The 52,629-nt window shown below is 34.8% G+C and carries 51 protein-coding genes, 1 tRNA gene and 2 pseudogenes (1 of these 54 only partly in view); 43 read left to right on the top strand and 11 right to left on the bottom strand.

From position 1 onward, the window contains the following. Window positions 1-2,234, top strand: a 2,234-nt coding sequence (locus QE431_RS22490; RefSeq protein WP_307300476.1) for a tail fiber domain-containing protein, incomplete at its 5' end; no start/stop codon positions are given. Between the two features lie 510 nt (window positions 2,235-2,744). Here the strand turns inward: QE431_RS22490 and QE431_RS22485 are convergent. Continuing rightward, window positions 2,745-3,356, bottom strand: a complete 612-nt coding sequence (locus QE431_RS22485) for a 50S ribosomal protein L25/general stress protein Ctc (RefSeq protein WP_057115570.1) — start codon at window positions 3,354-3,356, stop codon at window positions 2,745-2,747. A gap of 121 nt (window positions 3,357-3,477) precedes the next feature. Beyond that, window positions 3,478-4,419: a ribose-phosphate pyrophosphokinase gene (locus QE431_RS22480; protein WP_057115983.1), complete on the bottom strand. Its 942-nt coding sequence runs from the start codon at window positions 4,417-4,419 to the stop codon at window positions 3,478-3,480. A gap of 288 nt (window positions 4,420-4,707) precedes the next feature. On the opposite strand from QE431_RS22480, the gene QE431_RS22475 reads away from it, so the two are divergent. Beyond that, window positions 4,708-4,787, top strand: a tRNA-Leu gene (locus QE431_RS22475). A gap of 148 nt (window positions 4,788-4,935) precedes the next feature. Here the strand turns inward: QE431_RS22475 and QE431_RS22470 are convergent. From QE431_RS22470 to QE431_RS22445, 6 genes are all read right to left on the bottom strand, one after another. Further along, window positions 4,936-5,397 (bottom strand): OsmC family protein, encoded by a 462-nt coding sequence (locus QE431_RS22470; protein WP_307300473.1) that lies wholly within the window; start codon window positions 5,395-5,397, stop codon window positions 4,936-4,938. A gap of 218 nt (window positions 5,398-5,615) precedes the next feature. After that, window positions 5,616-6,800 (bottom strand): aldose epimerase family protein, encoded by a 1,185-nt coding sequence (locus QE431_RS22465; protein ID WP_307300470.1) that lies wholly within the window; start codon window positions 6,798-6,800, stop codon window positions 5,616-5,618. Window positions 6,801-7,079: 279 nt separating this feature from the next. After that, window positions 7,080-8,588 carry an L-arabinose isomerase gene (gene araA / locus QE431_RS22460; RefSeq protein WP_057115567.1) on the bottom strand — a complete coding sequence of 503 codons (1,509 nt, stop codon included), beginning with the start codon at window positions 8,586-8,588 and terminating at the stop codon, window positions 7,080-7,082. 168 nt (window positions 8,589-8,756) lie between these two features. After that, window positions 8,757-9,458 (bottom strand): L-ribulose-5-phosphate 4-epimerase, encoded by a 702-nt coding sequence (locus QE431_RS22455; protein WP_307300466.1) that lies wholly within the window; start codon window positions 9,456-9,458, stop codon window positions 8,757-8,759. Next, window positions 9,442-11,133, bottom strand: a complete 1,692-nt coding sequence (locus QE431_RS22450) for a ribulokinase (RefSeq protein ID WP_307300464.1) — start codon at window positions 11,131-11,133, stop codon at window positions 9,442-9,444. Before QE431_RS22450 ends, QE431_RS22455 begins: the two co-directional genes overlap by 17 nt. Before the next feature lie 231 nt (window positions 11,134-11,364). After that, window positions 11,365-12,909: an alpha-N-arabinofuranosidase gene (locus QE431_RS22445; protein WP_307300461.1), complete on the bottom strand. Its 1,545-nt coding sequence runs from the start codon at window positions 12,907-12,909 to the stop codon at window positions 11,365-11,367. A 550-nt stretch (window positions 12,910-13,459) separates the two neighbouring features. Between QE431_RS22445 and QE431_RS22440 the strand changes: the two genes are divergently transcribed. Further along, window positions 13,460-14,149: an NUDIX domain-containing protein gene (locus QE431_RS22440; protein WP_057115563.1), complete on the top strand. Its 690-nt coding sequence runs from the start codon at window positions 13,460-13,462 to the stop codon at window positions 14,147-14,149. 11 nt (window positions 14,150-14,160) lie between these two features. On the opposite strand, the gene QE431_RS22435 is transcribed toward QE431_RS22440, so the two are convergent. After that, the gene (locus QE431_RS22435; protein WP_307300458.1) at window positions 14,161-15,159 is read right to left on the bottom strand and encodes a GntR family transcriptional regulator; all 999 of its coding nucleotides are present in this window, start codon (window positions 15,157-15,159) and stop codon (window positions 14,161-14,163) included. A 101-nt stretch (window positions 15,160-15,260) separates the two neighbouring features. Here QE431_RS22435 and QE431_RS22430 point away from each other — a divergent pair, with 101 nt between their 5' ends. The 5 genes from QE431_RS22430 to QE431_RS22410 all read left to right on the top strand — a co-directional run bounded on the left by QE431_RS22430 (window position 15,261) and on the right by QE431_RS22410 (window position 21,513). After that, window positions 15,261-16,313 carry an aldose epimerase family protein gene (locus QE431_RS22430; RefSeq protein ID WP_307300455.1) on the top strand — a complete coding sequence of 351 codons (1,053 nt, stop codon included), beginning with the start codon at window positions 15,261-15,263 and terminating at the stop codon, window positions 16,311-16,313. Window positions 16,314-16,348: 35 nt separating this feature from the next. Beyond that, the gene (gene galK / locus QE431_RS22425) at window positions 16,349-17,509 is read left to right on the top strand and encodes a galactokinase (RefSeq protein WP_307300453.1); all 1,161 of its coding nucleotides are present in this window, start codon (window positions 16,349-16,351) and stop codon (window positions 17,507-17,509) included. A gap of 17 nt (window positions 17,510-17,526) precedes the next feature. Beyond that, window positions 17,527-18,585 carry a UDP-glucose--hexose-1-phosphate uridylyltransferase gene (locus QE431_RS22420; protein WP_307300450.1) on the top strand — a complete coding sequence of 353 codons (1,059 nt, stop codon included), beginning with the start codon at window positions 17,527-17,529 and terminating at the stop codon, window positions 18,583-18,585. Window positions 18,586-18,839: 254 nt separating this feature from the next. Then, window positions 18,840-20,525 carry a sodium/sugar symporter gene (locus tag QE431_RS22415; RefSeq protein ID WP_057115558.1) on the top strand — a complete coding sequence of 562 codons (1,686 nt, stop codon included), beginning with the start codon at window positions 18,840-18,842 and terminating at the stop codon, window positions 20,523-20,525. A gap of 208 nt (window positions 20,526-20,733) precedes the next feature. Further along, on the top strand, window positions 20,734-21,513 hold the full coding sequence (locus QE431_RS22410; protein WP_307300446.1) for an SDR family oxidoreductase: 780 nt from the start codon (window positions 20,734-20,736) through the stop codon (window positions 21,511-21,513). Window positions 21,514-21,652: 139 nt separating this feature from the next. On the opposite strand, the gene QE431_RS22405 is transcribed toward QE431_RS22410, so the two are convergent. Continuing rightward, the gene (locus QE431_RS22405) at window positions 21,653-22,543 is read right to left on the bottom strand and encodes an AraC family transcriptional regulator (protein ID WP_307300443.1); all 891 of its coding nucleotides are present in this window, start codon (window positions 22,541-22,543) and stop codon (window positions 21,653-21,655) included. Between the two features lie 173 nt (window positions 22,544-22,716). Between QE431_RS22405 and QE431_RS22400 the strand changes: the two genes are divergently transcribed. The 5 genes from QE431_RS22400 (at window position 22,717) to QE431_RS22380 (ending at window position 27,606) form a co-directional block, all read left to right on the top strand. Then, the gene (locus QE431_RS22400) at window positions 22,717-24,369 is read left to right on the top strand and encodes a UxaA family hydrolase (RefSeq protein ID WP_307300441.1); all 1,653 of its coding nucleotides are present in this window, start codon (window positions 22,717-22,719) and stop codon (window positions 24,367-24,369) included. A gap of 37 nt (window positions 24,370-24,406) precedes the next feature. Further along, window positions 24,407-25,171 carry an SDR family NAD(P)-dependent oxidoreductase gene (locus tag QE431_RS22395; RefSeq protein ID WP_134138871.1) on the top strand — a complete coding sequence of 255 codons (765 nt, stop codon included), beginning with the start codon at window positions 24,407-24,409 and terminating at the stop codon, window positions 25,169-25,171. Window positions 25,172-25,269: 98 nt separating this feature from the next. After that, window positions 25,270-26,130, top strand: a complete 861-nt coding sequence (locus QE431_RS22390) for a fumarylacetoacetate hydrolase family protein (RefSeq protein WP_134138869.1) — start codon at window positions 25,270-25,272, stop codon at window positions 26,128-26,130. 4 nt (window positions 26,131-26,134) lie between these two features. Next, window positions 26,135-26,470, top strand: coding sequence for an L-rhamnose mutarotase (locus tag QE431_RS22385; RefSeq protein ID WP_307300435.1), 336 nt, complete (start codon window positions 26,135-26,137; stop codon window positions 26,468-26,470). Window positions 26,471-27,000: 530 nt separating this feature from the next. Further along, window positions 27,001-27,606 carry a hypothetical protein gene (locus tag QE431_RS22380; RefSeq protein ID WP_307300432.1) on the top strand — a complete coding sequence of 202 codons (606 nt, stop codon included), beginning with the start codon at window positions 27,001-27,003 and terminating at the stop codon, window positions 27,604-27,606. Between the two features lie 227 nt (window positions 27,607-27,833). On the opposite strand, the gene QE431_RS22375 is transcribed toward QE431_RS22380, so the two are convergent. Continuing rightward, entirely contained in the window at window positions 27,834-29,084 is a 1,251-nt protein-coding gene (locus QE431_RS22375) for an NAD(P)/FAD-dependent oxidoreductase (protein ID WP_281867076.1), read from the bottom strand. A 101-nt stretch (window positions 29,085-29,185) separates the two neighbouring features. Here QE431_RS22375 and hutH point away from each other — a divergent pair, with 101 nt between their 5' ends. The 30 genes and pseudogenes from hutH to QE431_RS22225 form a co-directional block, all read left to right on the top strand. Continuing rightward, entirely contained in the window at window positions 29,186-30,706 is a 1,521-nt protein-coding gene (gene hutH, locus QE431_RS22370; RefSeq protein ID WP_281867075.1) for a histidine ammonia-lyase, read from the top strand. 38 nt (window positions 30,707-30,744) lie between these two features. Next, on the top strand, window positions 30,745-31,974 hold the full coding sequence (locus QE431_RS22365) for a WG repeat-containing protein (protein WP_307300428.1): 1,230 nt from the start codon (window positions 30,745-30,747) through the stop codon (window positions 31,972-31,974). Between the two features lie 9 nt (window positions 31,975-31,983). Further along, window positions 31,984-32,715 carry a 3-oxoacyl-ACP reductase FabG gene (fabG, locus tag QE431_RS22360; RefSeq protein ID WP_057115547.1) on the top strand — a complete coding sequence of 244 codons (732 nt, stop codon included), beginning with the start codon at window positions 31,984-31,986 and terminating at the stop codon, window positions 32,713-32,715. Window positions 32,716-32,798: 83 nt separating this feature from the next. Next, on the top strand, window positions 32,799-34,034 hold the full coding sequence (locus tag QE431_RS22355) for a beta-ketoacyl synthase (RefSeq protein WP_057115546.1): 1,236 nt from the start codon (window positions 32,799-32,801) through the stop codon (window positions 34,032-34,034). Beyond that, a pseudogene (locus tag QE431_RS22350) lies at window positions 34,027-34,282 on the top strand (acyl carrier protein). Before QE431_RS22355 ends, QE431_RS22350 begins: the two are co-directional and overlap by 8 nt. Beyond that, window positions 34,282-35,166: a lipid A biosynthesis acyltransferase gene (locus tag QE431_RS22345; RefSeq protein ID WP_307300425.1), complete on the top strand. Its 885-nt coding sequence runs from the start codon at window positions 34,282-34,284 to the stop codon at window positions 35,164-35,166. The pseudogene QE431_RS22350 and the gene QE431_RS22345 overlap by 1 nt, the downstream one beginning before the upstream one ends. 225 nt (window positions 35,167-35,391) lie before the next feature. Next, window positions 35,392-36,294, top strand: coding sequence for a dialkylrecorsinol condensing enzyme DarA (locus QE431_RS22340; RefSeq protein ID WP_307300422.1), 903 nt, complete (start codon window positions 35,392-35,394; stop codon window positions 36,292-36,294). Between the two features lie 17 nt (window positions 36,295-36,311). Further along, on the top strand, window positions 36,312-37,445 hold the full coding sequence (locus tag QE431_RS22335; protein ID WP_281867071.1) for a beta-ketoacyl-ACP synthase III: 1,134 nt from the start codon (window positions 36,312-36,314) through the stop codon (window positions 37,443-37,445). Further along, window positions 37,446-37,877, top strand: a complete 432-nt coding sequence (locus QE431_RS22330; protein ID WP_057115541.1) for a hypothetical protein — start codon at window positions 37,446-37,448, stop codon at window positions 37,875-37,877. Between the two features lie 4 nt (window positions 37,878-37,881). Then, window positions 37,882-38,349, top strand: coding sequence for a hypothetical protein (locus QE431_RS22325; RefSeq protein ID WP_057115540.1), 468 nt, complete (start codon window positions 37,882-37,884; stop codon window positions 38,347-38,349). Between the two features lie 16 nt (window positions 38,350-38,365). After that, window positions 38,366-38,662 carry a hypothetical protein gene (locus QE431_RS22320; RefSeq protein WP_241774319.1) on the top strand — a complete coding sequence of 99 codons (297 nt, stop codon included), beginning with the start codon at window positions 38,366-38,368 and terminating at the stop codon, window positions 38,660-38,662. 9 nt (window positions 38,663-38,671) lie between these two features. Next, entirely contained in the window at window positions 38,672-39,076 is a 405-nt protein-coding gene (locus QE431_RS22315; RefSeq protein ID WP_281867068.1) for a hypothetical protein, read from the top strand. Continuing rightward, entirely contained in the window at window positions 39,076-40,074 is a 999-nt protein-coding gene (locus QE431_RS22310) for a BtrH N-terminal domain-containing protein (protein WP_307300413.1), read from the top strand. The genes QE431_RS22315 and QE431_RS22310 overlap by 1 nt, the downstream gene beginning before the upstream one ends. Window positions 40,075-40,080: 6 nt before the next feature. Beyond that, a complete protein-coding gene (locus tag QE431_RS22305; protein ID WP_307300411.1) occupies window positions 40,081-40,833 on the top strand; it encodes an ABC transporter ATP-binding protein in 753 nt (250 codons plus the stop codon). After that, entirely contained in the window at window positions 40,823-42,106 is a 1,284-nt protein-coding gene (locus QE431_RS22300; protein ID WP_307300409.1) for an ABC transporter permease, read from the top strand. The genes QE431_RS22305 and QE431_RS22300 overlap by 11 nt, the downstream gene beginning before the upstream one ends. Further along, the gene (locus QE431_RS22295) at window positions 42,081-42,530 is read left to right on the top strand and encodes a thioesterase family protein (RefSeq protein ID WP_057115534.1); all 450 of its coding nucleotides are present in this window, start codon (window positions 42,081-42,083) and stop codon (window positions 42,528-42,530) included. The genes QE431_RS22300 and QE431_RS22295 overlap by 26 nt, the downstream gene beginning before the upstream one ends. Before the next feature lie 301 nt (window positions 42,531-42,831). Beyond that, complete coding sequence (locus QE431_RS22290; protein WP_307300407.1) at window positions 42,832-43,971, top strand: beta-ketoacyl synthase N-terminal-like domain-containing protein; 1,140 nt, start codon at window positions 42,832-42,834, stop codon at window positions 43,969-43,971. Window position 43,972: 1 nt separating this feature from the next. Further along, window positions 43,973-44,584 (top strand): hypothetical protein, encoded by a 612-nt coding sequence (locus tag QE431_RS22285; protein ID WP_307300405.1) that lies wholly within the window; start codon window positions 43,973-43,975, stop codon window positions 44,582-44,584. Window positions 44,585-44,605: 21 nt separating this feature from the next. After that, window positions 44,606-45,256, top strand: coding sequence for a 3-oxoacyl-ACP synthase (locus QE431_RS22280; RefSeq protein WP_307300403.1), 651 nt, complete (start codon window positions 44,606-44,608; stop codon window positions 45,254-45,256). Continuing rightward, window positions 45,225-45,482: a phosphopantetheine-binding protein gene (locus QE431_RS22275; protein WP_012023174.1), complete on the top strand. Its 258-nt coding sequence runs from the start codon at window positions 45,225-45,227 to the stop codon at window positions 45,480-45,482. Before QE431_RS22280 ends, QE431_RS22275 begins: the two co-directional genes overlap by 32 nt. 152 nt (window positions 45,483-45,634) lie before the next feature. After that, complete coding sequence (locus tag QE431_RS22270; protein WP_281867061.1) at window positions 45,635-46,831, top strand: beta-ketoacyl-[acyl-carrier-protein] synthase family protein; 1,197 nt, start codon at window positions 45,635-45,637, stop codon at window positions 46,829-46,831. Beyond that, window positions 46,831-47,893 (top strand): annotated as a pseudogene (locus tag QE431_RS22265) (beta-ketoacyl synthase N-terminal-like domain-containing protein). Before QE431_RS22270 ends, QE431_RS22265 begins: the two are co-directional and overlap by 1 nt. A 68-nt stretch (window positions 47,894-47,961) precedes the next feature. Beyond that, on the top strand, window positions 47,962-48,666 hold the full coding sequence (locus QE431_RS22260) for a polysaccharide deacetylase family protein (RefSeq protein ID WP_307300396.1): 705 nt from the start codon (window positions 47,962-47,964) through the stop codon (window positions 48,664-48,666). 123 nt (window positions 48,667-48,789) lie between these two features. After that, complete coding sequence (locus QE431_RS22255) at window positions 48,790-49,416, top strand: outer membrane lipoprotein carrier protein LolA (RefSeq protein ID WP_307300393.1); 627 nt, start codon at window positions 48,790-48,792, stop codon at window positions 49,414-49,416. Further along, the gene (locus QE431_RS22250; RefSeq protein ID WP_307300390.1) at window positions 49,382-50,017 is read left to right on the top strand and encodes a hypothetical protein; all 636 of its coding nucleotides are present in this window, start codon (window positions 49,382-49,384) and stop codon (window positions 50,015-50,017) included. The genes QE431_RS22255 and QE431_RS22250 overlap by 35 nt, the downstream gene beginning before the upstream one ends. Before the next feature lie 37 nt (window positions 50,018-50,054). Then, complete coding sequence (locus tag QE431_RS22245; protein WP_057115525.1) at window positions 50,055-50,657, top strand: porin family protein; 603 nt, start codon at window positions 50,055-50,057, stop codon at window positions 50,655-50,657. A 5-nt stretch (window positions 50,658-50,662) separates the two neighbouring features. Then, window positions 50,663-51,271, top strand: coding sequence for a porin family protein (locus QE431_RS22240; RefSeq protein ID WP_057115524.1), 609 nt, complete (start codon window positions 50,663-50,665; stop codon window positions 51,269-51,271). A 5-nt stretch (window positions 51,272-51,276) separates the two neighbouring features. Continuing rightward, window positions 51,277-51,648 (top strand): 3-hydroxyacyl-ACP dehydratase, encoded by a 372-nt coding sequence (locus QE431_RS22235; protein WP_057115523.1) that lies wholly within the window; start codon window positions 51,277-51,279, stop codon window positions 51,646-51,648. Window positions 51,649-51,650: 2 nt separating this feature from the next. Beyond that, a complete protein-coding gene (locus tag QE431_RS22230) occupies window positions 51,651-52,136 on the top strand; it encodes a hypothetical protein (RefSeq protein WP_057115522.1) in 486 nt (161 codons plus the stop codon). Window positions 52,137-52,152: 16 nt separating this feature from the next. Further along, window positions 52,153-52,629: the 5' end (the start) of a DUF2062 domain-containing protein gene (locus QE431_RS22225; protein ID WP_307300385.1), read on the top strand. Its footprint extends 693 nt past the window's final position; 477 of the gene's 1,170 nt are visible here — the first part of the coding sequence; the start codon lies at window positions 52,153-52,155; its stop codon lies off the right edge, out of view.

The following is a 52,629-nucleotide window of genomic DNA, read 5'->3' as shown; positions in this document are numbered from 1 at the left end:
CGACTGGAGCAACGGGTGCAACTGGAGCAACGGGTGCAACTGGAGCAGATGGTGCGACTGGAGCAACTGGAGCAGATGGAGCAACTGGAGCAGATGGAGCAACTGGTGCGACTGGAGCAACGGGTGCGACTGGTGCAACTGGTGCGACGGGAGCGACTGGTGCAACTGGAGCAGATGGTGCAACTGGAGCGACTGGTGCGACTGGAGCAGATGGTGCAACTGGAGCGACTGGTGCGACTGGAGCAACTGGTGCGACTGGAGCGACTGGTGCGACTGGAGCAACTGGAGCGACTGGTGCGACTGGAGCAACTGGAGCGACTGGTGCGACTGGAGCAACTGGAGCGACTGGTGCGACTGGTGCGACTGGAGCAACTGGAGCGACTGGTGCGACTGGAGCAGATGGTGCAACTGGAGCGACTGGTGCGACTGGAGCAACTGGAGCGACTGGTGCGACTGGTGCGACTGGAGCAACTGGAGCGACTGGTGCGACTGGAGCGACTGGTGCGACTGGAGCAACTGGAGCGACTGGTGCGACTGGTGCGACTGGAGCAACTGGTGCGACTGGAGCAACTGGAGCGACTGGAGCAACTGGAGCGACTGGAGCAACTGGAGCGACTGGAGCAACTGGAGCGACTGGTGCGACTGGTGCGACTGGAGCAACTGGTGCGACTGGTGCAACTGGAGCGACTGGTGCGACTGGTGCGACTGGAGCAACTGGAGCGACTGGAGCGACTGGTGCGACTGGTGCGACTGGTGCGACTGGTGCGACTGGAGCAACTGGTGCGACTGGAGCAACTGGAGCGACTGGTGCGACTGGTGCGACTGGAGCAACTGGTGCGACTGGAGCAACTGGAGCGACTGGTGCGACTGGTGCGACTGGAGCAACTGGAGCGACTGGTGCGACTGGAGCGACTGGAGCGACTGGTGCGACTGGTGCGACTGGTGCGACTGGAGCGACTGGTGCGACTGGTGCGACTGGTGCGACTGGAGCGACTGGAGCAACTGGTGCGACTGGTGCGACTGGAGCAACTGGTGCGACTGGTGCGACTGGAGCAACTGGTGCGACTGGTGCGACTGGTGCGACTGGAGCGACTGGACTTTCAGTTCCACAAACAATAACTAAAGGAAGTTTGTTAGCAGGAAGCTCTGTAGTTACAGTAACAGGAAGCGGTAAAGTATTAGATGCAGATATTACTGTTGATGTTGTAAAGAAAGATCTTACTACTACAACACCTACAGTTCTTAAAATTACAAATGGCGTAGGTGCAACACTTACTAATGCGGAAATCAATATGATACCTGGTGCTTTCAATACAACTTTAAATACTGATAAAACAGGGAATATTGTTTGGGCACCTATTCAAAATTGGTTATTAGATGGCAACAGCAATGGCGCTATTAAAACACTTGGTACAAATGACAACATTGATTTACCTTTTGTAACTAATAATACTGAAAGAATGAGAATAGCAGGAGGTAGTGGCTATATTGGTATAGGCACGCCTTCACCAGTTGCAGGTATACATATGGTACAAGATGCTCCTGATATTAGCAATAGAAGTATTTTTAGAATATCAACTTATACATCATCTCCAACATCATATTCACCTACTATAATTTTTGACAGACAGCGTGGTTCTGCCGCATCTCCTGCTCCTTTAATAACTGGAGACGCCTTAGGATCAATAAGTATGAGAGGAAATACGAGCAGTAGCGTATTAACTGTTTTATCAACAATTGCAAGTTATTATAAAGGTTCTACAGCAACACCTAAATTGAGTGATTTAAAATTTGGAACATCGGATGTAGCCGATCAAATGACAATAGATGAAAACGGGAATGTTTATCCTAGAATGGGTGGTACACAAAATTTAGGTACAGCTACAAATAGATGGGCAGCTGTTTTCGCAGTTAACGGTACAATTCAAACGTCAGATATTCGTTTGAAGAAAAATATTACACCTCTTAAATATGGCTTAGCTGATATTCTGAAAATTGATCCTATTTCATACAACTGGAAAGAAGACAATACCGGAAAAGTAAAAATTGGAGTATCTGCACAGCAAGTTCAAACTATTTTACCTGAAGTTGTAAATGTCGCTGATGACGCTAATAAAACACTTGGAGTTAACTATGCTGAAATGGTTCCAGTTTTAATTAATGCTATAAAAGAGCAACAAACTCAAATCGAAGAGTTAAAAGCTTTGGTAAAACAATTAGCTGATAAAAAATAACAAAGATTAGATTCTTAAATAAGAATAAAACTAAAAATCCGATTACGTAATGTAATCGGATTTTTTTATACTTTGTTTCCTTATATTTTTAAATGGTAATTAAACCGTACTATATCTTATTGACAGTCTTATTATGTTGCTTTTCTTGGTAACAAACTTTTCATATTAAATCTTAACGATTCAATATCTGATAAAAACGATCAGTTCTTACTAGCCCTGACAGAAGCGACATCCTTTTTCTGGCTTCTTTAGCCAGGAAAAGATATAGCGAATGGCAGGTTTGTTAGATCTTAAAATAAATAAAAGTTTCTGCTTCTAAGAAATAATTAGATTGCTAGTGGAATATAGGAACTAGATAATTGCTTTTAAAGCCTTCGACTCCGCTCAGCCTGACATCAATAAACAAACGCAAACAGACAAACTTAGCCCCTCAGAACCTAAGCCTCTCAGAACCTCAAAAAAAAAGCACCAACCTTTCGATTGATGCTTTTTGTATTGATTTGAAAAAAATTATTTTTTCTTTCCTTTTGCAGGAGCTTTTGCAGCTTTTGCAGCTTCTTGAGCAGCTTTCATAGCAGCACGAGAGATTCTTACTTGAGCAACAACTGTGTTGTCTGGGTGCATAATTTTGTATTCTGGAGCACCAACTTTAGTAACGTATAATTTGTTACCCATTTCAAGTGGAGTGATGTCAGCTTCAACAAAATCAGGAAGATTTTTAGGTAAAGCTTTAACTTTTAATTTACGAGTGTTTAAACGTAAAACACCACCCGCAAGAACACCTTTAGATGTACCAACGATTTTTACAGGAACTTCCATTGTGATTTCTTTATCATCAAATAATTGGAAGAAGTCAATGTGTAAAATTCTGTCAGATACTGGGTGAACTTGGATATCTTGCAAAATTGCATTGAATGATTTTCCTTTTCCAAGCTCAATCACAACTGTGTGTGCATTTGGAGTGTAAACCAAGTTTTTGAACGCTGCAGCGTCTGCTGAGAAGTGTACTGCTTGATTTCCTCCGTATAACACGCAAGGAACCGCTCCAGCATTACGTAAGGCTTTAGTTGACACTTTGCCCACGCTTTCTCTTTCTGATCCTTTAATTGTAATCGATTTCATTGTAAAAAAATATAGTTATTAAATAAATATTCTATTTTGCTGTAAGCTTTAAGCAATAAGCTTTAGGCTTTTTCAAAATGTGTAACATTGCTTACAGCCAAAGGCTTAAAGCTTACTGCTTTTACATAATGAATTTTCCACTGATGGAATTATTGTGATGAACCATTTGCATAACTTCAGCAAATAAAGGCGCACAGCTTACCACTTTTATTTTGTTGGATTCTTTCTTTAACGGAATAGAATCTGTTACGATTAACTCGGTTAATTTTGAGTTTTCGATTTTCTCATACGCACCGCCAGATAAAATAGCGTGTGTACAAATTGCTCTTACACTTAGTGCTCCTTTTTCGATCATAAGGTCGGCAGCTTTTGCTAAAGTACCACCTGTATCGATCATATCGTCTACCAAGATTACGTTACGTCCTTTTACTTCACCAATCAGCTCCATAGTGTCGATAACGTTGGCTGCTTTTCTTTGTTTGTAACAGATTACAACATCTGATTCTAAAAACTTAGAGTAAGCATATGCTCTTTTTGAACCTCCCATATCTGGAGATGCAATTGTTAGATTTTCTAATTTTAAACTTTCTACGTATGGTAAAAAGATTGTAGATGCAAATAAATGATCTACTGGTTTTTCAAAAAATCCTTGAATTTGGTCTGCGTGCAGATCCATTGTCATGATTCTTGTTGCTCCTGCAGCTGTTAGTAAGTTTGCTACTAATTTAGCTCCAATTGGAACCCTTGGTTTGTCTTTTCTATCCTGTCTTGCCCAACCAAAATAAGGCATTACAGCTGTAATATGTCTTGCAGATGCACGTTTTGCGGCATCAATCATTAACAACAATTCCATCAGATTATCTGCACTTGGAAAAGTCGAACATACGATGAATACTCGTAAACCTCTAATTGACTCTTCGTAAGATGGCTGAAATTCTCCATCACTATACGTTGACATCGTTACTTTTCCTAACGGAATTCCGTACTCTTTTGCAATTTTTTCTGCAAGATAAACACTTTGTGAACAAGCAAAAATTTTAGCTTCTGGTTCTAGGTGCGACATTATAATTTGTTGTTTTTGCTCCGCTGCGCTTGTATTATTTGGCCTTCCTATTTTTGGTAAAGCAAAATGCATATAAATGCCTCGGGTGTAGTTAGTTGTGTGTGCTTCGTTTTAACGAGCTGCAAATTTAGAAAATTTATTGGACACTGAAAGGAAAAATTTAAGTATTTTTAGTAGTTGATTTAATTTTATTTTTTACATTTGCACCGTGTTAAAGGAATGACGCCATTTATGACTTCATTCTATTGCGTTAAATAAGTCATTTATGGTTTATTTTTCGTCTGCTAAGCCCGGATGGCGGAATTGGTAGACGCGCTGGTCTCAAACACCTGTGGGAAACCGTGCCGGTTCGACTCCGGCTCCGGGTACAAAAACCTCTTCTTAACGGAAGAGGTTTTTTTGGTTTTATGCTATACCTGATTTAACCGCAAAGAGCGCAAGGAAAAATGCGCAAAGGTTCGCAAAGATTTAATAAAACTTTGCGAACCTTTGCGTAAAACCCAGCGTTCTTTGCGTTTAAACTACTTCACAGCTCGCCTCATGCAGAACAGGAAAGTTGCAGGAATTAGCAATAAAGCACAATTGATTTGCTTTTTTATGAAGTTCTAATGCCAACTCTATTTTGTCTGAATTAGCAATAATAATTTTTGGTTTTAATTTTACCTCAACAAAACACCCGCTTCCATCGGGATTTACTTCGAGTGCTGCTTCGGCATTATCTGAATATTCGAGAACTTCTATTCCGTTCTGAGAACAGACATATAAATACGACATCATATGGCACGAGACCAAACTACTCAATAATAAATCTTCTGGATTGTACAATTCTGGATCGCCTTTGAATGCTTTTGCTGCCGAGACATTTAAGATTGGCTTTCCTTCAATTTTTATTTGATGGTTTTTAGTAAATCTTGAAACTGGTTCTTTTTGATTTTTGTTTGAAGTCCAATTTAGTGCTGCTTTGAATAGATGTTTCATTTTACTTTGTTTTCTCTTGCTAAGTTAAGATTTATAAGTTGTGATTATTTAATCTCGCAAAGTCGCAGAGTTTTTTATGGAAATTTCTCTTTCGTCGAAATTGTGAGATTCGTGCTAATCCATGTAATTCGTGGCGGAGCTTTCAATCATAAAAAAACCTCGAAAGCATCACTTTCGAGGTTTTCTAGAGAATTGAACTAATTAACAAATTCTAAAAATTATTTTTTTACTGAAAACTTAAAAGTTGTTTTCGTTTTATAATTTTCTCCCGGGTTTAAAACCGTTGTTGGGAAATTTTTCTGGTTTGGAGAATCTGGATAATGTTCTGTTTCTAGACATAATCCAGTTCTGTGTGCAAAAGTTCCTCCGTTTGGCATTGGTAAAGTTCCGTCAAGGAAATTCCCTGAGTAAAACTGAATTCCAGGTTCGTCTGTTGTCATTTCCAAAACTCTTCCGCTTGGCGCGTGATATACTTTTGCAATGATTGTTTTTCCTTTTTCAGGATTGTTCAAAACCCAACAGTGATCGTAACCTTTTCCTCTTTCTAATTGTTCGTTTTTCGCTTCGATGTCTTTTCCAATTAATTTTGGTTTTCTGAAATCGAAAGGCGTATTGGCAACATCTTCTAGTTTTCCTGTCGGAATTAACGTTGCATCAACCGGAACTAATTTATCTGCATTCAAAGTCAATTCATGATCTAAGATTGTTTTGGTAAAATCTCCAGACAAATTGAAATAAGAATGCTGCGTTAAATTTATAACTGTTTTCTTATCAGTAGTTGCTTCGTAAAGAACATCTAACTGATTATCATTTGTCAATGTATACGTTACAAAAACTTTTAAATTCCCAGGGTAACCTTCTTCCATATCTTTACTTAAGTATGATAATTTCAAAGAAGCTGTGTTTCCTGATTTCACCTCATCGGCTTTCCAAACAACATTAAAATATCCTTGCGGTCCACCGTGCAAAGCATTTGGTGCGTTATTGATTGCTAATGAATATTCTTTTCCGTCTAAAGTGAATTTTCCTTTAGCAATTCGGTTTCCATATCTTCCGATTAAAGCTCCAAAAAACGGATTTTCTTTTTCATATTGTGCCAAAGAATTAAATCCAATTACAACATTTTCAGAAACGCCGTCTTTATTAGGCACTTTTAAATCTGTAATTCTACCGCCAAAAGTGATGATGTCTACTTCCATCCCATTTTGGTTTTTCAATTTATAACTATCTACTTTTTCTCCTTTAGCAGTTGTACCATAAGAAGATTTTTCAATCGTAACTGTAGCTTTTTCATCAGAAGAAACTGTTGTAGTATCCATTTTTTTATCGCTTTTACATTGAACTGAAACTGCAGCCAGACTTAACAGGCTTAAACCGAAAACGCAACGTTTTAATACATTCATATTTGATAATTTTGTGGTTATTGTGAAATGTTAGATGTTAAAGATAATCCGTTAGACGTAATAAAAAATGCTAGATTTTGACGCGGATGAGACAGATTCGTTTCACGAAGACGCGGATTTACACAGATTTTTTAATATTTAAATCCGTTTTTATCTGCGATTTTGCATTAGCAAATCCGTTTTATCAGCGTTTTATTTTCACAAAGTGATTTATTACCCAGCAAGCTAAAAGTAACAAAAACTTAGAACCTTAGCAACTTAGCATCTTAGTATCTCAGACTACAATCCATGCTGAAACAAATGATAGTATGCCTCGTTTGCATTAATTTTATCTTTAAAGTCTCTTACCGTTGTTTTTTCATCAATTACCAATAATTCGATTCCGGCAATGTCTGCGAAATCTTCCATGTATTCTGTTGTTAATGACTGGCTGTAAACTGTATGATGCGCACCGCCAGCTAAAATCCACGCTGTTGCAGCGATATCCAGATTTGGTTTACAATCCCATAAAACTCTTGCAACTGGTAATTTAGGCAATTCTGCCATTGGTTTAATTGCTTCTACTTCATTTACAATTAAACGGAAACGAGTTCCCATGTCTACAAGCGAAACGTTGATTGCATCTCCAGCAGGCGAATTAAACACCAAACGAGCTGGATCTTCTTTTCCGCCAATTCCTAACGGATGCACTTCGCAAGAAGGTTTTCCATCTGCAATTGAAGGACAGATTTCCAACATGTGAGAACCTAAAACATACGATTTTTGAGGTGTGAAGTGGTAGGTGTAATCTTCCATGAAAGAAGTTCCGCCTTCTAAACCAATATTCATTACTTTTAAAGCTCTTACCATTGCAGCTGTTTTCCAGTCGCCTTCTCCACCAAAACCATAACCATCGGCCATCAATCTTTGCGTTGCGATTCCTGGTAATTGTTTCCAAGCTCCAAGGTTTTCAAATGTATCTGTAAAAGCACCAAAACCTCCTTCTTCAAGGAAAGCTCTTAATCCTAATTCGATTTTTGCTGCTTCAACAAGTGAACTTCTTTGCGCTCCGCCTTCTTTTAAAGAATCGGTTAAAGTATACGATTGTTCGTAAACAGCTAATAAATCATTTAGTTCTTTTTCTGTTACTTTTTCAATATGTTTGGTAACATCTGAAGAATCGTATCCGTTTACCGAAACTCCAAAACGAATTTGAGCTTCAACTTTATCACCTTCTGTTACGGCAACTTCGCGCATATTATCTCCAATACGAGCTACTTTTAAGTTTTGAAGTTCATCCCATCCAAGAACCACTCTCGACCAGATTCCTAATTTTTTCTGAACTCTTTCGTCTTCCCAATGTCCTACAACCACTTTACGTTTTTTACGCATTCTCGACATGATGAAACCAAATTCACGATCCCCGTGTGCCGATTGGTTCAAGTTCATGAAATCCATATCGATAGATCCCCACGGAATTTCGGCATTGTATTGTGTATGCAAATGACATAATGGTTTTTTCAAAATACTCAAACCGCCAATCCACATTTTTGCTGGAGAAAAAGTGTGCATCCAGGCAATAATTCCGATACAGTTTTTAGCCGAATTCGCAGCCAAACATACATCTAAAATCTGCGATGGAGATTTTACCACATCTTTGTAAACCACTTTTACTGGAATTGAAGATGAAGCGTCTAATCCTTTTGCAATTATCTGAGAATGTTCTGCTACTTTTCTAAGTGTTTCTTCACCGTATAATTCTTGGCTTCCTACTACAAACCATACTTCTTTTTGAGAAATGTCTATCATTTTGTTATTTTGTTTCAAGTTTTCTTTGTTTCAGGTTTCAGGTTCTGAAATGCGGAAAATCTTATTGTTATGTTATTATTTTTGTTTTGTCTCTTTCATTTTTCACGTTCCAAGTTTCACGTTCCAACAACTTGAAACAAAAAAACCTGAAACCTGAAACAAACTTTATCATTGTCCGTAATACGAATCTTTTCCGTGTTTGCGGTTGTAATGTTTCTTTATTAATGAATCTTTTAATCTTGGTGCGTTTGGGTTGATTTGTAATGTCAGGTACGCCATTTCGGCAACTACTTCCAGAACTTTACTGTTGTAAACGGCTTTTGCTGCATTTTTTCCCCATGCGAATGGACCGTGATTTCCAATTAAAATCATTTCTACTTCTTCATAAGAAAGATTTTTTTCTTTGAAACAATCCAAAATCTGAATTCCGGTATTGTGTTCGTAGTTTCCTTCAATTAAGTGATCTGCCATTGGCGGTGCGCACGGAATATCGGCTGTTAAATGATCGGCATGTGTGGTTCCGAAAATCGGAATATCTTGCTGCGATTGTGCCCATGCTACAGAATAGGTTGCGTGCGTATGTGCAACGCCTCCAATATTTGGCCAGTTTTTATATAAATATGCGTGCGTTTTGGTGTCTGATGACGGACGCATTGTTCCTTCAATAATGTTATTATCAAAGTCGACAATTACAATATCTTCCGGTTTTAAATCTTCGTAAGGAACGCCGCTTGGTTTAATGGCAAAAACACCATTTTCTCTGTCGACAGCGCTTACGTTTCCGAATGTGTAGACCACCAAATTCAATGCATTTAATTGCATATTGGCTTCATAACATTCCTGTTTTAAATCTTTATAAAGAGAACTCATTTTGAGAAATTTTAATGTTTGGATCTGCAAAAGCGCTTAATTGTTCATACGCTAAAAGCAGTTTATGATACGCTTCTACTTTATCTGTTTGAGGGAAATATTCTCCGTCAAAATCACTTCCTATTTTCTGACTTGCTTCAATTACGTTTGGATAAATTCCTGCTGCAACCGCTGCGTAGATTGCTGCCCCTAAAGCTGGTGTCTGGTCTGAAGCTGCGACCTTAATTGGCTTGTTTAAAACATTGGCCAAAGTCTGCATGATAAAAGGCGATTTACGAGCAACACCACCGATTCCGATTACGCTGTCGATTTTTACACCTTCTTCTTCAAAGCGGTCCACAATTTTCTTTGCTCCAAAACAAATGGCATTTACCAAAGCTTTAAAAATATGTGGTGCTTTTGTTCCTAAAGATAGATTTGAAATGGCGCTTTTTAATTCCTGATTCGCATCCGGAGTTCTTCTTCCATTAATCCAATCCAAAGCAATTGGAAGGCTTTCTGAAACTGGAATTTTCTCTGCTTCTTTCGTTAATTCAACAATTAATTTATCGCTGAATTCTTCTCTTAATTTTTCTTTTTGTTCTTCATTTAAAAGAGAAGACGAACCTAATAAATGTTCTGTCGGCCACATTAATAATTCTTTGTACCAAGCCAATAAATCGCCAAAAGCAGATTGTCCTGCTTCTAGACCAATAAAGCCTGGAATTACAGAACCATCAACTTGTCCGCAAATTCCGCGAACGGTTTTTGTTCCCACTTCATCATAAGAACCAACCAGAATATCGCAGGTTGAAGTTCCCATAACACGAACTAAAGTATTTTCTCCAATTTTAGCTCCAACTGCTCCAGAATGTGCGTCGAAAGTTCCAACAGCTACCACTGTATCTGTAGAAAGTCCTAAACGATCTGCCCATTCTTTACTTAAATTTCCGGCAACTAAATCTGATGTATAGGTTTCATCATATAAATTACCGCGAAGCTGTGCTAAATACGGATGTAATTTTTCTAAGAATTCAACTGGAGGAAGTCCGTTCCAGTCTTCGTGCCACATTGCTTTATGTCCTGCGGCGCAACGGCTTCTTTTAAATGTTTTTAAATCTTTATTTTCAATTAACAAATACGTCATTAAATCGCAGTGTTCCATCCAAGTGTATGCGGCATTACGAACTGCTTCGTCTTGTCTTGCAATGTGAAGGATTTTTGCCCAAAACCATTCTGATGAATAAATTCCTCCAACGTATTTGGTAACGTCTTCTCCACCCCAGCTTACTGCCAGTTCGTTAATTTCGTTTGCTTCATTTATAGAAGTGTGATCTTTCCACAACACCATCATCGCATTTGGGTTTTCTTCAAAACCTTTTGTTAATGCTAATGGAGTTCCATCTTTTGTAACTGGAACCGGAGAAGATCCCGTTGTATCGATACAAATTCCGCGAACCAACTTGGGATCTACCTTGCTGTCTTTTACAACATTCTGAATTGTAATTTCTAATCCTTCGATATGATCCAAAGGATGCTGGCGAAATTGATTGATGGAAGCATCACAATATTGCTTGTTTTTCCATCTTTTGTAATGAGAAACATTCGATGCCAGTTCCTGTCCATTCTCAGTGTCAATTAGCACCGCGCGAACAGAATCTGTTCCGTAGTCCAATCCTATTACATAATTTTTCATTCGTATTTTATTTTTAAAATATTGACAAATATAGAGATAAATACTTTATAAGTGTACAAAAAACACTTAATTGAAATTGCATAATTAATTTTTGCTATAAATGCATTAAAACAGCATTTTAGCCTTTAATCAAAAAATAAATGTTAACAATACATTTATAATATTGTGATTATTTCACTTCTAAAATAAAAACCTTCACTTTTAAGAAGATATTTTTGCATTTATTAAAGATTATTTTCCTTCTAAAACTAATACTGAGAAAGGCGGAATTGTGATTTCAAGCTTTCCTTTTTTACTCTCAAAACCTTTAAAAGCAACCGGAATAATTTTATTCGGATTTTCGAAAGAATTATAATCCTGTAGTTTTGAAGCTGTAATTATAGTCCCTGTAAAATTTTTAACGCCAAGATCTTTTACATCAATTTCGATTTTATTCTTATTTACAGCATCAATATTTACCAGTGAAATATGAACTAATCCTTTTTGATCTTTTGAAACAGATGCAGATACAGCCGGAATTGATTCTCCATTAAAATTATATGTCGGGGATTTAAAATTTATCGGAAGTAATTTCGCATCTTGATGAACGCTGTACATTTTCATTACATGATAGGTTGGCGTTGTAATCATCTTGGCTTTGTCGGTTAAGATTACAGCTTGAAGCACATTAACGCACTGTGCCAAGTTGGCCATGCGAACTCTATCTGCATGATTATTGAAAATATTTAAAGTTGCTCCCGCCAAGACAGCATCTCGCATTGTATTCTGCTGATATAAAAACCCTGGATTTGTCCCTTTTTGAACTTCATACCAGCCTCCCCATTCATCGACTATCATCGCCACTTTTTTCTCTGGATCGTATTTGTCCATTATGGCAGCATGTTTGGTTACTAATTCTTCCATTTTTAAGGCAGACTGCATGGTCTGGAAATATTCTTTCTCTGTAAAATCAACATCTGCCCCTTTTTTACCCCAGTCAATTACTGCGTAATGATGAACACCGACTCCGCCCAGCATATTCAGCGGAATGTTTTTCATCAAAACCTCTGTCCAATTGTAGTCAGAACTATTAGATCCCGAAGCAATTCTTGTAATGCCTCCAGTATTGTTCCAATCTGATATAAAAGTGGCAAACTTGCGATATTCATTAGCATAATAATCTGCAGTCATATTGCCGCCACAACCCCAGGCCTCATTTCCAATTCCCCAGTATTTTACTTTCCAAGGTTCTGCTCTTCCGTTTTTCTTACGAAGATCACTCATTGGACTTTTTCCTCCAAAATTGGTATACTGAACCCAGTCTGCTAATTCCTGAACTGTGCCGCTTCCGACATTTCCAGATAAATACGGTTCTGCTCCCAATAATTCACACATATTTAAAAAATCATGTGTTCCAAAACTATTGTCTTCTGTTACGCCTCCCCACCATTGATTTACAATTGTCGGACGCTGTTCTTTTGGACCAATTCCATCTTTCCAATGATAAGTATCTGCAAAACAACCGCCAGGCCATCTTAAGTTTGGAATTTTTAAATCTTTTAATGCCTTTATAATATCATTTCGAACTCCGTTTGTATTGGGAATTTTTGAAGTATCTCCCACAAAAAATCCGCCATAGATACAGCGTCCTAAGTGCTCAGCAAAATGACCATAAATGTTTCTATTTATAATCGGTGCTGCTGCATCATTTTTAACTGAAATAATAACCGATTCTTTTTGAGCTGTAATTGTTTGAATAAAAAATATAGCAAACAAGATTAGTAGTGGTTTTTTCATAATCTGTTGTTGGTTTTGGTTTTCAGAAAATTGCGTGGCTGCAGAATTTCTAAAGATGTTGGTTTTTTAGTTTTATAAGTGTTCGTTTAACATTTGTAAATTTAAACAAAAATAAGTCTCATAAAAAAATAAAATTATCAGAACAACTGGTTGCAAAAAACATATTTCATAATTTTGCCTTGGAAACAAGCATTCTTAAAGGGATTGAACCAAAATATCTCTAAACAAATAAAAAGTTAAGAATCTGAAAAATTGACAAAAAAAAGCAAAAACCATTTGTTTTATAACAACAATCTCAATTTTTGAATTGTGAATATGAAATAATAATCCTAGTGTATATCTCTTTTAAAAATGTTTCTACCTTTGACTCGTTATTTTGATTTCAAATTGAGAAGATTAATAAGTAAAAAACAGCTTTACCTTAGCAATTAATATCGAATACACATAAATATTCTTATTCGCTGCTATTTAACATAAGTGTAAAATCAACATTAATAAATTATGAAAGGTTTTAAGAAGTTTATATATTTACGGTCCAAATTAATTACATATGCTAAATAGTTATAGTTCTGCCGATAAAGTTTTACTGGCGGTTGACTGCATCATTTTCGGATTCGATCATGAGGGTCTGAAAATACTTTTAATCAAGAGAGATTTCGAACCCGAGAAAGGAAAATGGTCTTTGATTGGAGGGTTTTTAAAACGTGACGAAGTTTTAGATGCAGCAGCTATCCGAATACTAAATACCTATACTGGTCTTAACGATATTTATATGGAGCAGTTGTATGCTTACAGCGAAATCGATCGTGACCCCGTAGAAAGAACTATTTCGGTTTCTTATTTTGCTTTGATTAATATTGAAAATCACAACGCAGAATTAATTAAAAATTATCACGCGGAATGGTTTCCAATTAATGATGCACCAAACTTAATTTTTGACCATAACGAAATGGTGCAAAATGCCATTAAGAGACTTCGTTACAAAACTTCTGTAAAGCCAATTGGTTTTGAATTACTTCCTGAGAAATTTACCATGCGCCAACTTTTAGAATTGTATGAAGCGATTTTGAGCAAAGAACTGGACAAAAGAAACTTCATCAGTAAAATTAATTCTCTAGAAATCTTAAATAAATTAGACGAAAAAGATATGCAGTCTTCTCGAAAAGGTTCTTATTTATACACCTTTAATAAAGAGAAATACGAAGAAAAATTACTCAACGATTTTGTTCTAAATTTATAATTGACACGTCGCTATAAAGAATTCCTTACTATAAGAGCAGATTTATTTTCGATCTGCTCTTTTGTTCCTTTCAAAACCATATCGGCCAGAATTTTTCCCATCAATTCAAAATTGGTTGAAATGGTTGTAATTCCGTTGGCAGCAATTTTCTTTAAAGCGGTTTCATTATAAGATATAATTCCAAAATCTTCGCCTAATTTTAGGTTCCGATTTATGGCATTTTCTATAACCAAAAGCAGATCTCGGTCATGAGGAATAATATATAAATCTCCTAAAGCAATAGATTGATTGCTGAAATCCGAAATAATTTCGTAATCATAATTGTATTCCTGACAGAAAGATTCAAAACCAAGTTTCATTCCCGGCGGCTCTCTAAAACCTGAAAAAATCAAAATCAGTTTTTTATATTTTTCCAATCTTTTTTTGGCTTTCAGTAATCCTTCAAAAATATCTTTTTGATGATTTTGATAAATAGCTGGAAACATTTTTAACTCTGGATTAGTCTGATCCAAAATAATTACATCGGTTACTGGTAGGGTTTTTATAGAATCGACGATATCGTTTAAGTTCGTCGGCATGATTATATATTTTGTGTAATTTCCGTTGCTGTCATTTATCAGTTTTTTGAAAACTTGAACATTAAAATGATGAAAGAAAATATCAACCTGAACATTTTTACCAATATTTTTTAGGAACGAATTATAAATATCTTCTTTAAAAATATTAAGCTCGTCAAAAAGAAGAAAAACCTTCTGAGTAATAGTGATTTCAACACTTTTCACATAATATCCTTTTCCTGGAATAGCGTAAATAATTCCTCTTTTTTTCAATTCGTCATACGCCAGAAGCACTGTGTCGCGCGATAAAGAAAAGCCTAAACAGACTTTATTGACCGATGGAAGACGATCTCCTTTTTTTAAATTGCCCTCTTCAATCGCTTTTTCTATTGAAAGAATAATCTGCTTATATTTTGGAAGCCCAATATTATTTTGAATTGAAATGATGTTCACAATAAAGTCATTTTGACTATTAATACTAAAAACTGGTAGGTACTGGTATGCAAAGATAGAGAATGTTTCTATTTTTGGATTTCATTTTTGGTAAAAATAATATGGAAATAAAACACATATCGCATTTAAAGGAGACTCATAATTGCAAATTGTTTGGTTTAATGCCCAATAAAGAAGAAATTTATTCTTTTGAATTGTGCAACAAAAATGGAATGAAAGTTCAGGTCATCAATTTTGGTGCAACAGTAACTTCCATCCAAATTCCTTTGAATGAAAAATCGATAGATGTTGTTTTAGGATTTGATAATCTAGAAGCTTACTTAGAATCTTATAATTTACCAAGCGCTCCTTATTTTGGAACTACTGTTGGCCGTTATGCCGGTCGTATTCATAATGGAGCTTTTAGCATAGATGATAAAAAATTTCAGCTTGACGGAAATAATAATGGCAATACGCTTCACGGCGGCAATATGGGATTTGGGAGAAAAGTCTGGAGCGTAACTAATGCTTCAACCGGCGAAAATCCTTCTATTACTTTTGGTCTTTTGAGTGAGCATTTAGATGAAAATTTTCCTGGTGAAATGACCGTTTATTTGACCTATACTTTAAATGAAGAAAACGAACTGCAATTAGAATACAAAGCTGTTTCTACAGAAGATACCGTTATCAATTTGACACATCATAGTTATTTTAACCTTGACGGACATGATGGAAATGTTTTAGAGCAACAAATGTTTATCAAATCGGATAAAATGCTGGAGACCAATCCAGATAATATCCCGACTGGAAATTATACCGATTTAACCAATCATGATTTTGATTTTAGAAATACTAAAAACTGCCCGTTTCCAATTGACAATTCTTTTGTGGTGAATTCTAAAACAGAAATCGTAGCACAGCTAATCAGCTTAAAAAACAAACTGAGAATGAATGTTTACACCGATCAGCCTAGTGTACATATATATGTAGGAGGAAATTGTTTTGGAAAATTAAAGGGAAAAGAAAATGTCGATTACAATGCGCAAAGCGGTATTTGTTTTGAAACTCAAAATTTTCCAGACGCACCCAATCATAGTCATTTCCCAAATGCTGTTTTGAAAAAAGGCGAAGAGTATACTCAAAAAACGCTTTACAAATTTGAAAATTTAAACTAACCAAATTCCAAAACCACCATTACACTCACTTTATAATGAATGATATTTTAATACAAAACACTGTTGCTTTTTTTGAGAAATCTTTTGGATCTTCTCCTCAAAAAACGGTACTTTCTCCAGGAAGAATTAATATTATTGGAGAACATATTGACTACAATGATGGTTATGTTTTACCAGCTGCAATTGACAAAGTAATTTGCTTTGCTTTTGAAAAAAACAACACTAAAACTTCTAAGGTAATTGCAGTCGATTTAAACGAAGAATTTGAAATTGACCTGACTGAAGAAGTAAAATTGAGCGATGTGGTTTGGACTAATTACATTCGAGGTGTAATTAAACAATTGCAGGATAACGGATTTTCTTTTGAAGGTTTCAATTGTGTTTTCAGCAGTAATATTCCGGTTGGCTCTGGACTATCTTCTTCTGCGGCTTTAGAATGCGGAATGATTTTCGGAATCAAATCGCTTTTCGATTTAAAAATTGAGAAAGTTGACATTTCATTATTAGGACAAAAAGCAGAACACTGGGTGGGTATTAACTGCGGTATTATGGATCAGTTTTCAAGTGTTCATGGTCTTGAAAATAAAGTGATAAAATTGGACTGCAACACTTTAGATTTCGAATATCACAATGCCGATTTTAAAGATTATTCATTGATTTTATTAGATTCTAATGTTAAACATTCGCTTTTTACATCAGAATACAATACCAGAAGAATCGAATGCGAAGAAGGTTTATCAATCATAAAAAGTCATTTTCCAGAAGTAAAAAGTTTTAGAGATGCTTCAGAAGCACAGGTTTTGAGTCTTAAGGATAAAATGACTGAAAAAGTTTTCAGCCGAGTTCATTTTGTGGTTAAAGAAATTAATCGTGTCATAAAAGCGTGCGAAGCTTTAGACAAGGGAAATATTGAACATCTGGGAGAATTACTTTTTGAAACTCATTATGGTTTATCACAGGAATATGAGGTAAGCTGCGAAGAGTTAGATTTCCTTGTAGATACTGCAAAAAATGACGAATCTATCATAGGTTCTAGACTTATGGGAGGCGGTTTTGGAGGTTGTACAATTAATTTAGTTAAAAAAGGTCAAGAAAATGAGGTAAAACATAAGTTTTCAAATCTTTATTTAGATAAATTTGGAATTGAATTAAAATTCTATGATGTAAAAATCTCAAACGGAACAACACTACTTTAATACCACAACACACTACAATGAAAAATTTTGACATTAACGAAGATCCTCACAGACGCTTCAATCCTCTAATCAACGAATGGGTCTTAGTTTCACCTCATCGTGCAAAACGCCCTTGGCAGGGACAAAATGAAACTATTTCTACGGAAGAACTTCCAAAATACGATCCCACTTGTTATTTATGTCCGGGAAATGTTCGTGCCAATGGAGAAACTAATCCAGTATACGAAAACAGTTTTGTTTTTGAAAATGATTTTGCTGCGATGAAGCAAGAGGAAATTATTTTTGAAGACGATATTAAACATACTTTCTTTAAAGTAAAACCTGAACAAGGAATTTCGAGAGTGGTTTGCTTTTCGCCAAGACACGATTTGACTCTCCCAGAAATGGAAATTGCAGATATTGAAAATATTATTAAAACCTGGCAGAAAGAATATACTGATTTAGGAAACATCAAGTATATTAACCACGTCCAGATTTTTGAAAATAAAGGAAGTGTAATGGGTTGCAGCAACCCGCATCCGCATGGGCAAATCTGGGCACAGTCTTCTTTACCAACTCAGGTTGAAAAAACGCATAACAGTTTAAAATCATATTACGATAAAAATAGAAGAACATTGTTGGAAGATTATGTTCAGGCCGAATTGAAAACTGGGGAGCGTATTGTAATTGAGAACGATCACTTTGTAGCGTTAGTGCCTTTTTGGGCTATTTGGCCATACGAAACTATGATTGTGAGCAAAAGAGCTGCCAACAAAATCACCGATTTTTCTGCTGAAGAAAGCAACGCTTTTGCTAAAATTTTAAAGCAATTAACAACGAAGTACGACAATTTATTTAATACTTCTTTCCCTTATTCTTCTGGAATTCATCAATCGCCAACAGATGGATTTGATCATCCGGAATGGCATTTTCACATGCATTTTTATCCGCCGTTGTTAAGATCGGCAACGGTAAAGAAATTTATGGTAGGATATGAAATGTTAGGCGAATCGCAGCGTGATATTACACCAGAAAAAAGTGCTGAAATTTTAAGAAAGCTTTCAGATGTGCATTATAAAAGTCTGGTAAAAGCCTAATGGTTTGCCGGTGCAATAAAGCTAAATACTAAAAATTTAACACAATTTCGATTGAATAAATGTAAAAAACACATTTGCCAGTAGCTGATTTCTAAATTTTTATTTTACATTTGGCTTCCGCTTTTATTTTCGTAAAAAAATAACAGAAATAAAACACATCTTGCATTTTTAACAAGATTACACAACATAAAAAACAATTTAAAACCAAACAAACAAATTTAACCCTATAATAATTATTTAAAATACTACTAACAATGAACCAAAACCTCGCTTTCGCAGATTATGCGGTTTTTATTATCTATTTTATCGTAGTCTCGGTCTACGGTTATACCGTTTATCGCAAACGTAAACAAGACGAACAAGATGCTAAAGCTTACTTTTTGGCTGAAGGAAATTTAACTTGGTGGGCAATTGGAGCTTCTTTAATTGCTTCTAACATTTCTGCTGAACAATTCATCGGAATGAGCGGTGAAGGTTTCTTTTTAGGAATCGCTGTTGCTGCTTACGAATGGCTTGCTGCCGTTGCACTTATTATTGTAGCTGTGTGGTTTATTCCTGTATATCTTAAAAACAAGATTTACACAATGCCGCAATTCTTAAAAACACGTTACAACGAATCTACTGCTTTGATTATGGCAGTTTTCTGGTTGTTTTTGTACGTTTTTGTAAACTTAACTTCTATTCTTTATTTGGGAGCTGTTGCTATTAACGGTCTTGCTGGTGGAGAATATCTTCATGCTATTATGATCGGTTTGGCTGTATTTGCTTTATTTATTTCTCTTGGAGGAATGAAAGTTGTGGCTTATACAGACGTTATTCAGGTTGCTGTATTAATTATTGGAGGTTTGGTAACTTCTTATATTGCATTAGTAACTGTTGGAGAAAAGCTAGGAATAAGCAGTAGTGCAATCGAAGGATTCAAAGTATTAATGACTGAGGCGCCTGAGCATTTCAAAATGATTATTCCAAAACCAACTGCAGCTTCTTCTCAATTAGAAATTGACAAATATTTGACTTTCCCAGGTTTGATGTCTTACCTTGCTGGTATCTGGATTATCAACTTAAACTATTGGGGTTGTAACCAATACATTACGCAAAGAGCACTTGGAGCAGATTTACAAACAGCTCGTACAGGAATCTTATTTGCTGGTATGTTAAAATTATTAATGCCGCTTATCGTAATGCTTCCTGGTATTGCTGCTTACGTTTTATACACAAACGGACATTTACCTCAATTAGTTGGAGGAAAAGACGGAGCTTATTCTGCTGTATTAACATTTCTTCCAACAGGATTAAAAGGTCTTTCTGTTGCAGCTTTAACGGCTGCGATCGTAGCTTCTTTGGCTGGAAAAGTAAACAGTATCTCTACAATTTATACATTAGATATTCATAAAAAATATATTCAAAAAGAAGCTGGAGAAAAGCAACAGGTAAACATTGGTAGAATTGCCGTTTTTGCTGCAATGCTTTTAGCCGTTCTATTTACTTGGAATGACGTTTTAGGAATCGGTGGTGTCGGCGGATTTACATACATCCAAAAGTACACTGGATTCATCAGCCCTGGAGTTTTTGCTATGTTCTTCCTTGGTATGTTCTGGAAAAGAACTACTGGTGCAGCAGCAATCGTGGGTGTAATTTTAGGATTCGCATTGTCAGTTTTATTCAACGAATACGCTCCTGCATTATTTGGAAACGATACACTTTTATACACAGCTTATCCTAACGGAAAAGGAGCTTTCGAAATTCCGTTCCACATTTGTATGGGATTATCATTCTTCTTTACTATGTTAGTGATGATCTTGATGAGTTTCGCTGGTCCAAAAGTAAACCCTAAAGCATTCGAAACAGAACCAGGAATGTTCAAAGTTAAACCGCAGACAACAGTCTTAATCGTAATTACATTATTGATTATTGTCGCGCTTTATGTTAAGTTCTGGTAATAAATTATCAGTTCTATTCTCTCTATTTTTACAGCTGTTGTTTGTCATGAACAACAGCTGTAAATTTTTAAAAAAAGTTCTAACACATAGAAATAAAAGCCACGAATTACACTAATTTCCACGAATTAATTTTCTAAATAAAAAATTCGAGGTAATTCGTGTAATTCGTGGCAAAAAAAATCGCAATAAATTATAATACATAAAAATCATGCAGTTATCATTAACCCAAAAAATCATTATCGTTACTGGAGGCGCAAAAGGAATCGGTTTAGGAATCGTTAAAGTTCTAGCCGAAGAAAATGCAATTCCATTTATCGTTGGACGTAACGAAAATGACAACATCAAAGCCGTAGAAGAACTAAAAGCCATTGGAAAAGAAGCGCATCAAGTTGCCACCGATTTGACAAAACCTGAAGACTGCAAAAAAGCCGTTGACGCCGTAATCGCAAAATTTGGCCGAATTGACGGATTGGTAAACAATGCTGGAGTTAATGACGGTGTAGGATTAGAGAACGGAAATTATGAAGATTTTGCTGCTTCTCTTCACAAAAATTTAGTGCATTACTATTTAATGGCACAGCATGCGCTTCCGTATTTGAAAGAATCAAAAGGAGCAATTGTAAACATTGGTTCTAAAACTGCCGAAACAGGTCAAGGCGGAACCTCAGCTTACGCTGCTTCAAACGGAGGAAGAAATGCTTTAACCAGAGAATGGGCGGTAGAATTACTCAAATACAGCATTCGTGTAAACGCGGTAATTGTAGCAGAATGTTACACACCGCTTTACGAAACGTGGATTAATACTTTTGAAAATAAAGAAGAAAAACTAGCCGCAATTACAAAAAATATTCCGCTAGAAAACAGAATGACAACAGCAGAAGAAATTGCTAATATGGTGGTTTTCTTATTGTCTGAAAAATCAAGTCATACTACTGGACAGATTATTTATGTTGATGGAGGTTATACCCATTTAGATCGATCTATTTAAAATATTTTTTTTGCCACGAATTACACGAATTAACTAGAATTTTTTATTTAGAAATTAATTCGTGGAAATTGGTGTAATTCGTGGCTATATTTTTTATTTCACGCAGATCTAGCAGATTGGGCAGATTTAAAAAATCCCTTTAATCTTTATAATCTGTGGCAAAACTCATCTTCGCATTATTTTTAAAATCAGATGGCGTTATTCCCTTAACTTTTTTGAAGAGTTTATTAAAATTTGAAGCTGTTTTATAACCGCATTCGTATGCAATTTCAGACATGCTTTTATCGGTTTCAAGCAGTAATTTACAGGCATTCGAGATTCTGATTTCGTGCAGATAATCCACAAAATTTTTCTTCGTTTTAACTCTGAACATTCTACAAAAAGAAGTCCTCGTCATATTCGCGACAGCGGCAATTTCTTCCAAGGAAATATTCTTTTTATAATTTTTATTGACGTATTGAAAAACTTCTGAAAGACGATCTACCTTTGAATCTTTCTGCATCAAAGAATAAATTTCATCATTGATATAAATCGTATCCTGACTTTCAGAAAGAATAGACAAAATCTCAAAAAGTCCGACAATTACCTCAAAGTCTTTTTTTGAAACTAACTTCTCCAATTTTTTAGCAATCTGCTTATTGGTTTTTCCGATAATCGAAATCCCTTTTCCAGCCTGAAAAAAGAGTTCGTTGATTTTTTGGGTTTCTTTTAATTCGTAAAAAGTCGGTCCGAAAATATCTTTATGAAAATATACGACAATCGAATTCGCTTTTAAGTCCTCAATTCCCTGATAATATTTTTCATCATTCAGCCAAACGTGCGGAATATCAGAACCTAAAAAAACCATATCACCGGGTTCAAATGGCATTACCGAATTTCCGATAATTCGCTTGCCATAACTCTCTTTTACATACACCAATTCTAATTCGGGATGCGAATGAAATGGCGCTTGAAAAAAAGGCTCAACACGATTTAATACCGAAACTTTTGTATTGAGATAAGACGCTATTTTGGTTTGTTCCAATTTCATTCTACAAAGATAATTAAAGATTATACACGGATAATATTAGACTAATAACAAACTGCTAAAAAAACTAATTTTATTTTTCGTTTACTGCCCAAATTTTAGTGAAATCAAAGTGCTTAACTTCTTCCCTAACTACAGCAAACGACAACACAAAAAAGAAAAAAAACAACAAGACAATGCTTGATACAACTAAAAAATTAGTGGTAAAACTGCATCCAGACGATAATGTTCTGGTAGCTTTAACCGACTTGCCAAAAGGAGAATCTATTCTTTTTGAAAACGAAACTTACGTTTTACAAGACCTCATCAAAGCCAAACATAAATTCTACATGCAGGACATGAAGCAGGGAGAAGAAGTAAACATGTACGGTGTTTTGGTGGGAAAAGTACAATGCGATGTGGCAAAAGGAAGTTTAATGACGACCGAAAACTTAAAACACGCCGCAGATCCTTACGCTTACAGAAACGCTTCTTACGAATGGAATGCCCCTGATGTTTCTAAATTTGAAAACAGAACTTTTAAAGGTTACAAAAGAAAAGACGGACGTGTGGGAACTGCCAATTACTGGCTTTTTGTTCCGACGGTTTTTTGCGAAAACAGAAATCTTGACGTTATCAAAGAAGCATTACACAAGCAATTGGGTTATGCTGTAACAGACAAATACAATCAATTTACGCACGAATTACTGGAAGGTTATTTGAACGGAAATGACATTAATGATATTAATATTGAATTAAATCCGACTCCGAAAAACAAACGTGTTTTTGAAAATGTGGACGGAATTAAATTCTTAAATCACCAAGGCGGCTGCGGTGGAACGCGTCAGGATGCTTCTACTTTGAGTGCTTTACTAGCTTCTTATGCCAATCATCCAAACGTTGGTGGAATCACGCTTTTGAGTTTAGGATGCCAGCATTTACAAGTTCAGGATTTTGTAAATGATGTAAAAAGACAAAACCCAGAATTTGACAAACCGTTATTTATTTTTGAACAGCAGCAGACAGAAAGCGAAGAAGTTTTGATTACCAATGCCATCAAAAAGACTTTTGAAGGTTTAATTGAAATCAACCAATATGAAAGAACTGATGCGCCTTTGAGCGATTTATGCATTGGTGTAAAATGCGGCGGAAGCGATGGTTTCAGCGGTGTTTCTGCAAATCCTGCTGTGGGTTATACTTCTGATTTAGTGGTAGCTTTAGGCGGAAAAATTCTTTTGGCTGAATTCCCAGAATTATGCGGCGCTGAACAGAATTTAATTGACAGATGTATTACGGAAGATAAAGCCAAAAAATTCATAGATTTAATGGAATCTTATGATGAACTGGCGCATAAAGTGGGTTCTGGTTTTCATATGAATCCGTCACCAGGAAACATCAAAGACGGATTAATTACAGATGCTATCAAAAGTGCTGGAGCGGCCAAAAAAGGCGGCACTTCTCCTGTTGTTGATGTTTTAGATTACACCGAATTGGTTACAAAGCCAGGATTAAGTTTGGTTTGTACACCAGGAAATGATGTGGAAGCAACAACTGGAAAAGCAGCTTCTGGAGCAACTTTAATTTTATTTACTACAGGGTTGGGAACTCCGACAGGAAACCCAGTTTGTCCTGTAATTAAAGTGGCAACAAACTCTGTTCTAGCAACCAGAATGAAAGATATTATCGATATTGACTGCGGACCAATCATTAGTGGTGAAAAATCTATTGAAGAAATGGGCGAGGAAATTTTAGAATACTGCATTAAAGCGGCAAGCGGCGAAATTATTCCGAAAGCAGTTCAATTAAACCAAGACGATTTTATTCCGTGGAAACGCGGCGTATCTTTGTAAAAGACTATTAAAAACAACTCATAAAAATTTATATCAAATGTTTTCATTACAAAATAAAAAAGCAATTATCACGGGCGGGGGAAGCGGAATCGGAAGAGCGATTTCGGTTTTATTTGCTAAACAAGGAGCTGAAGTTCACATTTTAGAATTGACTGAAGAAAGTGCAAAAGAAACCGTTGAAGAAATAAAATCAAACGGCGGAAATGTTTTCGCGCATGCCTGCGACGTTTCGAACCACGAACAAGTAAATTCAACTTTCCAAAAAATCGGAAATATCAATATTTTGGTAAACAACGCTGGAATTGCTCACGTTGGAAAAGTAGACACTACTTCAGAATCTGATTTTGACCGTATTATGAATGTAAACGTAAAAGGTGTTTACAACTGTCTTCATGCATCGATTCCTGCACTTAGAAGCTCTGGCGGAGGTGTAATTTTAAACTTGGCTTCTATTGCCTGCTGGGTTGGAATTCCAGATCGTTTTGCTTATTCTACTGCAAAAGGCGCGGTTATGGCGATGACTTTATCAGTAGCAAAAGATTATTTAAATGATAAAATCAGATGTAATTCTATTTCTCCTGCAAGGGTTCACACGCCTTTTGTAGACGGATTTATTGCTAAAAATTATCCTGGAAAAGAAGAAGAAATCTTCGAAAAATTATCTCAGTCACAACCAATCGGACGTATGGGGAAACCAGAAGAAATCGCAACTTTAGCATTATTCTTATGCAGCGACGAATCGTCTTTCATCACAGGTTCAGATTACCCAATTGATGGCGGATTCATCAAATTGAACAACTAAAATATTAAAAAAAACATAGCCACGAATTACACAAATTTTCACAAATTTTAATTCGAGAAAATTCGTGTAATTCGTGGCAAGAAACTAAAAATTAAAATATGAAACTTATAAGATTTGGAGAAGAAGGAAAGGAAAAACCAGGTGTTTTACTTAATGATAAAAGATATGATGTTTCGTCTATCGTAACAACAGATTATAACGAAGCTTTTTTTGAAAATGACGGATTAGCAAAATTAGAAGAAGCTTTAAAAAACAATCCATCTTTACCAGAAGTTAGCGATTCAGTACGTTTAGGTTCGCCAGTGGCACGTCCTTCAAAAATTATCTGCATCGGATTGAATTATGTAGATCACTGTGAAGAAACAGGTGCTGCAATTCCAGAAGAACCAATTATTTTCTTTAAATCTACAACTTCTTTATGTGGACCAAATGATAATTTGATCATCCCAAAAAACAGCGAAAAAACAGACTGGGAAGTAGAATTGGCATTTGTCGTAGGTAAAAAAGCCAGCTATGTTTCTGAAGAAGATGCACCAAATTATATCGCTGGATACTGTCTTTTGAATGATTACAGCGAAAGAGCGTTCCAAATCGAGCGCGGCGGGCAATGGGCAAAAGGAAAAGGTTCTGACACCTTTGCTCCTCTTGGGCCAACAATGGTTACACCAGACGAAGCTGGAGATGTAAATAACCTAAAAATGTGGCTGACTGTAAACGGAAAAACATTCCAAAACAGTAACACTTCAAACTTAATTTTTAAAATTCCATTCTTGGTTCATTATTTAAGCCAGTTTATGACCTTGCTTCCTGGCGATGTTATTAGTACAGGAACGCCTCCGGGAGTTGGTTTAGGAATTAAACCAGACCCAATTTACATTAAAGCAGGCGACGTAATCGAATTAGGAATTGAAGGTTTAGGCACAAGTAAACAAACTGCTGTAGCTTATCAACAAAAATAAAATTATGGTAGCTCAAAAATTTTGTCTTGCACTAGACTTAAAAGACGACGCAAATTTAATTGCAGAATACAAACACTTACATGAAAATGTGTGGCCGGAGATAAAAAAAAGCATTCAAGATGCTGGAATTTTAGTTTTGGAAATTTATTGCACAGGAAATAGATTGTTTATGATCATCGAAGGCGACGAAAATTTCTCTTTTGAGAAAAAAGACAAAGCCGACGCTGAAAATGAAAAAGTTCAGGAATGGGAAACTTTAATGTGGAAATTCCAGCAAGCTTTACCTTGGGCAAAACCAGGACAAAAATGGATTGTAATGGATAAGATATTTGAATTGTAATTGACTAAAAATATTCCGTTAGGAATATCTGATCGGTAGAAAAAAATATTGTCGTTTTGCATTAATGTCCTGTAGGGACATCTGATTTATAAAAATGTACCCGTCAATTAATCAAACGTTCCTACGGAACGTTCAACCGTAACTCAAATTTAATTTCTACCGACGAGACATTCCTACGGAATGAATCTAGAAACGTTTTTTTTTGATAAACAAAGCCCTGATTATTCAGGGCTTTGTTCTTTTTGAATATTTAGTAAATACTCTATGTTGGCTATCAAATGATCGTGTATTTTGACAAACGGATATTTTTCATTCCAGACATAAACTGCCGAACAAAACCAATTTTTCTTTTTAAATCTGCATTTCCCCAGCTGATAGAAAAACAAATTTTAAAAATAAAGCGGATTTCCAATTGGAATCCGTTTTTTGTTTTTGAAAAAAATAACAATAATATTTTAACATGAAATAAATTATTATTCATCCTTTTGATTACTTTTAGCAGCTAAAAATAAACCTCAATTAACCAAAAAATGAAAAAATTAATTATTGCATGCTTACTTATTTCTGGAGCCGCATTTGCTCAAGATATGAATGTAGTGAAGGGAAACTTTGACTTTTTAAAAGATCAAAAAGAAATCAACACCGAATTTGATTATAGTAATTTTACTATGATGAAAGAAAACAAACCGGAATCACAATATGTTGAAGAGCATATAGCCGATTTAGACAAAAAAGGAAAAGGAAATGGAAATCTTTGGCACAAAAGATGGGTTGTGGCAAAAGATCAGATCTGGACTCCTAAATTTTTAGAAATCGGAAATATTGTAATGACAAAAGCTGGTAAAGAGGTGAATTTTCAAGAAGGACTAAACACACCTTACACTTTAATTGTACAAACAGTTTGGATTTATCCAGGATGGGATGCAGGAATTATGAAACAGCCGGCAAAAGTTACTACCAATTTAAAGTTTGTTGAAACAGCAAATAAATCAAATGTCTTATTAGAAATTTCAAGTGTAGATGCACCTGGAGATCAATATGGTAGTAATTTCAATAACGAAAGCAGAATTGGAGAAGGATACGCAAAAACAGCAAAATCATTATCCAAACTTTTATTAAAAAAAGCTTTTAAATAAAAATCTCAAATATTCCGCAGGAATATCTCATCGGTATAAAAAAATATTGTCGTTTTGCATTAATGTCCTGTAGGGACATCTGATTTACGGAAATAATATACCTGAATCGATTAATCAAACGTTCCTACGGAACGTATTATCGCAATTCAAATTTCATATTCTACCGACGAGACATTCCTACGGAATAAATCTAGAAAATGAATTATCTTTCTATAAAAAAGCCCTGATTATTCAGGGCTTTGTTCTTTTTGCATATTTAGTAAATACGCCATATTGGCTATTACGTGATCATGTTTTTTTACAAACGGATTTTCTTCATTCCATACATAACCCGCCAGAACAGAACAAATTTTTTCTTTTACATCTGGATTTTCTGGCTGATGGAAGAATAAAGTCTGAAGATTTCCAGTATACCATTCTTTCACGTAAGTGGTAAAAACTGCAATTCCGTTTTTCATGTATTGGGTAAATTCAACTTCCCAGTCAACAGGAATTCCCTGCGATTCTTTCAAATATAATTTTGCCGCCAGCATTCCAGATTCGGTTGCAAAGGCAACTCCAGAAGAAAAAACTGGATCTAAAAATTCAGAACTATTTCCAGTCAACGCAAAACCATCGCCGTACATTCTTTTTACCGCTCTTGAATAGTTTTCTAATTTAACAGGTTCGAACAAAAATTCAGTTCCTTTAAATCTTTTAATATAATAATCAGACTTCTGAATAGCATTTTTCAAAGCCTCAGCATTATCTTTATTTTCAGAAAGCGAATTGATAAAATCTGTCGGACCAACAACTCCCAAACTTGTATTTCCATTCGAAAACGGGATTACCCAAAGCCATACTTCTGTTTCCAAAATATCAAAAGAAATCTGAGTCCCTTCCTCTCCTTCTGGTCTGTTAATATCTTTTACATGCGTAAAAATAGAAGAATGCGGATCTAATTTCGAAGGCGTATCCAAATCTAAAAGCCTTGGAAGAACACGACCATATCCGCTAGAATCAATTATGAATTTAGCGTGAATCTCTTTTAAGTTCCCGGCTGCATCTTTTACAATTGTTTTTGAATTCTTTCCTTCAAAAGAAACTTCCAAAACCTCTGTTTCAAACTCCAAATCAATTCCTTTACGCACAATTTCCTGTGCCATTGTATTGTCAAAATCAGCACGAGGAACCTGCCAGGTCCAATCCCACCCTTCACCAAATTTTTTACTAAAATCAAAAACACAAATTTCTTCTCCTCTAATAAAACGAGCTCCTAGTTTTTTCTCGAAGTTCATCGCATCCAGTGCCTCAAACAATTCTGCCTCAGCAAAATGGTCCATAACACGAGGAATAAGACTTTCGCCTACTACCAGTCTCGGAAACTTCGTTTTTTCTACAACTTTAACCTTAACATTGTTTTTAAAAAGATAGGATGCCGAAACACAACCAGATGGTCCTGCACCAATCACTAAAACATCAACAAACTCCTTTGTCATATTAGAATTATTATCATTAATTAACCTACATTTGCCTACATCAAAATAACTACATTTATTTTGATAAATAAAATTAAATTAGCACAACCAAAATCGATTTAATGAATACAATTAATGAATATTTAAGTTTAACGGAATTTGAAGCCATAATATTTGGAAATCAAAAAGTTAAAATTAGTGATGTCGTTCTAAACCGCGTAAACGAGAGTTTTAACTTCTTAAAAGAATTCTCAGGAAACAAAGTTATATACGGAGTAAATACTGGCTTTGGTCCAATGGCTCAATATAGAATTAAAGAGTCTGATCAAATTCAATTACAATATAATTTAATTAGAAGCCACTCTTCTGGGACAGGAAAACCATTAAGTCCTGAGTGTGCAAAAGCTGCAATTTTAGCAAGATTAAATACTTTGTCTTTAGGAAATTCAGGAGTTCATTCTTCTGTAATTCATTTAATGGCAGAATTAATCAATAGAGATATTACGCCCTTAATTTTTGAACACGGCGGCGTGGGTGCGAGCGGTGACTTGGTGCAATTATCACATTTAGCTTTAGTGTTAATTGGTGAAGGCGAGGTTTTTTATAAAGGAGAAAGAAGACCAACTCCAGAAGTTTTCGAAATTGAAGGTTTGAAACCAATTCAAGTAGAAATTAGAGAAGGTCTGGCATTAATCAACGGAACTTCTGTAATGACAGGAATTGGAGTTGTAAATGTTCATTATGCTCAAAAATTATTAGATTGGTCGTTAAAAGCTTCTTGTGCAATTAACGAATTGGTTCAAGCTTATGATGATCATTTCTCAGCAGAATTAAACCAAACCAAACGTCATAAAGGACAGCAGGAAGTGGCAGAAAGAATGAGAAAAAATCTTTCGGACAGTACTTTAATCCGCAAAAGAGAAGACCATTTATATTCTGGTGAAAATACCGAAGAAATCTTCAAAGAAAAGGTTCAGGAATATTATTCACTAAGATGTGTGCCTCAAATTTTGGGACCAGTTTTAGAAACTATAAATAATGTTGCTTCTATTTTAGAAGACGAATTTAACTCTGCAAACGACAATCCAATTATAGACGTAAAAAACAAACACGTTTATCACGGAGGAAATTTCCACGGAGATTATATTTCGCTTGAAATGGATAAACTGAAAATCGTTATTACCAAATTAACGATGCTGGCAGAACGTCAATTGAATTATTTATTGAATTCAAAAATCAATGAAATCCTTCCTCCATTTGTAAACTTAGGAACATTAGGATTTAATTTCGGAATGCAGGGAGTACAATTCGTTGCAACTTCAACAACTGCCGAAAACCAAATGCTGTCAAACCCAATGTACGTTCATAGTATTCCAAATAACAATGACAATCAAGACATTGTAAGTATGGGAACAAATGCTGCAGTAATTACATCAAAAGTTATTGAGAATTCTTTTGAAGTTTTAGCTATCGAATTAATTACAATCGTTCAGGCAATTGATTATTTAGGACAAAAAGATAAAATTTCATCTGTTACTAAAAAATGGTACGACGATGTTCGCAATATAATTCCAGAGTTTAAAGAAGATCAGGTAATGTATCCTTTTGTGCAAAAAGTAAAAGATTATTTGATAAACAGTTAATTCTGTACTTCACATTATTAATATTGAATCTTAAAATCATGAAAAAAACATTTATTTTTTTGTTGCTGTGCTGCATTCAATTTGTTAATAGTCAAGAATTGGCATTAGTTAAAAAGAATTCAAAAATTGGATATATTACCAAAGATGGTTCTTTTAAAATCGAGCCTCAATACAAATCTGCCAGAAGTTTTTCTGAAGGATTAGCTGCTGTTGAAAATGGCGGAAAATGGGGTTTTATTGATACAAAAGGAAGCTGGATAATTCCTGCCTCTTTTGATGATGCAAAAGATTTTAACAGCGGAATTGCCATTGTAAAAACAGGAAAAGAATGGGTTTATATTGATAAAAAAGGAGAAATTCAAAAAGCTCCTGCTTCTGAAAAATTATTTGATTTTAGTAATGGAGTTGCTTTCATCAGACAAAACAATAAAGTTGGTTTGATCAATAATAAAATGGCGGTTGTTTTAGAACCAAAATACGATCAGATTAAACCTTTTGAAAATGGTTTTGCAAGAGTTGAACTCAACAAAAACTGGGGAATCATAAATACCGATGGAAAGGAAGTAGTTGAACCTGCTTACGCCGAAATCGGAAATTATTTCAAGAACACAACTTGGGCGAGAAAAGATAAAACTTTCGGATTAGTAAGTTCTGGAAAATTTATTCCAGTTGATGGAGCTGAAAAAATCTGGGATTTTGAAACCCAAGATTTGACGTATGCCAAAAAGAACGGAAAAATTGGATATATCGATTTAAAAGGAAATTGGGCAATTCTTCCAATTTATGATAAAGGAAAAGCTTTCTCTAAAAATCTAGCGCCAGTTTTAGTTGGAAAAAAATGGGGATTCATTAATCCGAAAGGAGAATTTGTTATTGAACCAACTTACAGCGATGCAGAAGTTTTTAGTACAAACGGCTTGGCTCCAGTAAAAGAGAGCAATTGGGGATTTATCAACGAATCTGGAAAACTGGTAATTCCAACACAATACGGCATTACTACAAATGCCATTATTGCGATGTTTGTACAGCAGGATAAAGGATTTATTGATGGTGTTGCGAGAGTAAAAAACGAAGGAAAATGGGGATTCCTTAAACCAGACGGAACTGTATTAAGTAACCAATGGTTTGAAAATGCTGAATTATTTTCAAAATCAGCAGAAAGACCTCAGCCAGCATCTGCTCCAGCTGAAGCCCCAAAACAAGAAACAAAAACAACGAAAACTGCTGCCAAATCGACAACGAAACCAGCAGCTAAGAAAAAGAAATAAATTTCACTTATGAAGTGTGTATTAGTAACAGGCGGTTCGCGAGGAATCGGAAGTGCTATTTGTAAAAAACTAGCCGTAGAATCTGATTATCATATTCTGATTAACTATCATTCAAATCAAACAGCTGCCGAAGAAACATTACAAGAAATACAAAAATTAGGCGCAACAGGAGAAATTTTAGGTTTCGATGTTTCTAATTTTGAACAAGTACAAAACGTTTTAACGCAATGGCAGGAAGCAAATCCTGAAAAATTAGTTGAAGCAATTGTAAACAATGCCGGAATTACAAAAGACGGGCTTTTTATGTGGATGACTCCAGAAGACTGGAACGGCGTTTTGAATACAAGTGTAAACGGTTTCTTTAATGTGACACAATTTTTTATTCAAAAAATGCTGCGCAATAAATATGGCCGAATTGTAAATATGGTTTCGGTTTCTGGAGTAAAAGGAACTGCAGGACAAACCAATTATTCGGCAGCAAAAGGCGCAATTGTAGCAGCAACAAAAGCTTTGGCTCAAGAAGTGGCAAAAAGAAATATTACAGTAAATGCTGTTGCCCCTGGTTTTATCAGAACTGATATGACAAGTGAGCTGGATGAAAAAGAATTATTAAAGCTGATTCCGGTAAATCGTTTTGGAGAAGCCGAAGAAGTTGCAGATTTGGTAAGCTTTTTGATTTCTAAAAAAGCAAGCTATATTACTGGAGAAATTATCAATATAAACGGCGGAATATATTCTTAAAGAATAGTATGTTTGCGAGATTATTTTAAGATTTTAAACATAGAAAATTACACTTTAAGGATAAAAAATTACTTTGAAAGACGATGAATAGAAGAGTTGTAATTACTGGAATGGGAATTTATTCTTGTATCGGAACTTCTTTAGACGAAGTAAAAGATTCACTATACCAAGGAAAATCTGGTATTCAGTTTGATTCTGAACGTAAAGAATTTGGTTTCCAATCAGCTTTAACAGGAATGGTTCCGAAAGCCGATTTAAAAAATTTACTGACTCGCAGACAGCGTATGAGCATTGGTGAAGAGACCGAGTATGCTTATATGGCAACTATAGAAGCATTGAAAAATGCAAATATTGATGATGCTTTTTTTGATGAGCATGAAGTGGGTATTATGTACGGAAACGACAGCGTTTCTAAAGCAATCATTGATGCAACAGATATTGTACGAGAAAAAAAAGACACAGCCTTAATTGGTTCTGGAGCAATTTTTAAATCGATGAATTCTACCGTAACAATGAATCTTTCGACGATTTTCAAACTTCGCGGTATCAATCTTACTGTGAGTGCAGCCTGCGCAAGTGGTTCGCATTCCATCGGATTAGCCTATTTTTTAATAAAAAGCGGATTTCAAGATATTATAATTACCGGCGGTGCACAGGAAATTAATAAATATGCCATGAGCAGTTTTGACGGACTTGGCGTTTTTTCTAACCGAGAAAGCGATCCTGAAAAAGCCTCAAGACCTTTTGATAAAGATCGTGACGGATTAATTCCGAGTGGCGGTGGCGCAACTTTGATTCTTGAAAGTTATGAGTCTGCAATCGCAAGAGGTGCCAATATTATTGCAGAAATCGGCGGTTACGGATTTTCTTCAAACGGCGGGCATATTTCAACTCCAAACGTTGAAGGGCCTGCAACAGCAATGAAACGTGCACTTGATGATGCAAAATTAAATGCTTCGGACATTGAATACATAAACGCTCATGCAACCTCAACACCTGTTGGAGATGCAAACGAAGCAAAAGCTATCTTTGAAGTTTTTGGAGAAAAAAATCCTCCTGTAAGTTCTACAAAATCAATGACAGGCCACGAATGCTGGATGGCAGGAGCCAGCGAAATAATCTATTCTACCTTAATGATGCAGCATGATTTTATTGCTCCAAACATCAATTTGGAAAATCCAGATGAAGATGCTTCAAAATTAAATTTAGTTAAAACTACGTTAAACAAAAAATTTGACATATTTTTGTCCAATTCTTTCGGTTTCGGAGGAACCAACTCTGCGTTGGTGGTTAAAAAGTTTAAATTGAACGATGAATAAAGAAGAGATTATAGCAAGAATTAATGGTTTTTTGGTTGATGAATTTGAAGTAGACAATGACGATATTGAACCAGATGCTAATTTAAAAAGACACACTTGGATTAGACAGTTTAGATTATGTTGATCTAGTCGTTTCTATCGAATCTAATTTTGGTGTAAAACTGGTTGAAGCTGATTTTGTCGGAATTGCTACTTTTCAGAATTTCTATGACCTAATCGAAACTAAACTAAAAGCCAAAGCTGTTTAATGAGTCAATGGGATGGCAAATCAAAAGGAACAGTTTTAGGTTATAAAATATTCGTTTTTTTGATTCAAAAAGCGGGTGTCAAAGCCGCTTATGTCTTACTTTATTTTGTCGCTTCCTATTATTTTTTATTTCTAAGAAAAAGCAACAGAGCCATTTTTTATTATTTTAAAGAAAGGCTGCAATATTCCAGTTTCAAATCTAAGAAAATGGTTTTCAAAAGTTACTACACTTTTGGACAGACTATTATTGATAAAATTTCGATTTCTGCTGGTCTCAGAAATAAATTCACTTACGAATTTGACGGAATCGAAACGCTTAAAAAGCTCCTTGCCGAGAAAAAAGGCGGCGTTTTGATTAGCGCGCATGTCGGAAATTTCGAAATTGCAGAACATTTTTTTGGAGAAATAGATCTTGATTTCCAAATCAATCTAGTCACTACAGATTTAGAACATTCTGCGATTAAGAATTATTTAGAAACCGTTACCCAAAAACCAACCGTTAAATTTATCATCATTAAAGAAGATTTGTCTCATATTTTTGAGATCAATGCTGCTTTGGCCAATAACGAATTGGTTTGTTTTACTGGTGATCGTTATTTTGAAGGCACCAAATCTTTATCTGAAAACTTTCTTGGAAAAGAAGCAAATTTCCCAGCTGGTCCTTTTCTAATTGCTTCAAGACTTAAAGTTCCTGTAGTTTTTGTTTATGTAATGAAAGAGCCCAATCTGCATTATCATTTATATGCAAGAGAAGCAGAAGTAAAACACCGCGACGAAAAAGCACTTTTAAAAGAATACGTAAAAAGCGTTGAAAGTATTCTAAAAAAATATCCCCTTCAATGGTTTAATTATTTCGATTTTTGGAATGCTTTTAAAGATTCATAGCTGCAAAGGCTAAAAGTTGCTAAGGTTTTTTTGAAAAAATAATTTTTACAAATCTTTTAATCTGTGGTAAAAACTAAAAATCATTTTTTGGAAGTTAAACCCAATTAACTACAAATGGTAAAAAATTCAGGAATTAGCGACAAACAAAACTTTGCGCATCAAATAAGAAAATTCGTTTAAATAAATTTACCTATTTTTGCTAACCACCAAAGCGAAAAAACCAAAATGAAAAATGTTCTCATAATTTATTATTCTCAGTCGGGGCAACTGGAATCTATTGCAAGAAACATTGCAAAACCATTTCTAAACTCAGAGAATATAAATCTCACTTTTCACGAAATACAATTAGAAAAACCATTTCCTTTTCCGTGGAATAAAGATTCTTTTTTTGATGCTTTTCCAGAGTCGTTTTTACAGATTCCGACAGCATTAAAACCTGTACCAGAAGAAATTTTAAATACAAAATTTGATTTGGTACTTTTTCATTATCAGGTTTGGTATTTATCGCCATCAATTCCGATTAATTCATTTTTAAAAAGTGATGATGCGAAGAAAATTTTAAATAATACACATGTTGTTACAATCAGCGGTTCTAGAAACATGTGGATTATGGCGCAGGAAAAAATTAAAGTTTTACTAAAAGAAGCAAATGCAGATTTAGTTGGAAACGTAGCTTTGGTCGACCGCGTTGGAAATTTAATCAGCGTAATAACAATTGTAGAATGGATGTTTTCTGGTGTTAAGAAAAAGTATCTCGGTATTTTTCCTTTGCCAGGAGTCTCAGAAAAAGACATACAAGAGTCCAGTCAGTTTGGAGAAATCATATTAGATTCCTTAAACAATAGCAATTTTGCTAATTTACAGCCAAAATTAGTCGAAGCTGGAGCTGTAAAAATAAGTTCGTATTTAGTGACTGTCGACAAAACAGCCAATAAAATTTTCAATAAATGGTCAAATATCATTTATAAAAATCAAAAAAACCGAAAACAGCTTCTTAAAGTATTTAATGTTTATTTATTCCTTGCGATATGGTTAATTTCACCAATAGTGTATATATTGCACCTTATTACCTATCCGCTTAAGTTAAAAACTATAAAAAAGGAAACTCAATATTATCAAGGAGTTTAGAAGACGAAATTTAGATTATGTTTGAAGTATATATTACAAAAGCTGCAAAGTATTTGCCAAATGACGCTGTTTCTAATGATGAAATGGAAGCCTATTTAGGACTTATCAACGATACTGCCTCAAAAGCAAGACGTATTATTTTGCGCAATAATAAAATTACAAGCCGATATTATGCTGTTGATAAAGATGGAAAAAGCACTCACAGCAATGCCGAATTAACAAAAAATGCAATTTTACCGTTATTCGATGAAGATTTTACGCCTCAGGATTTAGAAGTACTTTCATGCGGAACCTCAACTCCGGATATTTTCCTGCCTTCGCACGCTGCGATGGTTCATGGTTTATTAAAAAACAAATCGGTAGAATTAAACTCTTCAACAGGAGTTTGCTGCGCTGGAATGAACTCTCTTAAATTTGGTTTTCTTTCCATACGCTCTGGAAATTCAAAAAATGCAATCTGCACAGGATCAGAAAAAGTTTCAACCTGGCTGAATGCCCAAAAATACAATCACGAAGCAGACAATTTAAAAAGTCTGGAAGAACAGCCAATTATTGCTTTCAAAAAAGATTTTTTACGCTGGATGTTATCTGACGGAGCTGGTGCTTTTCTTTTAGAAAATAAACCAAGAGGCCCAATTTCACTAAAAATAGAATGGATGGAAGCTTTTTCGTATGCTTACGAATTAGAAACCTGCATGTACGCCGGAGGTGATAAATTAGAAAACGGAGAAATCAAATCATGGAGCGATTACGCACCAGAACAATGGTTGAACGAATCTGTTTTTTCTATCAAACAAGACGTTAAATTATTAGACGAATTTATCTTGTCAAAAGGTGCCGAAAGCATGAAAGATGCGATGGACAAAAACAATATCAAGGCTGACGACGTTACTTATTTTATTCCTCACGTTTCTTCTAACTTTTTTGTGGAAGGATTGAAAAAAGGATTAACAGAGAAAGGAATTGGAATGAGTGATGATAAATGGTTCATGAATCTGTCGAGAGTTGGTAATGTGGGTTCTGCCTCAATTTATCTGGCTTTAGAAGAATTAATGAATTCAGGGAATTTGAAAAAAGGAGATCACATTCTTTTATCAGTTCCAGAAAGCGGAAGATTTTCTTTCGCATATGCGTATTTAACAGTTTGCTAAATGGAAACAATGGCACTTTTAGAAAAAGAAACTGTAGAAAATTTATTGCCGCAAAAGTTCCCTTTTGTAATGGTAGATGCTATGCATTCTTATACTGAAACTTCTTTGGTTTCGGGTTTGAAAATTCAGCAGGATAATATTTTCGTAAACAACAATACTTTTCTAGAAGCTGGTTTAATAGAACATATGGCACAATCTGTTGCCCTGCATACTGGTTATCAGTTTTTTTTAAGAAATGAAACTGCACCAACGGGATACATCGGTTCTATTAAAGAAATTGAAATAAAAAGACTTCCAGAACTTAACGACACCATTCAATCTGAAGTAACCATTCTGCAGGAATTTGCAGGGATTACTTTGGTAAATATCGTGACAACTTTAAATAATGAAGAAATTGCAAACGGACAGATGAAAACTGTTTTAGCAAAATAATATTATGATCGTGAATACTGGAGTTGACATACAAAATTATTTACCGCACCGAGCACCAATGCTTATGGTAGATTTGATTTTGGACATTGATGCCAACTTCGTAGAAACCATTTTTTTGATAAAAGAAGACAATATTTTTGTTGAAAATAATGTTTTTATCGAAGCCGGTTTAATCGAAAATACGGCGCAGACCTGTTCGGCCATTGTTGGAAAAAAATACTTTTTTGACGAAGACGGAACAGAAAATGAGAACGTAAATGTAATTGGATTTATCAGTGCCTTAAAAAATGTAAAAATTCATGCGCTGCCAAAAGTCGGCAATACCATAATTACCAAAGCAGATTTAGTTTCAAAATTCGCTGGCGACAATTACACTTTATGCACGATGAACTGTAAAAGTTCTGTCGAAGACCAGATACTTTTAGAATGCGAAATTAACTTGTTTATTCAAAAAACAGTTTCGGTTGGATAATTCAAAAAAAATCATTTTGCATCTAGTAATTCGAATCGGAATTTTGATTCTTTTACTTGGTTTGGTTTTCTTATTTTGGCATTTTACTTACGACCCTCATAAACTTTGCGACGAAAACGGACATAAACATGTAGATGGCGGTTTAGGATTTTTTATCATGCTTTTTTTAATCACTCAAATGTTTTATTTGGGATTACTAATAGAAATGATTTATTTATTTGTGAAGAAACAGCGAATTTTAGCATTCGCAAATCTCGGATTTTTAATAATTAGTTTATGTATAGTTTCTATCTGTATGTTTCTAATAAATTAAATTAGCACTATGGAAAAAGATAAAGTACCTCAAGATAAAAGTAACTTAACAAAAAATAACGTCAAAGAGCTTTTGTACGCAACTGATGAAAATGGCAATTACACCACAACCTTAAGTACTGGCTGGGAGCCAAAAACAATTGCATTATCGAATTCTATCGATGAAATAAACGAGCGTATTTCTGAAGCTAAACAACAAGTTTTAAGTGGTGAAGCAAGTCCGATTGTTTATTTTATGGAAGTCAACAAAATGGATCTTACAATTTTAGCCAGTTATGTCGGAATGTGGAAATGGCGCGTAAAAAGACATTTTAAACCTGAAGTTTTTGCCAAACTAAACGACAAAATCTTGAAGAAATATGCGGATACCTTTGAAGTATCAATTGAAGAATTAAAAAACAGTATCACCAAATAATGGAATTATCTTTCACACATCATCAGTCTGCTCATTGTGAGAATGGAGTAGCGTCGAATCTGCTAAAAAACAGCGGACTAAACATCAGCGAACCGATGGTTTTTGGTATAGGCTCCGGATTATTTTTTGTATATCTGCCTTTTATAAAAGTCAATTATGCGCCTGCGATAAGTTATAGAACTTTGCCTGGACAGATTTTCAATAAAGTTGCCAATCGTTTAAACCTTAAAATAAAAAGACAAAAATTTTCTTCTGTTGCAAATGCAAATAAAGCTTTAGACGAAAATTTAAAAAACAATATCCCAACCGGATTACAAGTCGGCGTTTATAATTTAAGTTATTTTCCTGACGAATATCGTTTTCATTTCAACGCACACAACTTAGTCGTATACGGAAAAACCGAAACCGATTATTTAGTGAGCGATCCTGTTATGGAAACCGTAACCACTTTAACGCACGAAGAATTAGATAAAGTTCGTTTTGCAAAAGGAGCCTTTGCACCTCGCGGTCAAATGTATTATCCAATTCAGGTTCCAAGCAACGTTGATTTGAAAAGTGCCATCATTAAAGGAATCAAAAATACCTGTCGCGATATGCTTGCGCCAATGCCAATTGTTGGTGTTCGAGGCATCAAATTTGTTTCAAAGCAAATTAGAAAATGGCCAATCAAACATGGAACCAAAAAAGCCAATCATTATCTAGCACAAATGGTTCGTATGCAGGAAGAAATTGGAACTGGAGGCGGTGGTTTCCGTTTTATTTACGCGGCATTTTTACAGGAAGCTTCGGTTATTTTAAATAATGAAGAATTGAAAACACTTTCTCAAGAAATGACAAAAATTGGAGATTCATGGCGAGATTTTGCTGTTGAAGCATCCAGAATTTACAAAAACAGAAGTGCCAAAGAAGACGCTTACAACACCATTGCCGATGAACTTTTGGACATTGCCAACAGAGAAGAAATCTTTTTCAAAAAACTAAAAAAAGCCATCAGCTAAGATATTTTGCAATCCATAATTAAAATAGAATCACTTTCGAAAAAGTACAAAGATGCCGACCAGTATTCTTTGAACAATGTTTCGCTAAATATAAATGAAGGAGAGATTTTTGGTCTTCTGGGTCCAAATGGCGCCGGAAAAACAACCTTAATTTCCATGCTCTGCGGATTGGTTAAACCAACTTCGGGACATTTTTCAATTGATGGTTTAGATTATCAGCATCATTCTTCAAAAATCAAAAAAATCATAGGCGTTGTTCCTCAGGAATATGCCTTATACCCTACTCTTACAGCCCGCGAAAACCTGCATTATTTTGGAAGTATGTACGGCTTAAAAGGTTCTGATTTAAAAGATAAAGTAATCGAAACTTTAGATCTTTTGGGTTTACTAAAATTTGCTGATAAACGAGTGGAAACCTTTTCGGGCGGAATGAAACGCCGTGTCAACTTAATTGCCGGAATTCTGCACAAACCAAAAGTTTTATTTTTAGATGAACCAACCGTTGGTGTTGATGTTCAGTCTAAAAATGCCATTATAGATTATCTCAAAGTGTTGAACGAAAAAGGAACAACTATTATTTATACTTCGCATCATTTGGCTGAAGCCGAAGATTTTTGCACCAATCTTGCCATTTTAGACCGAGGCCGAATTTACGCAAAAGGAACACCTTCAACTTTAATCAATTCTGTTGAAGAAGCCCGAAATCTCGAAGACGTTTTTATTTCATTAACCGGTAAAGACCTGAGAGATGATATATAAAATTTGGATGTCTATCGTAAAAGAATTTTTGCTGCTTAAACGCGATTTAGGCGGTTTGATTATTCTGTTTATTATGCCTTTGGTTTTGGTTATTACCGTTACTTTAATCCAGGACAGTACTTTTAAAAAAGTCAGCGATTCTAAAATCCCGATTTTATTGGTTGACAACGACAAAGGTTCTGTTTCTAAAACTGTTTTTGATAATTTAGAAAAAAGCGATTTGTTTAGCGTTGTTACACAAATCGACGACAAAACGATTACAGAAGATGTTGCCAGAGAAAATGTTTACAAAGGCAAATTTCAATTGGCAATTGTAATTCCAGAAAATTTAAGTTCTGATTTACAGGCAAAAGTTGATCAAAATGTCGAAAAAATTGTAAGCAGTTTAGGCATGACGGATAGTACGGCAGCCAGCGAACCTCAACGAATTATAAAAGAAAAAGAAGTAAAACTGTATTTTGATCCGGCGGTTCAAATGAGTTTCAAAAATGCGGTCATGAGTTCTATTGACAAAATGATTTCGCAGATTGAAACCAAATCAATTTACACGACTTTTCAAAATCAGCTTGGAGAAGGAAATGCGCAATTTGAACAAAAAAGTTTCATTTCATTTAAAGAAATAATTCCGAAAATAAACAACAAAGAAGTTCGCCCAAACTCAGTGCAGCATAATGTTCCGGCGTGGACACTTTTTGCGATATTTTTTATCGTGATTCCGTTATCCATTAATATTGTAAAAGAAAAATCGCAGGGAACATTTGTTCGACTAAGAACCAATCCCGTTTCTAACTTAGTAGTGATTATTGGCAAAACCATTACCTACTTGATCATTTGTATGATTCAGTTTTATATGATGGTTGCAGTTGCAGTGTTTTTATTTCCATCAATCGGACTTCCGTCTTTAAATATTGAAGGACATTTAGCTTTAATGAGCGTTGTCGCTTTATTTTCAGGATTCGCCGCAATTGGATTCGGAATTTTATTAGGAACCGTTGCGAGCACTCAGGAACAATCAGCTCCGTTTGGTGCAACGAGTGTGATCATTTTAGCCGCAATTGGAGGCGTTTGGGTTCCGGTTTTTGCCATGCCGAAAATCATGCAGATTATTGCCAAATCATCTCCAATGAACTGGGGATTAGACGCTTTTTATGACGTTTTACTTCGTAACGTTTCTTTCCTCGAAATCATTCCAAAAATAAGTTTGTTATTTTTGTTTTTCATTCTCACAACATCCATCGCATTATTTTATGACAAAAAGAAAAGAACAGTATAACGAAGCCACAGACTTAACCGTTTCTCACGAAATCAGAATTCGTTTTAACGAAACTGATCCGCTTGGAATTGTTTGGCACGGCAATTATATTACCTATTTTGAAGATGGACGAGAAGCGTTTGGACGTAAACACGGACTTACTTATCTGGATATTGGAAATACAGGTTACACAACACCAATAGTAAAATCAAAATGCGAACATAAATTGTCTTTGCGCTACGGCGATGTCGTAACAATTGAAACAACAGTTGTTGACACGCCCGCAGCCAAAATGATTTATCGTTTTAAAATTATTGACGAAAAAGGTGAAGTAGCGTGTACGGGAGAAACCGTTCAGGTTTTTTTAGATAAAGAAGGAAATTTAATGCTTACGAATCCGCCTTTTTATGAGGAATGGAAACGAAAAGTGGGGTTATTGAAGTAGAACACGGATTTCACGAATTAGCACGAATTTATTTTAGTTTTCCGTTTCCTGCAAGGTTTTCAAAACCTTGTAGGTATAAATTGAAAATCATAAAAATCTGCAAAATCTGCGTGTAAGCTTTTTTAGATGACGCTTTAAATAAAAATACCTACAAGGTTTTAAAAACCTTGCAGGAATAAAAAACAACATAAAATCTGCTTAATCTGAAAAATCTGCGTGAAACCTTTTTTTAAGATGAGGCTTTAAAATAAAATACCTACAAAGTTTTAAAAAACCTTGCAGGAGAAATCGAGATCATAAAATGTTAAGAGAAATATACATCACAGAAACAAATTGTATCACACCGTTAGGTTTTGATGTTGAGTCCAATATTGAAGCGATTCTTCGCGGTGATTCTGGTATTCAGATTCACAATGATATTTCTTTGATGCCAAATTCGTTTTATGCTTCTATCATTTCTGATGAAAAAATAAATAGTGCTTTTTCAAAAATCAGCCCTGACGACAAATATTCCCGTTTAGAGAAAATGATGATTTTGGCTTTAGAGCCGATTATCAAAAATTCAGGAATTAAATTAAATTCAAAAACGGCTTTTATACTTTCTACTACAAAAGGAAATGTTACGGCTTTAAAAGACAATTCTGAAAAAAGTTTTAATAACGCACATTTAGATGTTTTAGCAAAAAACATTGCCGATTTCTTCCATTTTCAAACACAGCCAATTGTAGTTTCAAATGCCTGCGTTTCTGGAATTTTAGCCGTTTCTATTGCTAAAAGAATGATTCAGTCTGAACTTTATGACAATGTTTTTGTGGTTGCTGGCGACGAAGTTTCAGAATTTGTTTTGTCAGGTTTTAATGCATTTCAAGCCATGAGCGATCTGCCTTGCAAACCGTATTCTAAAAATAGAACTGGAGTAAGTTTAGGTGAAGCAACGGCAGCGGTTTTAGTTTCGGCGGAAGCCAAAAACGCAAAAATAAAAGTAATTGGAGACAGTTCGATAAACGATGCGAATCATATTTCTGGGCCTTCAAGAACGGGTGAAGGTTTGTTTAGAAGTATTCAAAATGCGTTGAAAGAAGCTCAAATTGAAGCTAATAAATTAGATTATATTTCAGCACACGGAACCGCAACACCATTTAACGATGAAATGGAAGCCATTGCATTCAGCCGTTTGGGTTTACAAAACGTTCCAGTAAATAGTTTAAAAGGATTTTACGGGCATACATTAGGCGCTTCGGGACTATTGGAAACAGTAATCGCGATTGAATCTGCGAATCAAAATACACTTTTTGAATCGAAAGGTTTTGATGAAATCGGCGTTAGTGAACCTATCAATGTGATTGAGAAAAATGAAGAGGCGACTATTAAATATTTTTTGAAGACAGCTTCTGGATTTGGAGGTTGTAATACGGCTGTGGTTTTTGAAAAGATGAAGTAAAATGAAACTATCAAAATTCATATTTATAACATTAGTTCTTCTCTCATCTTTCGGATGTAAGAAGAAAGAAGTGACTAAATCTGAATTTGAAAAAGAGGTTTTAAATAGTATTTTTATCGAAATTGTAGATTCTATTTATATGGATAGGAGAACTATGTCCCCACCACCAATGCCAAAAATAGACTTCAAAACGAATAAAGAAGATACTATTGGCTATCATGGCAAATTGAAACGATATCAAATCGAACAAGACAGCATTAAAAAGGATAAAAATAGAATTCTAATTGGTGTTCATGATTTTATAGTCAACAATGGGATCAATGATGAAAAATTTGATCTCGCACCATTCAAAAAAAATAAAAAATTTGATTTTCAATATACCTCTAAATTTCCTGAGGAAATATATTGGGATATAAATGATAAAAAAAGCAAAATGCCAGTTGGCACTATTACAATTCATAAAATTCATTTTAATAAAAATAAAACATCAGGAATTTTAGAAGCAGGTGCTTCATGCGGTGGAGGAAAATGTGGGCAAGGATTTCAAATTACAATTGAAAATAAATCTGGAAAATGGCATATTACCAAAATTGTTGACACCTGGGTTTCTTAATAGAATTTTATAATAATAATAATGGCTCAAAACAAAACCTATATACAATCCTACATCACCATCCAAAACAATGAAATTGTTTTGAACGGAACTTCTGTATTCAAAATTGAACCGACAGATTTTGCTGATTTCTCTAAACAGGCCTACCGTAATTTTGAAATGCAATATCCTAAGTTTTTCAAAATGGATGCTTTGAGCAAACTGGCTTTTTTAGGATCAGAATTGCTTTTGAGTCCGATCACTTCAAATGAAGAGGAAAATAATATTGCTTTGGTTTTGGCCAATAAATCTTCAAGTTTAGATACCGATGTAAAATATCAGGAATCGATTTCAGACAAAGAAAACTATTTTCCGAGTCCGGCGGTTTTTGTGTATACACTCCCAAATATATGTTTGGGCGAAATAAGTATCCGCCATCAGCTAAAAAGTGAAAATTCTTTCTTTATATTTGATGCTTTCAATTCTGAGTTTTTGTGGAACTATTCGGAGATTTTGTTAAACACAAATAAAGCGGATACAGTTCTTTGTGGCTGGGTTGAATTTTTTAATGATAATTATAAGGCTTTTCTTTGCACGATCGGCAAGGAAGAAAACGAAAAATATACAAACGAAACTATCAATACATTATACAATAAATATCATGGAAGCATTAAAAGAAGAATTAAAAAATAAAATCATTACGACTTTAAACCTTGAAGATATCACGATCGAAGACATTGCTGATAACGATCCTTTGTTTGGAGACGGTTTAGGTTTAGACTCGATTGATGCGCTTGAATTGATCGTGATTTTAGATAAAGATTACGGAATTAAATTAGTAGATCCGAAGGAAGGAAAAACAATTTTCCAATCTATCGAAACTATGGCGGCTTACATTAGCGCGAACAGAACGAAGTAAGACTTACTTAGACTTGCTTAGATTTACTTAGACTTACTTAGATTTTTAGACTTCTTAGACAGAAGTTTAAAAGTCAAAAAATCTAAGAAGTCTGGAATCTAAAAATCTAAGCAAGTCTAAAAATAAAAATCTAACAATCTAAGCAAGTCTAAATGAAAGGTGTTGCAATAACGGGAATGGGAATTATTTCTTCGATCGGAAATTCGGTTGAAGAAAATTATCATTCGTTAATCGAAAATAAAATCGGGATTTCCCGTATCTCCAATATTTCGACAGTTCATGCAGATGTTATTAAAGTTGGTGAAATCAAAAAAACCAACGATGATCTCATCGCCGAATTGAACTTAAACAGCGATAATAATTTTTCAAGAACCGCTATGATTGGTACTTTGGCAGCCAAACAAGCTGTTGAAAATGCCGGCATAACCTCAATCAACGAATTTAGAACGGGACTTATTTCGGCTACAAGTGTGGGCGGAATGGACATGACGGAGAAACATTATTACGATTATTTCGAAAAACCGGAACTCGTAAAATATATTACGTGTCACGACGGCGGCGATGTTGCAGATAAAATTGCCGAAGAACTGGGTTTAAAAGGAATGGTAACGACAATCAGCACGGCTTGTTCTTCTGCAGCAAACGCGATTATGCTGGGCGCGCGATTGATTAAAACCGGAAAATTAGACCGCGTTATTGTGGGCGGAGCCGATGGTTTGGCAAAATTCACCATCAACGGATTTAAGACTTTGATGATTTTATCTGACGATTACAACAAACCTTTCGACAATAACAGAAAAGGATTAAACCTTGGAGAAGCTGCTGCTTTTTTGGTTTTAGAATCGGATGAGATTGTGGAAAAACAAAATAAAAAAGTGCTAGCAAGAGTTTCCGGTTACGGAAATGCAAACGACGCTTTTCACCAAACTGCTTCTTCTGAAAATGGAGACGGCGCTTATCTGGCCATGAAAAAAGCTTTTGAAGTTTCTGGATTAAAACCTTCTGAAATTGATTACATCAACGTTCACGGGACAGCAACGCCAAATAACGATTTATCTGAAGGAAGGGCTTTACGCCGAATTTACGAAAATGAAACAGTTCCTGATTTTAGTTCTACAAAACCATTTACGGGACATACTTTAGCAGCTGCGGCTGCGATCGAAGCGGTTTATAGTGTTTTGGCAATCCAAAATAATGTCGTTTATCCGAATTTGAATTTTGAAACTCAAATGGAAGAATTCGATTTGACACCGCAGACTTCCTTAAAAAATAAAAACATCGAACACGTTTTATCTAACTCTTTTGGATTTGGAGGAAATTGTTCAACCCTTATATTTTCAAAAAGCTAATGAAAAAAACATATATAAATGGAGTAGGCTGTATTTCGACTCAAAAAACATTTGATACTGTTTTTTTAGAAGAAGCCGTTGTCAATCATGATGAAAATGTACTGGCGATTGTTTCGCCGGCATACAAAGAATATATTTCGCCTGCTGCAAGCCGACGCATGGCAAAAGGCGTAAAAAATGGGATCGTGGCTTCTGCCCTAGCTATGAAAGATGCGAATGTTGAAAACGTTGACGCTATTATTACTGGAACTGGTTTAGGATGTATTGAAGATTCTGAAAAATTCTTGAAAAGCATTCTGGATAATAAGGAAGAGTTTTTAACGCCAACTTCTTTTATTCAATCAACCCATAACACTGTTGGTGCGCAAATCGCTCTTTTACAGCAATGTAAAGGTTATAATTTTACGTATGTAAATGGAGCAGTTTCTTTTGAATCGGCTCTTCTGGATGCTAAAATGCAGATTGAAGAAGATGAAGCCAATTCAATTTTAGTGGGCGGTGTCGATGAAAATGGTGAATATACAACTGCTCTTTTCAAATTAAACGGCCGCATTAAAGCAGACAATACCGCTCCGTATGATGTTTTAACTTCGACAACAAGTGGTGCAGTTTATGGAGAAGGCGCTAGTTTTTTTGTGTTGGAAAACGAAAGAAAAGAAAGTACATACGCTGAGCTTCTGGATATTGCGATTGTAAATACGCTGGCAGAAAATGAAATTGAAGCGGAAATTACATCTTTCTTAAAGTCAAATAATCTGGAAATTTCAGATGTTGATGCGTTGATTTTAGGTTTTTGATGGAAATGCAACTTTCGAAAATTATTATAAAAACCTGGCTGAAAATGCTTTTGCCCAAACACCAGTTTTGTATTACAAACATTTGTGTGGCGAATATGATACAGCTTCGGCTTTTGCTTTTTGGATGGCTGCAAAAATTTTAAAAACACAGGAAATTCCAGAAATTATAAAAGTAAATTCGGCTGCAAAACCAGCTTATAAAACCATTTTATTATACAATCAATTAAACGGGAAAAATCATAGTTTTACGTTACTGTCAAAATGATAACGCATAAAAACATCTCGATATTTTTTATCTTTTTATTGCTTTTCATGTTTCTTGTAAACTTTTTAATGGCAATAAATATATGGTGTTATTTGGCAGTAATTTTTCTTTGGATTGGGATTAACGCTGTTGGTTCTTCGAGGATTTCTTCTAATTATCATGTTAAGGCTTTTTGTCATAATCCGTCCGAAACCCAAAATAAAATTGCTTTAACTTTTGATGACGGTCCTAGTGAATTTACTTTGGAAGTTTTAGCGCTTCTTAAAAAATATAACGTTAAAGCCACTTTTTTCTGTATTGGAAAAAACATCGAAAAACATCCTCAAATTTTAAAACAAATTATTGCCGATGGCCATTTAGTTGGCAATCATTCTTACAGTCATTCTAAGTTTTTTGATTTTTATAATGCGAAACAAATTGCAGCTGAAATCAAAAAAACAGATGCGCTTCTGGAAAAATATACTTCAAAAAAAATCAATTTTTTTCGTCCGCCTTATGGAGTTACGACGCCATCTATTCGAAGGGCTTTAAACATAACCGGACACAAAGTTATTGGCTGGAATATTCGTTCGCTTGACGGAGGAACAAAAAATAAGGAATTGATTTTCAACCGAATTATAAAACGCGTTTCTCCCGGCGGAATCGTACTTTTGCACGACACGGCTTCACACTCGGTTTTGGTATTGGAACAGTTTTTGCAATTTTTAGAGCAAAACAGTTATGAAGTGATTTCGATTGAAGAACTTTTGAATCTTAAAGCTTATGGAAATTGAACTCGGATGAAACAGATTCGCTATCGCGAAGACGCGGATAAAAACGGATTTTTATTCAATAAAATAATCTATGTGAATCTTTTTAATCAGTGGCAAACAAATTAAAGCACATTTTTAAAAATTATGAAAACTAAAATAGCAATATTAATTCTTTTTATATCAGGCAGTTTGTTTGCTCAGGAACAAAAAATGACGGCTGCAGAAATAACACAATTTAAAGAAGATGTAAATGTTGTTTCTAAAAAAATAAAGACATTAACAACTGATTTTGTTCAATACAAACATTTGGATTTTTTATCTAAAGACATTGAAACATCTGGAAAAATGGTTTTTAAAGAACCTGCACTTCTGCAATGGCAATATAAAAAACCATACAACTACAGCATTACTTTCAAAAACGGAAAAATCCTGATTAACGATGAAGGAAAGAAAAGTGCGGTTGATATTGGCAACAGTAAAATCTTTGCAAGAATCAATAAATTAATTGTGGGAAGTGTGAGCGGTAATATGTTTGATGACAAAGAATTTACAATTTCCTATTTTAAATTGAAAGGTCAGAATCTGGCGAAATTTATTCCGAAAGATGCAACTCTGAAAAAATACATCAAACAAATTGAACTGACTTTTGATAAAGAAGAAGCAACAGTAGTTCAGGTAAAATTATTAGAATCATCTGAAGATTATACCCGAATTGTACTTAAAAATAAAGTGATCAATGCAAAAATCGACGATTCAGTTTTTACTAATTAATTGCCTTTTGGCTTTGGTTTTAGTTTCTTGTGGCTCGGTCACTAAAAATTATACACCAAAAAAATTAGACAAAACGTCTTACACGGTTCCTTATTTTTCAGATTCCAAAACTGATTATGTTTATAAAACCAACATTTCTGTTTACGGAAATGAATTATCGGGAATTTTCATTGCCAAGAAAATCAATGATACTACACACCGAATTGTTTTTACAACTGAATTCGGTAATAAGTTAATGGATTTTGAAATTTCTGAAACTGATTTCAAAGTCAACTCAATTGTATCAGAATTAGATCGAAAAATCTTGATTAATACTTTAAAAGAAGATTTTAGACTGCTTTTAAAAAAGGAATATTTGATTCAGGAGCAATTTGAAAATGAATCGGCAGACATATATAAATCGGCAGATGGAAAACAAGATAATTATATTTTCATTTCCAAAAAAGATCAAAAACTAGAAAAGATCGTTCATTCTTCCAAAACAAAAGAAAAATTTACACTGCTTTTCAATTCAGAAAACAATATTTTTGCTGAGAAGATTCAAATTATTCATCAAAATATTAAGCTTAAAATTGAGCTGAATTACTTTAAATCAGAATAGAAAATTAAACTAACCATAAAACTAAACTAATCCAAAGATGAAAAAAATAGCCTTAATTGCATTCGTATTATTTATCGGAGTTCAATCATCTCAAGCACAGGTAAAAGTTAATCCAGGGCTTAGAGGCGGTTTAAATATATCGACATTAACTAATATTGATGATAATAATTCTAAAACAGATTTTTATGTTGGTGGATTGGTTAATATTAAATTCAACAAATATTTTTCGCTGCAGCCAGAGATAACTTATTCCAGACAAGGAGACGAAGGAAGGGAATATTTTGGAAATGGGAATGATTACCGTTATGTAAATTATGAATTAAATTATATAACGCTGGGAGCTGTTGCAAAATTTAACTTTAATGGTGGTGGTTTTCACGTGTTGGCAGGACCGTCTTTAGATCTAAAAATTGATGATAACTATATAAATTCGAATCCAGAAGGTTTTGATCTTGCTATTGTGGGAGGTGTTGGTTACACATTGCCAAACGGTTTGACTTTTGAAGCTAGAATCAAACAAGGATTAGTTGATATTTACGGTTATGATGGTATTGATTATGACGATGATTACTATTATAATGATGTGATTTTGAATCAAGTTTTTCAAATTGGAATCAGCTATACGTTTAAGACAAAATAAAAAACATGAATAAAAGAATATTTTTTGTTGCTGTTTTTTTTGCAGTTTTAAACATCCAAGCCCAGGTAAGTGTTAAGCCAGGTTTAAGAGCTGGATTTAATTTTTCAACAATTTCTGAAATGCATGCCAATTATAAAACTGATTTTTATGCTGGTGGTTTTACAGAGATTAACATAACGAAACATTATGCGCTTCAACCTGAGATCAATTACAGCAGACAAGGTTCTAATGATGTTGAACGAAAATATTTTGATGAAAATACGCAGACAAACAAAACTGAATATTTAGATCTGGAAATAAATTATTTGTCGCTTTCTGTAATAAATAAATTTACTTTAGCACAAGGAATACAATTTCAGGCGGGACCAACTCTAGATATTTTATTGAATGATAATCTTGCAGTTAGAAAAGCGCAAAATGATCTTGGTGTGGTCTTAGGTGTTGCTTATGCCCTGCCGTCTGGTTTGACTTTTGAAGCTCGATTTAAGAAGGGTCTTCTAGATGTTTTGAGCAGTGATTATTATCAAAATGACTCCAATAATTATTATTTATTTGGAGATTATAATACAAATATTAATTTTCAATTAGGAGTTTCCTATTCGTTTGGAAAATAGAAAATATGGTTTTAAAAGATTTTTATAAAGTACTATCAGAAGAAAAAGCTTCTGATTCAAAATATAATATTACGATTTTAATCAATGAAAAACACGAGGTTTTTAAAGGACATTTCCCTGGAAATCCTATTATGCCTGGTGTTTGCATGATTCAGATTATCAAGGAACTGACAGAATCTATTACAAAAAGTTCATTGATGATTCAGTCTTTGGCAAATGTAAAATTCATGGCGCTTATTAATCCTGAGGTAACTCCGGAATTACGTTTAGAGCTTGATGTTACCATTACTGAAGACAATTTGGTAAAAGTGAAAAACACGACTTACTTTAACGACACTACTGCTCTTAAATTGAGTACGGTGTACAAAAAAATATAATTATGAAACTATTATTGACATTACTTTTATGGGTAAATTTTGCTGGAACGCCAGACTTGGCTTCTATTCGCAAAATGTATACAGATGTAGCTAAATCTGAAAATAATGCTAAAGATTTTGTAGAAAAACTTTCTGGAGTTTCAAATAATGATGATAAAATTTTGGTAGCTTACAAAGCAGCTTCAATTTTATTAGATTCTAAGTTTGAAAATATTTTGGGAAATAAAATTTCTCGTTTTAAAGAAGGTGCAAAACTCCTTGAATCTGTTATTGCCAGCGATCCTAATAACATTGAAATCCGAATGATTCGTCTTAGTATTCAGGAAAATGTTCCAGGAATAACGGGTTATAAGAAAAACATAAAAGAGGATAAAAAATACATTGCTGCACACTATGCAGAACAAAATGCTTCTTTAAAAGAATACTTAAAAGATTTTGTTTTGCAATCTAAAAGTTTTTCTGCTAAAGAGAAACAATTCGTGAAGTAAGCTCAATAAAAACCTCATGAAATCAACGCACGAATTGCTGAATTCGACTAGCTTTTGTGTTATTGTACCAACTTACAATAACCAAAAAACACTAAAAAAAGTACTGGATTCTATTTTAGATTTCACCTCAAATGTTATTATAGTCAATGACGGCTCAACCGATTCGACAAGCGAAATACTAAAACAATATTCGCAGCTGACGCAAATTCATCATCCTAAAAATTTAGGAAAAGGACGTGCGCTGCGAAATGGATTTAGAAAAGCTATCGAATTGGATTTTGAATATGCCATCACGATAGATTCTGACGGACAGCATTTTGCTGCAGACATTCCGATTTTTATTGAAGCCATTCAAAACGAACCGCATGCACTTTTGATTGGAAGCCGTAACATGACGCAGGAAAATGTTCCGAAGAAAAGCAGTTTTGGAAACAAGTTTTCTAATTTCTGGTTTAAGTTCGAAACTGGAATTAAGCTAGATGATACACAATCT

It is taken from the genome of Flavobacterium sp. SORGH_AS_0622 (assembly GCF_030818825.1).
Taxonomy (GTDB): Bacteria; Bacteroidota; Bacteroidia; order Flavobacteriales; family Flavobacteriaceae; genus Flavobacterium.
This window is presented reverse-complemented; position numbering and strand designations above follow the sequence as displayed.

Excerpts from the sequence above, each read along its gene's own strand:
- QE431_RS22485 (WP_057115570.1), bottom strand. The coding sequence starts at position 3,356 with ATGAAATCGATTACAATTAAAGGATCAGAAAGAGAAAGCGTGGGCAAA.
- QE431_RS22480 (WP_057115983.1), bottom strand. The coding sequence starts at position 4,419 with ATGTCGCACCTAGAACCAGAAGCTAAAATTTTTGCTTGTTCACAAAGT.
- QE431_RS22470 (WP_307300473.1), bottom strand. The coding sequence starts at position 5,397 with ATGAAACATCTATTCAAAGCAGCACTAAATTGGACTTCAAACAAAAAT.
- QE431_RS22465 (WP_307300470.1), bottom strand. The coding sequence starts at position 6,800 with ATGAATGTATTAAAACGTTGCGTTTTCGGTTTAAGCCTGTTAAGTCTG.
- araA (WP_057115567.1), bottom strand. The coding sequence starts at position 8,588 with ATGATAGACATTTCTCAAAAAGAAGTATGGTTTGTAGTAGGAAGCCAA.
- QE431_RS22455 (WP_307300466.1), bottom strand. The coding sequence starts at position 9,458 with ATGAGTTCTCTTTATAAAGATTTAAAACAGGAATGTTATGAAGCCAAT.
- QE431_RS22450 (WP_307300464.1), bottom strand. The coding sequence starts at position 11,133 with ATGAAAAATTATGTAATAGGATTGGACTACGGAACAGATTCTGTTCGC.
- QE431_RS22445 (WP_307300461.1), bottom strand. The coding sequence starts at position 12,909 with ATGAAAAAACCACTACTAATCTTGTTTGCTATATTTTTTATTCAAACA.
- QE431_RS22440 (WP_057115563.1), top strand. The coding sequence starts at position 13,460 with ATGCTAAATAGTTATAGTTCTGCCGATAAAGTTTTACTGGCGGTTGAC.
- QE431_RS22430 (WP_307300455.1), top strand. The coding sequence starts at position 15,261 with ATGGAAATAAAACACATATCGCATTTAAAGGAGACTCATAATTGCAAA.
- galK (WP_307300453.1), top strand. The coding sequence starts at position 16,349 with ATGAATGATATTTTAATACAAAACACTGTTGCTTTTTTTGAGAAATCT.
- QE431_RS22420 (WP_307300450.1), top strand. The coding sequence starts at position 17,527 with ATGAAAAATTTTGACATTAACGAAGATCCTCACAGACGCTTCAATCCT.
- QE431_RS22415 (WP_057115558.1), top strand. The coding sequence starts at position 18,840 with ATGAACCAAAACCTCGCTTTCGCAGATTATGCGGTTTTTATTATCTAT.
- QE431_RS22410 (WP_307300446.1), top strand. The coding sequence starts at position 20,734 with ATGCAGTTATCATTAACCCAAAAAATCATTATCGTTACTGGAGGCGCA.
- QE431_RS22405 (WP_307300443.1), bottom strand. The coding sequence starts at position 22,543 with ATGAAATTGGAACAAACCAAAATAGCGTCTTATCTCAATACAAAAGTT.
- QE431_RS22400 (WP_307300441.1), top strand. The coding sequence starts at position 22,717 with ATGCTTGATACAACTAAAAAATTAGTGGTAAAACTGCATCCAGACGAT.
- QE431_RS22395 (WP_134138871.1), top strand. The coding sequence starts at position 24,407 with ATGTTTTCATTACAAAATAAAAAAGCAATTATCACGGGCGGGGGAAGC.
- QE431_RS22390 (WP_134138869.1), top strand. The coding sequence starts at position 25,270 with ATGAAACTTATAAGATTTGGAGAAGAAGGAAAGGAAAAACCAGGTGTT.
- QE431_RS22385 (WP_307300435.1), top strand. The coding sequence starts at position 26,135 with ATGGTAGCTCAAAAATTTTGTCTTGCACTAGACTTAAAAGACGACGCA.
- QE431_RS22380 (WP_307300432.1), top strand. The coding sequence starts at position 27,001 with ATGAAAAAATTAATTATTGCATGCTTACTTATTTCTGGAGCCGCATTT.
- QE431_RS22375 (WP_281867076.1), bottom strand. The coding sequence starts at position 29,084 with ATGACAAAGGAGTTTGTTGATGTTTTAGTGATTGGTGCAGGACCATCT.
- hutH (WP_281867075.1), top strand. The coding sequence starts at position 29,186 with ATGAATACAATTAATGAATATTTAAGTTTAACGGAATTTGAAGCCATA.
- QE431_RS22365 (WP_307300428.1), top strand. The coding sequence starts at position 30,745 with ATGAAAAAAACATTTATTTTTTTGTTGCTGTGCTGCATTCAATTTGTT.
- fabG (WP_057115547.1), top strand. The coding sequence starts at position 31,984 with ATGAAGTGTGTATTAGTAACAGGCGGTTCGCGAGGAATCGGAAGTGCT.
- QE431_RS22355 (WP_057115546.1), top strand. The coding sequence starts at position 32,799 with ATGAATAGAAGAGTTGTAATTACTGGAATGGGAATTTATTCTTGTATC.
- QE431_RS22345 (WP_307300425.1), top strand. The coding sequence starts at position 34,282 with ATGAGTCAATGGGATGGCAAATCAAAAGGAACAGTTTTAGGTTATAAA.
- QE431_RS22340 (WP_307300422.1), top strand. The coding sequence starts at position 35,392 with ATGAAAAATGTTCTCATAATTTATTATTCTCAGTCGGGGCAACTGGAA.
- QE431_RS22335 (WP_281867071.1), top strand. The coding sequence starts at position 36,312 with ATGTTTGAAGTATATATTACAAAAGCTGCAAAGTATTTGCCAAATGAC.
- QE431_RS22330 (WP_057115541.1), top strand. The coding sequence starts at position 37,446 with ATGGAAACAATGGCACTTTTAGAAAAAGAAACTGTAGAAAATTTATTG.
- QE431_RS22325 (WP_057115540.1), top strand. The coding sequence starts at position 37,882 with ATGATCGTGAATACTGGAGTTGACATACAAAATTATTTACCGCACCGA.
- QE431_RS22315 (WP_281867068.1), top strand. The coding sequence starts at position 38,672 with ATGGAAAAAGATAAAGTACCTCAAGATAAAAGTAACTTAACAAAAAAT.
- QE431_RS22310 (WP_307300413.1), top strand. The coding sequence starts at position 39,076 with ATGGAATTATCTTTCACACATCATCAGTCTGCTCATTGTGAGAATGGA.
- QE431_RS22300 (WP_307300409.1), top strand. The coding sequence starts at position 40,823 with ATGATATATAAAATTTGGATGTCTATCGTAAAAGAATTTTTGCTGCTT.
- QE431_RS22295 (WP_057115534.1), top strand. The coding sequence starts at position 42,081 with ATGACAAAAAGAAAAGAACAGTATAACGAAGCCACAGACTTAACCGTT.
- QE431_RS22290 (WP_307300407.1), top strand. The coding sequence starts at position 42,832 with ATGTTAAGAGAAATATACATCACAGAAACAAATTGTATCACACCGTTA.
- QE431_RS22285 (WP_307300405.1), top strand. The coding sequence starts at position 43,973 with ATGAAACTATCAAAATTCATATTTATAACATTAGTTCTTCTCTCATCT.
- QE431_RS22280 (WP_307300403.1), top strand. The coding sequence starts at position 44,606 with ATGGCTCAAAACAAAACCTATATACAATCCTACATCACCATCCAAAAC.
- QE431_RS22275 (WP_012023174.1), top strand. The coding sequence starts at position 45,225 with ATGGAAGCATTAAAAGAAGAATTAAAAAATAAAATCATTACGACTTTA.
- QE431_RS22270 (WP_281867061.1), top strand. The coding sequence starts at position 45,635 with ATGAAAGGTGTTGCAATAACGGGAATGGGAATTATTTCTTCGATCGGA.
- QE431_RS22260 (WP_307300396.1), top strand. The coding sequence starts at position 47,962 with ATGGCAATAAATATATGGTGTTATTTGGCAGTAATTTTTCTTTGGATT.
- QE431_RS22255 (WP_307300393.1), top strand. The coding sequence starts at position 48,790 with ATGAAAACTAAAATAGCAATATTAATTCTTTTTATATCAGGCAGTTTG.
- QE431_RS22250 (WP_307300390.1), top strand. The coding sequence starts at position 49,382 with ATGCAAAAATCGACGATTCAGTTTTTACTAATTAATTGCCTTTTGGCT.
- QE431_RS22245 (WP_057115525.1), top strand. The coding sequence starts at position 50,055 with ATGAAAAAAATAGCCTTAATTGCATTCGTATTATTTATCGGAGTTCAA.
- QE431_RS22240 (WP_057115524.1), top strand. The coding sequence starts at position 50,663 with ATGAATAAAAGAATATTTTTTGTTGCTGTTTTTTTTGCAGTTTTAAAC.
- QE431_RS22235 (WP_057115523.1), top strand. The coding sequence starts at position 51,277 with ATGGTTTTAAAAGATTTTTATAAAGTACTATCAGAAGAAAAAGCTTCT.
- QE431_RS22230 (WP_057115522.1), top strand. The coding sequence starts at position 51,651 with ATGAAACTATTATTGACATTACTTTTATGGGTAAATTTTGCTGGAACG.